Raw genomic sequence first — 57671 nt, 5'->3', positions numbered from 1 at the left:
TCGAGCACACCTCGACTAATCGCGATCCCTTTAAGCTTTTCGGGATCCATTCCAGCGCCATCATCCTCAATTTTAAGCAGGATATGGTCACCTTCTTGGCTCGCAGACAGCGTAATAGTACCCGTACGCTCTTTACCGTTAGCCTCACGCTCGTCTGGCATCTCAATACCATGATCGACCGAGTTTCTCACCAGATGCACTAGAGGGTCGGCAAGCGCTTCGACTAGGTTCTTATCGAGGTCGGTGTCTTCACCCACCATCACAAGATCGATCTCTTTATTTAACGTACGCGCCAGATCTCTCACCACTCGTGGGAAACGGCCAAAGACTTTCTTAATTGGCTGCATGCGCGTCTTCATCACCGCGCCTTGCAGATCGGCGGTCACCAGATCTAAATTGGCTAATGCCTTCGACATCTCTTCATCATCACGTGAGATCCCAAGACTTAAGAGACGATTTCTCACTAATACTAACTCGCCGACCATATTCATGATCTGGTCGAGCCTTGAAGTATCGACACGCACCGTTGTTTCGGCCTGGGGCATACTGTTACCGCCGGCTTTTGGTGCGACTTTAGCGACTGGTTTAACTTCTGACTTAGGCTCTGGTTTAAGTTCTGGCTTTGGAGTCACTTTGGCCGCTTGATTGACTTCAATCTTAGCTTCCGCTTTAACATCAACAGCCTGCTGTGAGGTAGTGATTGCCTGAACGACCGGAGTGGATTGACTCGCCTGTGCGCTTGTCGACACACTTGCACTAGAGTCCTTGCCAGGACCGGCTCCTGAGCCATGTAACTCATCTAGCAGACGCTCAAATTCATCATCGGTAATCTCATCGGAGTCAACATCAGATGAGCTGGACTCTACTGGTGCAGGAGTTGCCGATGGCGCCTTAAACTGACCCGAGCCATGTAGCTCATCTAGTAAAGACTCAAATTCATCATCGGTGATATCATCTGAGGCTGATTGTTCTTGAGAAGAGGTTAGCTGCTCACTGACACCAGGGCCCTTACCCGAGCCATGCAGGGCATCGAGCAAAGCTTCAAATTCAGCATCATTGATATCATCGATACTGCCTGTCGTTTCATCAGTAGCTTGCTCGACTGCACTAGGCTGTTGAGTTGTAGGCTCGACTATCGTTTGTTCAACAACAGGCTCTGCAACAACTGCAGCTTCAACCACAGCAGTAGGCTCAGAGACTTGAGACTCAGCCATTTCTGATGGGAGTAACTCACCAGCACTTAATTTTTTAAGCTGCGTGAGCAAAGCAGGTTCGGCGGGGGACTGAGGCTGACCCGCCTGAGTTTCTGCGAACATTGAGTTGATAGAATCAACCGCTTGCAGGATAACATCCATCAAGCTAGCTGAGACGCCACGCTTGCCTGTACGTAACAGATCGAAGGTGTTCTCAGCTTCGTGACAGACGTCCACCATAGGCGACAAACCAAGAAATCCAGCACCACCTTTAACGGTGTGAAAGCCTCGAAATATGGCGTTAAGCAGATCGGTATCGTCAGGGTTATTTTCCAACGTGACCAGTTGTTCCTGTAGAAGCTCTAAAATTTCACCGGCTTCAATCAAAAAGTCCTGCAGTATCTCTTCATCAACATCAAAGGACATTCTTTGACTCCCTTAAAAACCTAGACTCGAAAGCAGATCATCAACTTCATCTTGACCTGTCACCACATCCTGGCGGTGCTCAGCGTTCATTATAGGACCTTCTGCTTCAACATTTCGTTTTGGCTCGTCATCTGTCGCTGTTGCTGGCTGTTCACCAAATGCGGTCAACATCGACACTAAACTGTTTTCAACTTCCCTAACGAGCTCGATGACTCGACGGATCATCTGTCCGGTTAAATCTTGAAAGTCTTGTGCCAGTAAAATTTGATTCAGAAGCTCTTTAACTCGACTCGCATCCGACTCACTTCTTTCGACAAACTGCTGGATGTCGTGACATAGCGTTTTAAATTCCGACAGCGGTAATTCTCGACGCATGAGTTTATCCCACGCCGGTTTTACAGCTTGAATATTATCGCTAAGTGCGCTCGCCAGAGGTAAACACTCCTCGACGGCATCCATCGTCTTGTTTGCTGCTTGCTCAGTCATATCAATGACATAGGTCAAGCGCTCTTTTGCATCAGGGATCTCGGTATTGGCTAACTCGATTAAGCGCGTGTCGAATTGAAAATCAGAAATCGCGCTATGAAGTTGGCGAGTTAAATGTCCAACTTCATCGAACAGATCCTTTTGAATTGGCGCGGCAATTTCTCTCACCAATTCGTCTGCACTTTCTTGCTCTCCTTGAGTTAGGAGCGCAACTAGCCTCTCAGCTTGCTCGAGAGTGATCAGCGCTGAAGATTGTTGCTGCATAGCTCATCCTTGCTTAGCCGAGTCTCTCAAAAATTTTGTCTAACTTCTCTTTTAGTGTGGCGGCGGTAAAGGGTTTAACCACGTAACCATTCACACCTGCTTGCGCTGCGGCAATAATCTGCTCACGCTTAGCTTCTGCTGTCACCATCAATACGGGTAGGTGTTTGAGGTTATCATCGGCTCGAATAGCCTTCAATAAATCAATACCTTGCATGCCTGGCATGTTCCAATCGGTAACGACGAAATCAAAATCGCCCTTTTGTAACATAGGTAAGGCTGTTGAACCGTCATCGGCTTCTTGGGTATTGTTAAATCCCAAGTCACGTAACAAGTTCTTAATGATACGTCTCATTGTTGAAAAATCGTCAACAACAAGAATCTTCATATTCTTGTCCAAGGTTTCCTCCGCTGGGCGCGCTTTTATTGCTCGTGTAATGTGGTATCAAGTATTATTGATATTATTCTTGTGTCCAGTGCTTGAGTTTTCCTTTAAGCCTTAGCATCGCCTGACTGTGGATCTGGCTAACTCTAGACTCGCTGACCTCAAGAATGGCCCCAATCTCTTTTAAATTTAATGCTTCATCGTAATATAGCGACAATACCAGAGCATCTCTTTCTGGCAATAGCTTGATCGCATCGACTAATGCTGAATGAAACTCGACCTCTGCAAGTGATTCAAACGCACAATCTTGGTGACTGTCTTCAGGAGTTGCCCCTTCAGCTGCCACACCTAAATCTTCTATACCGACAACTTTACCTACCGAAACGTCGTTTAAAATTGTGTGGTATTCCTCGAGAGAGATCTCGAGTCGCTCGGCGATTTCGCCATCACGAGCATCACGACCTAACTCCTGCTCAAGTTCATCAATGACCTGAGCTACGCGGCGCTGATTACGGTGTACCGAACGCGGTACCCAGTCGCCTCGGCGGATCTCATCTAACATGGAGCCACGAATTCGAATACCTGCAAAGGTTTCAAACTTGGCGCCTTTACTACCATCAAAGTTTGATGACGCTTCTAACAGCCCCATCATGCCCGCCTGCAACAAATCATCTAACTGCACTGATGCGGGTAAACGAGCTAAAAGATGGTGAGCAATTCTTTTTACAAGCGGTGCATACTGTTCAACGATAGACGTCTTATTATCAAAACGAGTATACGCGGCCGCTTTATTCACCCGACTTATCCTCTTGATAATCTGGGCGCTGCACTAGACGTTCAACGAAAAACTCTAAATGTCCACCAGGCTGCGATGGCACAGGCCAGCTCATAATCTTATTAGCGAGTCCCTGATAAGCAATCGCCGCTGGAGACTTTGGAAACGCCTCAACAATCAACTTCTGCTTGCGCACTGACTTGCGTAAGTTCTCGTCAAACGGCACCGTTGCCACTAACTCTAGCGCTACATCGAGGAATCTGTCTGTTACCTTACTTAGCTTGGCAAACAGCTCCATACCTTCACGTAAACTGCGCACCATGTTGGCCACAATCTTAAAACGGAACACACCGTGCTCACGGCTTAAGATTTTAATCAACGCGTAAGCATCGGTGATCGAGGTCGGTTCATCACACACCACAATCAACACATCTTGCGAAGCACGAGAAAAGCTTAGCACCATATCTGAAATCCCCGCCGCAGTATCGACGATAAGGATATCAAATTGAGTTCTCATCTCACTGAAAGCTCGAATAAGGCCTGCGTGTTGAGCCTGCGTCAGCTCCACCATCGCCTGAGTACCTGAAGTGGCCGGAATAATACCAATTCCTTTAGGGCCTCTTAAGATCACATCATCTAATTCGGCATCTCCCGACAAAACATGAGATAAATTTCGCTCAGCACGTAAGCCTAACATCACATCGACGTTTGCTAGGCCTAAGTCAGCATCCAAAACTAATACACGCTTGCCCTTTTCTGCCAAAGCAACTGCCGTATTAATTGACACGCTGGTTTTACCAACGCCACCTTTACCACCTGATACGGCGATTACTTTTACTTTTTCATTATTTGGCTGATTCATCATACGTAAACCGCTTGCTTGATCCGGAGTCATGGCTTCACTCAAATGCATAGGTCATCTCATGTGACCCTTCACTATTCTGTAATGGTTCTATAGGTTTGTTATCTAATGCCGCTAATGCGTTCTTAGCAAGAGAAAGAGTATCTGCCACCTGCATATCTTCTGGCACTCTTTGTCCATCTGTTACATAACTTAAAGGCAACCCATTTTGAATCAACACACTTAACGCTGGCGCTAATGAAATTGATTCATCTAATTTTGTCAGTACCGCGCCCGAAAGCGGGATACGTGTAAACTGTTTGACAGCATCTTCTAATACTCGGCGCTGTCCTGTTGCAGACATTACCAGATAACTACGAATAGGTAATCTGCTATTTGCCGCTAAGCTATCGAGTTGCTGGAATAATCGCTGATCGCGCTGCCCCATACCTGCGGTATCAATAAGTACCAGCTTACGGTTTCTAAATTGATAGAGGATTTGTTCTAACTCATTAAAATCATGAGCCTGTTTTACAGGGCATCCCATTATCTTGCCATAAGTTGCCAATTGCTCAAAGGCTCCAATGCGATAATGGTCCGTTGTAATGAGCGCAACTTGATCTGAGCCATGATAAGCGGCAAAGCGTGCGGCCAATTTTGCCACTGTAGTGGTCTTTCCGACGCCTGTTGGTCCAACAAAAGCCACCACACCACCTTGACGTACAATATCGTCACCTTGGTTATCGAGCATATTGGCTAAGCAACGTGGCAGAGAAGCGACCAACTCCGCAGGCGAATAATGCTCACTCAAGCCAGACAACTTCTGTGCTATCGCGGGTGAAAATTCCGCCTCGAGTAGTTTACTCTCTAACATGGCACCCACAGGATCGAGGCGCTTCTTCTGCTCGGTCATTAGGCTGTTAACTTGATGAGTCAGCAGGCTTCGAATTGAAGCCAACTCCTCTTTCATCGCATCCATCTCGGCGCTGTTATTCTGTTTACCCGTGTTAAAGCTGTCTGGAGCACGATTAGGGGTAAACTCTGCTTTTACAGGCTCATGTTTGGCCTGCTGTGCTTGTAGCCCCTTCGCCCATTCAGGCATATCAAGCTCATCGCTTCGCGTGGGTTGCGCCTGCTGGCTAATCCGACTTTGCTGACGCTCTAACAGCGCCTGTAGAGAATCTGGAGCAGGCGTCGGTGCGGCGCGACTTTCGGCTCTGACATTGGGTCTTGCCCCAAGCGTGACCTTTTCTTCAGCTAAATCGGTGAACATCGCAGCCGATGGCTTAGCCGCCGCAATTTTTGGCTTTGGCTCATCGTAGTCTACGGCAGCCACAATCTCTATGCCGCCAGTGACTTTCTTATTCGACATGATCACAGCGTCTGAACCCAATGTTTCTTTAACTTGGGCTAGGGCCGAGCGCATATCTTTTGCTAAAAACCTTTTAATCTTCAATTATTCGACCTCTACTGACCCACTGCCGAAACGATGCGTATCTGCTTTTCATCGGGTACTTCCTGATAGGAAATGACCCGTAAATTAGGGATCGTATGCTTAACAAATCGCGATAAAGTTGAACGTAGCATTCCCGATGTCAATAAAATTGCGGGTTGTCCAACCATCTCCTGTCGCTGCGTTGCATCGACAAGTGACTTCTGCATACGCTCTGCAAGGCTTGGTTCGATATTCGGACCATCTCCTCCCGTCGCCTGCATAGACTGATGCAACATCTGTTCCAACTCTGGCGCCAAAGTAATGACAGGGATTTCAAGCTCTGGACCGCTGATCTCCTGAACAATCATACGTTTTAGCGCAATACGCACCGCTGCGGTTAACACTTCAGTATCACCGCTCTTAGGGCCGTACTCCAATAAGGTTTGAACTATGGTCTTCATGTCTCGTATAGAGACACCTTCATTCAGCAGGTTCTGCATCACTTTAACCACAGTACCTAATGGCATCACATCTGGAATAAAGCCATCAACCAATTTAGGTGAGTATTTACCTAGCATTTCAAGTAACTGCTGCACCTCTTCATAGCCAAGTAGTTTAGCGGCGTTATTGGTCAACAGTTGGCTGATGTGAGTGGCCACTACCGTTGAGGCATCGACTACCGTGTACCCCAAGGTCTGCGCGTGCTCACGCATCTCTGGCGCAATCCACACTGCATCCAAGCCAAAGGCGGGATCTTTTGTCTCGATACCATCGAGTTTGCCGTAAACTTGGCCTGGATTAATCGCAAGCTCGCAATCATGACGGATTTCCGCCTCGCCCGATGCGACTCCCATCAATGAAATTCGATAAGCATTGGGTGATAAGTCTAAGTTATCGCGAATATGTACTGCAGGCACCAAGAAGCCCAACTCTTGCGATAGCTTCTTACGCACCCCTTTAATTCGTCCGAGTAGCTCACCACCTTGGCCTTTATCCACCAGTGGTATTAATCGGTAACCCACTTCTAAGCCTATGGTGTCGACGTGCTGTACATCGTCCCAGCTAAGCTCCTTTGGTTGAGCATCTTTAGGCTCGACTGGACCACTCTTAGCAAGTTCAAGTGCACGTTCTCGGTCTGTGTCTTGCTTTTTCTTAATAAAGTAGGCTGCGCCACCCGCTATCGCTGCAAACGAAAGGAACACGAAATGTGGCATACCAGGAACAAGACCCATCACTAACATCACGCCTGCGGCAATTGCTAACGACTTAGGGCTGTCAAACATCTGGCTCATGACCATTTCGCCCATATCACCGGATTCATTTTGACGAGTCACCATCAAGGCTGCGGCAATGGATAATAACAGGCCAGGGATCTGCGCCACTAGACCGTCACCAATGGTCAACAAGGTGTAGATCTCTGCCGCCGTGGCAAAATCAAGATCATGCTGGGCCATACCTATGATAAAGCCGCCGACGATATTGATAACAAGAATTAATATACCAGCGACCGCATCACCTTTTACAAACTTTGACGCACCGTCCATCGCACCGTAAAAGTCGGCCTCTCGGGTCACTTCTGCGCGGCGAGCCCTTGCTTCTTCTTGGCTAAGTAGACCAGCATTTAAATCGGCATCAATAGCCATCTGCTTACCGGGCATGGCGTCAAGGGTAAAGCGAGCACTCACCTCAGAGATTCGACCAGCACCTTTGGTGACAACGGCAAAGTTAATAATAATGAGGATTAAGAACACCACTAAACCGACAGCGTAGTTACCGCCAATAACCACAGAACCGAAGGCTTCAATCACCTTACCCGCAGCGTCACCACCGTTATGCCCTTCCAGTAACACCACACGTGTTGAAGCCACGTTTAGTGCAAGTCTGAGCAAGGTAGCAACCAGCAACACGGTTGGGAATGCTGCAAAATCGAGGGGACGGTCACTATAGATCGCCACCAATAGAACGACTAATGCCAGTGCAATATTGAATGAAAAAAGGATATCGAGCAGGAATGCAGGCATAGGCAAAATGATCATAGCCAGAGCGGCTAAGACCAATAACGGTGTACCAATACCTTTTAAATGTGCAGGCTTTATCTGTTTTAATTGGCCTAGACTTGCTTTAAGTTCCATTCACCCTGAGTCCGATCTTTGACGTCTAACGACCTATACAGCAAATATCATACCAATTTTGATATATAACAGCGAGATTAACTATAACCTGAAAACTGTTAACAAAGAACATCTTGAGTATTGAGTGCCGTATTTTTAGGCACTGCAAGAATAGAGCGAAAAGATTACGCTAATGTTTTAAATCGTCAGGGATTGGTTGTTTTACCGGGATGGGGTTAGGACGTCTGCCCTTGCCTTTTTGGAATTGGCGCAACTGGAATACATAAGCAAGCACCTGAGCAACGGCAGTAAACAAGCCCTCTGGGATCTCTTGATCGATTTTAGTGGTGTGGTAAATCGCACGGGCAAGTGGCGGCGCCGACACGATAGCGACATCATGCTCACGAGCAATCTCACGGATTTTAAAGGCAACTTCGTCCACCCCTTTCGCCACCACAAAAGGCGCTGTAGAGCGAGCGGCATCATATTTAACCGCGACAGCGTAATGCTCTGGGTTGACCACAATCACGTCGGCATTAGGCACTTCGCCCATCATGCGTCTTTGAGCCATTTCGCGCTGTAGCTGACGAATACGCCCCTTTACCTCAGGCTTACCTTCGGTATCCTTATATTCATCTTTAACCTCCTGTTTGGTCATCTTCAACTGCTTAGCATGATTCCAAATTTGAAAGGGCACATCGATTACCACAATCAAAAATGTTGACGCACACAGTAGGATAAAGATCCAAACAATAAGATCCAAAGCATGATAAATATTGCCCGGTAGATGATCTTGAGACAGCATCAATATACGGTCAAGATAGATACTGAGCAGCAGGTATGCGGTGATTGCTACCACCGAAAATTTTGCGATACCTTTGGTCAATTCAACCAGTGCTTGCACACCGAACATCCGCTTAAATCCAGCAATAGGGCTCATCTTACTCGCCTTTGGCATAAAAGCTTTTACAGAGAAAGACATACCACCGAGAGCTATGTTACCGGCAAAGGCAATCAATGCTAAAAAAGTAATAAACCCCATAAGCGGGACGGCTAACTCTGTGCCAACTAAGCCCCAAACATTGGTCATCTGACTGGTATCGAAGATCTCCTCTCGACTCAGGGTAAATAGCTTGCTCATGATGTTATGCATCGCCTGAGCGATATTAGGGCCAGTCATCAATAGGCCTACTGACGCTGCAATAAGCACTGCTGATGTGCCTAACTCTTTAGAACGTGCAACCTGCCCTTTATCTTTGGCCTGTTGCAACTTCCTGGAGGTGGCTTCCTCTGTTTTTTCTTGGCTACTATCATTCTCTGCCATCTATAGCTGCCCTCCTCTTATACAAGAGCGAAGACAAATAGTGGGGTTCGTAATATGATGGAAAAGCATCAATTAAGCCCCCCATCGACGCGACATTGCAGCTCAAGAACATTACAGAGCAAAATTTGAGTTTCACGCCACACCTCATCGAAATGAGACATAATAGGTGACAGCGTTAACCAGAGAATGAATAGTCCCGCCACCATGGTGACAGGAAAACCAATCGCAAAAATGTTCAGCTGGGGCGACGCTCGCGTCATCACACCAAAAGAGAGATTGATAGTCAGCAGTGCCACAATGGCAGAAATTGACATAGTCAAAGCCGCACCAAACATATAACCAACAAATTCGGTGAATAGCCGATAACTTGTCAAACTCAGCCCTTGCATCGACACGGGGATCGACTCAAAGCTGGCGATAACCATTTTGATGAGCAGTAGATGGCCATCAACGGCCAAGAAGATCACCGTGGTCAATAGCAAAAAGAAATTACCAATAACGGGTGTCTGTTGCCCCGAACTAGGATCAACCATAGAAGCAAAACCTAGACTGGTCTGCATACCGATTATCTGGCCAGTCATCACAAAGGTTTGCATCAATAGCAGAGTTGCAAACCCCATTGCCACACCTATGATGATCTGCTGAGCGGTAACGAATGCGGCGCTTAAAGAAAATAGGTCGATAGTCGGCATGGGGGGCAAAACTGGCGCGACTGCCGCAGTAACTGTAACCGATAATAGTAGTCGCACCCTAGTCGGCGTTGTAGTCGCACCAAATACCGCCATCACCATGAACATGCTAGAGATCCGCGTTAACGGCCACAGATAACCTGCGATGCCGTCCATGATGGTATCGAGTAAGATCTCCATCTATTTAAATCTATGGGTAATAGAATAAATACGCATATCTAACCTATCACCTGAGGGATCATATCCACCATCTGCATAAAGAAATCCATCATGATCTGAATGAGCAGGTGCCCCATCAGCATGAGTGCTAATAAGGTGGTCAGTAGACGTGGAAGAAAACTTAAAGTTTGTTCGTTAATTGAGGTCGCCGCCTGAAATACAGCCACCACTAGACCTATGATAAGACCTGGCACAATGATCATCGACACGATAGTCACGATAACAGCCAGTGCTTCTCGAAAGATATCAACCAGTGATTCAGGACTCATGGCTCACCTATAATCCAAAACTGTTAGCTAAGGTACCCATCACTAGGCTCCAACCATCGACTAGCACAAACAGCATGATCTTAAACGGTAATGACACAATCATGGGCGATAGCATCATCATACCCATGGCCATCAAAATACTTGCTACCACTAAGTCCAGCACCAAAAACGGCACAAACAGCATAAAGCCGATCTGGAATGCGGTTTTTAGCTCGCTGGTAATAAAGGCCGGAATGATGACTGTCATCGGTGCATCTTCAGGCTCATTGATGTTCTGGTAGCCTGAAATTTCGATAAAGGTATTGAGATCGGTTAAACGTGTCTGGGCCAGCATAAAGTCTTTAAGTGGGCCTTGCCCCGATTTAAAAGCATCCTGCAGTGGCATACCTTGTTCAATATAAGGCTGCACCGCCTGATCATAAATCTTGTCAAATACTGGCGACATAATAAAAAAGGTCATGAACATGCTGATGCCGATCAACACCTGATTTGAGGGGGTCTGTTGCAAACCAATCGCTTGGCGCAAAATAGACAGTACCACAATGATACGCGTAAATGAGGTCAGCATGATGACCATAGCAGGGATGAAGCTTAACGCCGTCATCAACAGCAAGATCTGCATGGTGACCGAGTATTGCGTAGAGCCATCGGCCCCGGTTGACACGGTTACCGCAGGTAAAATGCCATTTTCAGCTAGGGCTGCAGGCGCTGTTAACGACAGCGCCACAGCGATTATAAGTAAAATCCATTTCATCATTGTGATGTCTTCATTGTGACGTCTTGGCTTGACGCAAGCGGGTGGCAAAAGACTCTGGCGAGATCTCGACAGGGCTTGTTAGCTTATCGACAAGACTAACCTGCTGTGGTGTCACGCCAAGCAAGTACTGTTGACCATCAACCTCAACCAGCACTAATTTCTCTTTCTGCCCCAATGGGGTAACGGCAAGGGTTTTTAATACCCCCTGGCTACTTGGCACTAAATTAAAGCGCTTAACCAGATAAGCGAGAAAGAAGATTAACAGCAATACGACTATCAAGCCGCCAACCATACTCGAAAGCGTCGCGATACTCGAAGGAGAAGCTGGCGTTTCAGCTTGAACTGTCGCACTGCCCACACTGGCTAAAACCAATTGAAAACTCATCTAACGTCCTTTAACTTAATACTCTTACTACTTAAGCTTTTTGATCCGCTCAGTTTGGCTAATCACATCCGTTAGACGAATACCAAATTTGTCGTTTACCACAACCACCTCACCATGAGCGATTAAGGTACCGTTAACCATCACATCCAACGGTTCACCCGCTACACGATCTAGCTCAACCACTGAACCTTGGTTTAACTGCAGTAAGTTACGGATATTAATGAAACTACGGCCCACTTCCATTGAGATCGTAACCGGAATATCCATAATGGCATCTAGCTTAGATGCTTCATCTTCAGTCAGTGGCGCAGCGTCACTGCTAAATTCATCTAGCTCAACCGCTTTGGCTTCTTCAATCGCTTGCTCTGCCATTGCTGCAGCCCAATCATCACCGCTATCTGTACTCATTTACTCTTCACCTTATATCTCAGAACGTTCGCGAGCTCGGCCCTTATGGGTCACCAACTGCAACTCTGTCTTAACCGTTTCAGGTCTTGGAATTTGTTCGCAAATTTTTAATGCTAGATTATCTTTAGCTTTGCCCATCTTACAGCGATAAGTCGGCAAATCTTCAACCTTCAAAATAATATGCTCTGGCAGCTCAACCGGAATAACGTCACCGGCTTTAAACTCAAGCACTTCTCTTAATGTCAATTTATGCTCAACAATGGTGGCATCGATACCAACATCAACATCCATGATCTCGTCACGTAGTGCCTGAGACCAACGCATATCGGTATCTTGAGTATCACTCTGCACACCAGCATCGAGCAGTTCTCGAATTGGCTCAATCATAGAATATGGCATGGTGATATGGAAATCACCGCCACCGCCATCCACTTCAATATGGAATGAACTCACGACCACCACTTCGGTAGGGCTAACAATATTTGCCATTGCTGGGTTAACTTCAGAGTCTAAGTAATCAAACTCAACCTCCATCACTGGCGCCCAAGCATCTTTATAATCTTCGAAGATAATCTTAAGTAGTAGCTGTACAATACGCCGTTCGGTAGGGGTAAACTCTCGCCCCTCAATCTTAGCGTGGAAACGGCCATCTCCGCCGAAGAAGTTATCCACCAAGATAAACACGAGGCGGGCTTCCATAGTGATTAATGCCGTACCTTTTAGCGGGCTAAAGCGCACCATATTCAGGCTAGTTGGCACAAACAGAGTATGTACGTACTCACCAAACTTAAGCATCTGAACGCCGTTAATTGATACTTCCGCCGCACGACGCATCATATTAAACATGCTGATCCGCAAGTGGCGTGCAAAACGCTCATTGACGATCTCAAGCGTTGGCATACGGCCACGGACGATTCTGTCTTGAGACGAGAAATCATATGAACGTGCATCAAGCTCGTTATCGTCAATCATGTCCTCTTCGACATCATCGACTCCGTGGAGCAGTGCATCAATTTCGTCTTGGCTTAATAAATCACTCACGATATCGCCTTTATTTTAAAAAGAATCGCTTTCATTACAAGCAGTAACCCCTCTCTAATACTCTGAATGGCGTTATTGCATAACAAAACCGGTAAACAGTACTTTCTCAACCACAGTGCGACCCGTTACAGGCTGAAGGGTATTTTGCACATTACGCAGCGCTAACTGACGTAACTCATCTTTACCTGCAGGTGAGCTCAGCTTTTGAATGTCTGCGCCACTAAAGGTGGTGAGCAGTGCATCTTCAATCAGTGGAATATGTTTTCGAATTAGCGTGTCATCATCATTACCGCGAACCATCAACTGAACCTTGATCTCAACCAAACGAGTGCGGCCATTATCTGACAGGTTGAAAAGGAAAGGTCTTGGCATCGCCGCATAATAGGCTTCACCCGTTCTAGCCGCTTGCTCTGTCGCTGCTCCCTCTACTGCGCTAGTTGATTCTGCGGCCTCATCGGAGCCCAACAACATCCACGCCGTGATTGCGATAACAATCAACAGTACAACGCCACCCACACCGAATATAATCAGTTTCTTTTTGCTTTTTGGTTTAACGCTGTCTTCTAACTCTAAAGCCGCTTCTTCTGCCATCTTCTGTCCCTAGCTGGAGTGCTGAATCGGCTCAACACTCTTTATCAATATTCTTGTGCCACTATAGGTTACCTGCTTATGCGTAATAATCTATACCTGAAGCCGAACTTGTTGATAGATTTGACCTTGCTAGCAGATCTTCTGCCGAAATTTCATCCGTTTCAACGTCACTTCGACCATTTCCATTACCAAGACCTTGCTCCCCCTGACTGTTTCCACCATTCCCTTGAGACACTTGACCATCGGTCAACTGCATTCCCTGCTCGGCCAACATCTCTCGCAACCTTGGCATCGCCTGTTCAACCAGATCACGAGTCTGATGCTGGCTCACCTGAAATTGCACCTGAGTGGTATCCCCTTGCACTTGAATACGTACCATCATGTGACCGAGTTCTGGTGGATCGAGGCGGATCTCCGCTTGCTGAACCCCTTTACTTACCATGGTGATAAGTTGCTGGTTCATCATGGGAGAGAATCTTTGGATCATCTGCTGCATTGACGGCGTCTGCTCGCCTGGTTGTTTCAATGCCAATTGCAATTGAGGTAACTCTTGACGGCTCGCCCCCGGCTGCTGCAGTTGTTGATTGTGCAATCCGCTAATAGATTTCAGTTCCTGTGTACCTGACTCGCTCATACCGGCAAGGTTTGCTTCAAGCCCTGCTTGAGTGGCTGTTATGCGTACCGAAAGCTCAGCGCCTTTTAGCTGCTCCTGTGAAGTTGCCATGGTATTAATTGCATTATTTGAGTTCGCCCCATCAAGATTTTGAGCCGCTTTACCTTGGTCAGCTAAGGCTTGATTTGCAGTTTGTCCTGCGACCTCTTTACCAAAAATATCACGCCCAGTATGAGCCCCCTTTATATCGGTCGCGTTAGCGCCCTTGGCGTCTGTCACTATGCTGCCTTGTGCAGCTTTATCACCTACTTCTGCTTTAGTCGCGCTATCCCTCATTTCTACGGGGCTAGACTGTAATGTTGAAACCACGGCGAACTCTGATTTTAAGCCACCGCTTGCATCAAGCATTTGACCTTGCTGTAACAGTGCTTTTAATTCTGAAGATGAAAGCTTGCTCAGTTCTTGCTCTGATAGGCCTGATTGCAGGCTCAAAGCGATAAGTGCCTCATCAGATAAATCACTAACGGCTAGCTCATTGCTGAGTTGCTCTAGCTTCGATGAGTTGGACTCAAGCTGCTCAGCAGATAACGGCAAACTTTCGCCGTTAACGGCAAGCTGTGAATCGCCGCCAAAATTATTCGCTAAGTTAATCTGCGCAAAGATCTGACTCACATCGTCTTGGGCTTGCTCTAGCTCACGAGCCTCTTGCTTCAAAGCCTGGCTCGATGCATTAGGATCTGCAGCCTCTGTCTGAGTGTTTTCCTTTCCGCAGCTCTCAGCTAGCGCCTCTTCATTAGTAGACTGGGCACTTGCCGATTGTGCATTAGCTGCCGGCTCCGCGTTTGCAGAGGTATTTCGTTGTTCATCAAGACGCAGAGCTTCTGCCTTTTCTAGTGCTGCAGAAAAACTATCCCCTTCGGAATTTGTCTTAGCTTCGGTAGACTTACTCTGACTATCGGTAACCTTTCTAATCGAATCGGGGCTACTGAGTAAAACATTGGTCACCTGCTGCATTCCATCTCCATTCACTCATCAATAAACACTCGGCTACTCGGCCTGAATGTCAAAATACCGCTAAACTTGGCCAATTTAGATTAGAGAAAGCAATATTAATGCCAATAATTGGTGTCAGTAAAAGGCTCTAACACGCGTATGACGCTAGCTTGAAGAAAGAGGTGGAAGGAGGTTATGACTATTTAGCGTAATTTCTTACGGTAAAACTGCTGTGAGGCAAACTCATCAACCATTTTTTGTTCGGCACGCAGTTCGGCAAGCTGAGCCTTTTCCGCTTTATTGGCTAAAAGCAGCTCAACTGCTTTTCGTTTCTGTTGCTTCTCTTGCCAATGGACTTGCCGATGCTGGCGCTGATTATCGGCGTCCTGTACCGCATTAACCTGCTGGATGATCGCTGCATCAACTTGGCGAACGAATTGATGAAACTGATGGTAATGGCTGGCGCTAATGCTCTGCCCCTGTTGCTGCTCCATCTGCTTCATATAATCGAGACGATAATTTTGCAGTGCTTCCAGCTGATTCTGACGCTTTTGCAATTCAAGCTGCGCTGAACGAAGCTGTAGAGAAGCTTGCTCTTCCGCTTCTTGGGTAAGCTTAAGCACCATCAATAAAGGTTCGGTTCTAGCCATAGTAAGTTGTCACCCTATTCAGCATCAGTCTCAAGAAGATTAACCGTGGCATTGAGCACCTAATTGCGTCAACATTAAGGTACTACTTTCGAAGGTGACAGAGTCTTTCATCGTCTGTCTTAAAAAGGCGTTCATCGCCGGCTGCAAACGAATCGCATTATCGATACGAGGATCGCTACCTTGGCTATAGGCACCAATGGAGATCAAGTCTTTATTTTGTTGATACAGTGAGTAAACCTGTTTCACTTTACGCATCGCCTCTAAGTGCTCAGCACTTATCACCATGGGCGCGACACGGCTGATTGAAGCTTCGATGTCGATGGCAGGATAGTGTCCGGAATCGGCTAGACTTCGCGATAATACGATATGGCCATCAAGAATAGCCCTCGAGGCATCGGCAATGGGATCTTGCAGATCATCGCCCTCGGTTAACACAGTATAAAAAGCGGTAATAGAACCTTGCTTACCACCACCATTACCCGCACGCTCCACCAACTTAGGTAATTTAGCAAATACCGATGGCGGATAGCCTTTAGTCGCAGGCGGCTCACCTACAGCCAATGCAATTTCACGCTGCGCTTGAGCATAACGGGTCAAACTGTCCATAAGCAGCAGCACGTTATAACCGAGATCGCGAAAATACTCGGCGATGCGGGTTGAGGTTTCACAAGCGCGAAGACGCATCAAAGGTGAAGTATCAGCCGGCGCTGCAACAACAACCGAACGAGCTCGTCCCTCTGGGCCTAAAATCTCTTCGATGAACTCTTTAACTTCTCGGCCACGCTCCCCGACTAGTCCCACAACGATAATATCGGCAGTGGTCCCCCTTGTCATCATGCCCAGCAGCACACTCTTACCGACGCCCGAACCTGCGAACAAGCCCATACGTTGACCCTTACCCACAGTAAGCATCGAGTTAATGGCTCTAACACCAACATCGAGTGGTTCGCTGATAGCGCGCCTTGCGAGGGGGTTTATTGCTGGGGCATGGCTTGAGGCTTTCTGATCTGTCTTTAAATTCCCTAAGCCATCGATAGGTAAGCCACTGCCATCTAGCACTCGCCCAAGCAGTGATAAGCCGACGTTTAAGCCAGACTGTTCACCTAGGGGAGTCACTTTAGCACCCGGCAGCACACCGCGAAGCTCTTCGATAGGCATTAGGTAGAGTAGCTGATCGTCAAATCCGATGACCTCGGCAATCAGATCGCCCGACATGGTTTCGATGGCACAGAGGCTACCCACGGCGGCGCGGCAACCTGTCGCCTCTAGGGTCAAGCCCACCACACGTACCAGTTGGCCACTGGCCTCAACCACAAATGGGTGCACTTTTTGCTGATGCTGAGCCAGCTTATTACGGAGTTGGTGCTGACGGGTCTGCATGCTCACCTTCATTAGTATTTAAAGATGTGGTTGGCTGGTCACTGCCTACAGCATCAGACTCAAGCTGTTCGCTACCCAGTGTTGCTTCAACTGCAGCCGCATGCTCCTGTGCTTTAACCTGCCTTTGTGCAAGCAAGGCTTCCTCTTGCTGCTCTTTTAATTGCAGCAGATCTTGTTGATGCTTATCTAACTCTAAAAAGACATGCTGCATGCGCGTTTCGACCGTCATATCGATATGGCTGCGACCGCTAGTAATAATGCAGTCACCAGCAGTCAAACTCGGATCGGCTTCGATATCCCAGCGGTTACGCTCTAGCTGGGTTTGAGAATACAGCTCAGAGATCAATACCTCATCGCTCGGTGTAACCCTAATATTGACCTTTTGCTCTTTTATCGGCAACGAGTCAACGCCCTGACGTAAGGCTGTTAAGATATGCTCGGGATAGGTTTTCAGTTCATGGCCAATAACTGCTTTTGCCAACACCATAGAGGTATTGAGTAGTTCTTTTTCGATCTCAGTATCTAAGATTGATAACGGGGCTTCAAACTGGCTCAACAGGTTCTCGAAGCGCTGTAGCATCTCTGCTGCGGCTTGAAGTCCCTCTTGATAACCTTGCTGCTGACCTTGGGAAAAACCTTCGTTATGTCCCTGTTCAAGACCCTCTAACCGGCCTTTTTCTAAGCCTTCGTTATAGCCTTTATCCTGCCCTTCAGCAAAGCCTTCTTGTTCGGCGTGAGCGCGAATATCCTCTATCTCGCTCAGGGTCGGCGGTAAGATTGACTCTACCTCAGCTTGCTCCTCGACTTGCAATTGCAAGCTGTGACGACCGAACATATTCAGCGATGAGGGGGCGCGCTGCTGAGCTATCTCTGGCAGTTCCCAATGTTCAAATTCATCACTTATATTGATGCTAGCGCCCTGAGGCTTTTTAGGGTCAGTCATTATAGAAACTCTTCACCGCCTCCACCGCCAAGCATGATCTCACCACTGTCGCTTAGGCGACGAGCAATCGATAAGATCTCTTTCTGAGCGACTTCAACTTCACTAATTCTAATCGGGCCCATGGCTTCCAAGTCATCTCTAAGTAGTTCTGCAGCACGCTTAGACATATTACTGAGTAGCTTATCTTTAAGTTGATCATCGGCACCTTTTAGCGCCTTCATCAATACGTCTTGTTGTACTTCACGCAGTAGTACCTGGATGCCCATATCATCGACATCGCTGAGGTTTTCAAACACAAACATCAAGTCTTGGATCTGCTGCGCCATCTCTTCATCAGATTCACGCATCGTCTCCATCAAGTGACTCTCAACCCCAGTATCGAGGTAGTTCATAATATTTGCAGCAGCTTTGAGGCCACCCATCTTCGCGGCCTGTGCACCACCTTGACCCGCAAACTGTTTCTCCATGATATCGTTAAGCTCTTGCAGTGCAGCAGGCTGCACCTCTTCAAGGTTAGCGATTCGCATCATCAAGTCTAAACGGGTGTTTTCTGGGAACTGTCCAAAAATCTCCGCCGCCTGATCTGGCTCTAAGTAAGAGAGTACGATAGTTTGGATCTGCGGATGCTCATTTTGAATGATGGTCGCCACCTGACGAGCATCCATCCACTTAAGTGAATCCAAGCCTTTCGCCCCGCCCCCCATAATGATCTGCTCAATCAGGTTACCGGCTTTGTCTTCACCTAATGCTGCCGTAAGCGCTTTACGAACAAACTCTTCACTGTTAAAGCCAATGGATGAATACTTTTGGATATCATCGAGAAAGAGTTTATGAACACCAATCACTTTTTCTTGACCAAAGTCCTGCATCGCAGCCATCGCCATACCGACTTTTTGTACCTGCTTAGGCTCTAGGTGCTTTAGGATAGAGGCTGCATCGCTCTCACTCAGACTCAGCAGTAATATTGCCGTTTTCTCGATGCCATTTAAATCGCTAGTCTTAAAGCCTTCAGCTTCGGACTTAGCTTCTACATTGGTATTATTTGTCATCTTCAAGTAACCAGTTTTTCACGACTTGGGTCGATAGTTCAGGCTCATTAGCCACCAGAGCACGGATCGCTTTGATCATGTCATCGTCTTTATGCAAGTTGGGGATGAGAATTGACCCATCGTCGGCATAGCTATATTCAGCCTCAGGGCGTTGTAGCATACCTAGGGTATCGGCAGCATACTGATCTTCAATTTCTGCAAGCTCACCACCAGTTTTTGGCTCATCGGGCATTGCGACACTATCTGGGTACACCAGCTTTTTAAGCATTGGGCGAACAACAAACAAGATTAATACGATAACGACTAACGCACCGAGTGCCAACTTAACCACACGCCAGAACCAAGGTTGCTCCCACACTTCAATGGCTGGCGCTTCCTCGATGAGCTGATCCATAAACGGCACTGAGACCACTTCGATAATGTCACCACGTTGCGTATTAAAACCAACGGCTCCCTCGAGTAAACGGCGAATATTGGCTAACTCTTGTTCAGTACGAGGTACGCGAGTCACGCTGCCATCTTCAGAAACAGGCCCATTCTTAAAATCGACTGCAACCGATACGCTCACACGTCTTAGGGTGCCAACTTGCTGGCGGGTGTGACTAATCGTTGTATTAAGCTCAAAATTACGCGTTGCTTCCTTGTGGCTGCTGCCAGAAACCTGCTTTGTTGATTCTTCAGTATTCACCTCTTCAGGGATATCAGAAGCCATAGGAGGCTGATTAGAAAGCGCGCCAGGGATCCCCCCTCTGGTGCCGCCAGCAGAGTTATTCTCAACCACCATTTCGCTGCGTAGCGCAGGTAAGTCAGGGTTATAACGCTTTGCCGTTTGCTCTACAGCGGTAAAATCCATACTGACGTCAACCTGAGAAGTAAAGTTCTCAGGCCCTAAGATAGGCATAAGAATCGATTCAACCTTAGTGCGATACTCAGACTCTTTTTGCTGTACGATTTCAAGCTCTCGACGAGCTATGGCGGAGCTGCCATCTTGAGTACCTGAGTTGAGCAGACGGCCATTGGCATCGGTCACGGTAACTTTATTGGGTTCAAGGTTATGCACCGCTGAAGCGACGATATCGACAATCGAGTCAACCTCTTCTTGACTCAGGCCACTGCGACGAGTGCTCACAACAACGGTCGCACTCGGCTTGGAGCGGTTGCGAGCAAAAACGTTTTCTTTAGGTAAGGCTAAAATGACTTTAGCGCGGGTTACGCTTTTTAGCTCTTCGATAACGCGAGCGAGGTTTTGTTCTTGGCTATGCTTTAGGCGAGCTTGCTCCATGCGTTGACTCACGCCAAAGCCACTGTCTTTATTTAGAAAGTCATTATTGGCTTCTTGGTTATCAAGCCCTTCGCGGCTTAATAGCATTCTTACATCTTGGAACTTGTCTTCAGGCACTTTGACCACGTCGCCTTGGATTTCATACTTTACTTTATTTTTATCAAGTACATCCAAAACTTGCACCATCTCTGCGGTGCTCATCTGGCCAAGAGGACGATACTCAGGCTCTTGTGCCCAAATCATCACAAAAACGGCCACAGCCAAACAGATAGCGAGGGCTAAGATCATCGTCACTTGACGTAGCAGATCGACCCCGCCTAGTGCGCCCATTAAGCCCGGCTTATGTTCTTCTTGAACACCTGATGTTTGTGGGCTCGATGCTAAACCAGAGCCTGTTCCTACGACCATTTCTGTACTCACTCTTGTACCCTGCTTTTATCGAATAAAGGCCTAAACAGGCATACTCATAATTTCTTTATAAGCTTCAACCAGCTTATTGCGCACTTGCACGGTTGCCTCGAAAGCAACGCTAGATTTTTCTCTGGCGATCACGGTATCAGATAATGTCACTGTGGTATCTCCCATGTCGAGTCGAGTGGCGAGATTAGAAGCATTTGCTTGAAGTTCGCTTACATTTCCAACAGCTTGGGAGAGTAACTGGCCAAAATCACTGCCTGAGGTATTTTGTACCTGACGGCTGATCCCAGTTTGAATGCTTGATGTGCCGATTTGACCGTTAAGTGACTGCATCTCTTGCAGTAAAGAATTCGCACCAATTTGCATACTTATCTCCCATGTCGATTTCTTGACGAAATATAGATATAGCTAGATAAAGCAAATAGCTTGCCAGTTTTGATAAAAGAAGGGATAAAGCAGAGAAGGACGCTACGCTGCTAGGAAAGGCGAAGAAAGGTCCTAGGTAAAAGCAGAGACGGACAAACAGTAAAGACGAACGGCCTGCGGCCTTACGGAACGAGGCTTCGCCACTACAGAACGCTTCGCTTACAGAAAAACCGATTAAAGCATAAACGATTTAGAGCCGAGACGAAAAAGCCGGAAAATCTTGTACCATCTTAGCTTGTACCATCTCAGCTTGTACCGTCTCAGCTTGTACTGTCTCAGCTTGTACCGTCTCAGCTTGTACTGTCTCAGCTTGTACCGTCTCAGCTTGTACCGTGTCAGCTTGTACCGTGTCAGCTTGTACCGTCTCAGCTTGTACCGTCTCAGCTTGTACCGTCTCAGCTTGTACCGTCTCAGCTTGTACTGTCAGCGTAGCGTTCTATGAGTGAGCCTGCGAACATTCCGTCTTCCGTGAGCGAAGCGTTCGTCTCAGCCTTTGATTGTATAGCAGGACGAAGTCCGCACTAGAACCTAGAAGCGAAGCGCCCTAGCAGCCCGTAGGGCGTCCTTCCTATCTTTAAGCCGGTATTTGAATACCTTGATCTCGCATTTTAGCCATCTTGTAACGCAGGGTTCTGGCACTGATCCCCAATTTCTCGGCCACAAGCTTACGGCTACCGCCACATTGAGATAGCGTCTCTAAAATGATCACATGCTCTTGCGCCTTTAGCTCATCGCCTAAACCGTCCAGCTCAACAGGCTTACTATCAACCAAAGGTGTGGCTTCGCTAACTAAACCTAACTCTTGTGAGTCGATAATAATATCTGCGGCGGTCACCTTGGGCGATACAGATAAAATCACAGCTCGTTGTACGACATTATCGAGTTCGCGTACGTTGCCCGGCCAGCGATGGGCCAATAAGCGCCGTGATGCACATTCACTAAATTCCGGCATTTCGCTGCGATTAGCAATCAAGGCATGACGCTGCAACAGGTGCCTTGCAAGAGGAAGAATATCGGCTGGCCGTTGATTAAGTGCAGGCCAAGTCAGCGGGAAAACGTTGATTCGATAATACAAGTCTTCTCTAAACTCGCCCGATGCTGCCATCGATTTCAAGTCTCGGTTCGAGGTAGCTAACACACGCACATTGAGCTTAATGGTTTTGCGGCCGCCTAAACGCTCCACTTCACGTTCCTGCAATACCCGCAGCAGCTTAGCTTGCAGCCCTACTTCCATTTCAGAGATCTCATCAAGCAGCAAAGTACCGCCTTGCGCCTGTTCAAACTTGCCTGGACAGGCTTGATAAGCCCCGGTAAAGGCGCCTTTCTCATAACCAAACAAGGTTGCTTCTAGCATATTTTCAGGAATGGCTGCACAGTTGATGGCGATAAATGGCTGCTCAGCCCGCTGACTATTCTGATGAATAAAACGTGCCAAAACCTCTTTACCGCTTCCGCTTGGTCCCATGATCATCACCGAGGCATCTGACGCGGCGACTCGCTGAGCTAATGCTAACAGCGCAATACTCTTTTCATCGGCAACGATCGGCGTACCTTCTGCAGATTTAGCAGGCATGTAGCGAGAAACTTGATTAAGTAATACCTCTGGCGAAAAAGGTTTCGCTAAATAGTCCACTGCACCGAGTTTCATCGCATTAACGGCGTTGTCTATCGTCGCGTATGCCGTCATCAACAATACTGGGAGCTTAGGATGATGTTGCTGCATATAGTTCAGCAGACCTATGCCACCGATCCCATCCATCTGCACATCACTGATAACCAAATCGAATGTATTCGCTTTGAGAGACAAAATTGCCTCTTCCGCCGACGCCACATCAACACAATCATAATGGGCCAACATCAAGGTATCTAGCAGCGCCTCACGCAGCGAAGCATCATCCTCAACCAGTAATAATCTACCTTCAGACATGCTTATTATCTCCTTGAGCTTCAATGTGTGCCTTGTTAAACGAAAGCAGTGGCAACTTCAGTGAAGCAGTACAACCTTTGCCTAAGTGACAGCTAAACTGCATCTTGCCGCCATGATTATTTACCACCGCCTGCACCACAGCTAGTCCTAAACCTGTACCCTGTGATTTAGTGGTAAAGAAAGGTTCCAGCACTTGTTGCTGCATATTGGCATCGAGTCCTTTACCGTTATCGATAACATCTAGATGTAGTGCTGTTTGAGTATCATAGGCATGTAAGGTAATTTCACTGGCATCAGCCTCTAAACTGTTCATAACCAAGTTATTAATTGCAGAACAGAGCGCCGCATCATTAGCGCGAATTTTTTGCTTAGACTCATTATTAAAATGCAGTAGACAGCCTTTTTGCTCAGCTATCGGCAGGCAGTTACTCAGCACATTATCAACCACTTCTTCGATAACCAAAATAGAATCTAGCTCTTGCTGACGCCCTTTCGCCATCAACAACATATCGTTTACCTGATGTTCTAGCTCATTGAGTCTGTCGACTAACTTACCTTGAAAGCGTTTGCGTGAGTCATCAGATATCTTTGGACTTGCAAGATTTGAAGCGTATAACAGGGCCGCGCTTAATGGCGTTCTCACTTGATGCGCCAAAGTAGCTACCATCTTACCCAGTGCCGATAACCTTTGCAGGTGCGACAAGTTCTTTTGCAGTAAACGGGTTTCGGTTAGATCGGTTAATACAATAAGCTGGCCAGGCTCTGGTGTAAGCGGCGTGATCGCAAGTTTTACTCGGCGACCATTACGCAGAGATACCTCATGACCATCATCATCCTGCGGTGAAAATGCACGGTTAATGATCTGCAGCCAACGCTGTCCTTCTAAAGGCGTACCCAAAAGTTCAATTGCGACAGGGTTAGCTTCGGTAACGATACCATCACCACTGATAATCACCACGCCTGAAGGCATAGCCTGCAGAATATGCTCCATACGATTAGACATATTTGCGGCTTGTTGCACATCAACCAAGTGTGGGCGCTTCGCCGCTCTTGCACTAGTAGCATTCGTTGCGTCGAGTTGGGACTGTGGAATAGCGGACATGGTGACCCCGTCAAAAAAACTGCATTTGCAGGGGTTAAAGCAGGATTTGTGCCAGTTATAAAGAAAGGACGCTTCGCTGCTAGGACGTGACTGCGTCACTGCTAGGGCGTCGCGTTGCTCCTTCTAGATTCTAGGGGAAAGCTAAGATGGAAATAGCTGAGACGAACGGCCTGCGGCCTCACGGCACGTGACTGTTTGATTTAATTGAATGTCACTACAGAACGCTTCGCTTACGGAAAAGCCTTAAAAGGTTAAAGCGACGGCATATATGCCGACCTACATAAAAAGCAGATCCTAGGAACTAGGAAAGCAGGTTAAAGCTAAGAGTAGAAAATCTGAGACGAACGGCCTGCGGCCTCACGGCACGTGACTGTTTGATTTAATTGAATGTCACTACAGAACGCTTCGCTTTCGGAAAAGCCTTAAAAGTTAAAGCGACGGCATATATGCCGACCTACATAAAAAGCAGATCCTAGGTACTAGGAAAGCAGGTTAAAGCTAAGAGTAGAAAATCTGAGACGAACGGCCTGCGGCCTCACGGCACGTGACTGTTTGATTTAATTGAATGTCACTACAGAACGCTTCGCTTACGGAAAAGCCTTAAAGGTTAAAGCGACAGCATAAATGCCGACCTACATAAAAAGCAGATCCTAGGTACTAGGAAAGCAGGTTAAAGCTAAGACTAGAAAAGCTGAGACGAACGGCCTGCGGCCTCACGGCACGTGACTGTTTGATTTAATTGAATGTCACTACAGAACGCTTCGCTTACGGAAAAGCCTTAAAGGTTAAAGCGACAGCATAAATGCCGACCTACATAAAAAGCAGATCCTAGGTACTAGGAAAGCAGGTTAAAGCTAAGACTAGAAAAGCTGAGACGAACGGCCTGCGGCCTCACGGCACGCTGCGCTTACAGAAAAGATTAAAGCTACGGCAATAAAAAACCAGAAGACTCTGCTTCTGGCTTATTCGCGAAAGTTCTTAGCTTGACCTGTATCAGCTTGATGGGCTAAAGCCCTACCTACAGTCAATTTTTTATCTTTGCTTTACCGTAAGCGCAGCGTTCCGTGAGTGAGCTTGCGAACGTTCCGTCTTCCGTGAGCGAAGCGTGCTGTAAGTGAGCTTGCGAACGTTCCGCCTTCCGTAAGCGAAGCGTTCGTCTCAGCCTTTGCTTGTGCTTTTCCTAGAAGCGCAGCGCCCTCGAAGGACGAAGTCCGCCCTAGGATCTCGAAGCGCAGCGTTCATCTTAGCCTTAATCTTTACTCAAGCCATACTTACGCATTTTTTCAACTAAGGTTGTACGGCGAATGCCGAGCATCTCTGCGGCGCGGGCCACGACGCTATCTTGTTGATCCAAAGCTTGTCTAATCATATCGATTTCAAGCTCAGCAAGTAAGTCCTTAAGGTTTACCCCTTCAGGTGGCAGTTCACTCGGGAATCGCGTTTCAGGGATCTCGATAGGCTCTTCATCATTAAAGATAGAGGCTAAAGCATCGCGCTCTTGCTGCTCTTCGCTGATTTCGACACAATATTCAGGCACATCGATATGACGATACTTTATAGGCAAGTCATTGACGTCGACTAAGCCACCTGGATAAAGAATCGTTAAACGCTCAACCAGATTCGATAGCTCACGCACGTTGCCTGACCAAGCATGCTCCTTCAACGACTCAATTGCACGCTGAGTAAAACGAACACGACCTCGTCCTTCGTTATACACTCGGCTAACAAGCTCTTGCAGCAACAGTGGGATATCCTCTTTGCGCTCGCACAAAGCAGGCATCTCAACTGGGAAAACATTCAGGCGATAGTAGAGATCTTCTCGAAAATCCCCTTTCTCAATCATGGTTTCTAAATTTCTATGGGTCGCAGCGACCACTCGAACATCGGCAGAGATAGACTTGCTGCCACCGACACGCTCGAACATACGCTCTTGCAGAACACGTAATAACTTAACTTGCATCTGCAGTGGCATATCGCCAATTTCATCGAGAAACAGTGTGCCCTTCTCAGCAAGCTCAAAGCGCCCTTTACGGGCACTAATCGCACCAGTAAATGAGCCTTTTTCATGACCGAAGAGTTCACTTTCCAATAATTCTGGGGGAATAGCCCCACAGTTAACTGGAATAAATGGGCCATCACGGCGATCTGAAATATAGTGAATATTGCGAGCGACAACCTCTTTACCCGTACCAGATTGGCCGAGTATGAGCACTGTGGCGTCAGAACCCGCGACCTGATTAATCAGGTGGCGAACATTCGCAATGCCCTCGCTACGTCCCACTAAACTTCTGAATAATTTAGTCTGATTCGCACTGGTTGGGATCTCTGGACGTTTTACCTGCCCATAAACCTGACAAAAGTGGAGCAGCTCAGTCAATTGAGGATAGTTTAAAGGTTCTTCGATGCAGCCGAGAATATTCGACGCTTTAATGTCGTCTCTTTCCCCTAGCATCAAAAAAGGTTGCCATGGGAGCACACCAGTCAAAGACTGAATAAGTTCTTTAGGTTGGTTCTCAGAAGGTAAAACAATCGCGCGAAAGCGAGTCTGTTTAGTATGCATCTCAAGTTTATCGAAATCGACTAACTCGACCTGCTCTCCTAAAAACTCAAATACGCACGACAAGCGATTAATTCGCTCAGACTGGTTACCTACAAGTAGAATTCGTTGATCTGTTTGCATCATTCCGAAGGCCGTTAGGCTCAAATATTTCAGCGCATTAATTATTAGTGTTCGTTGCTTTTCTCAAGCTAATTTTTCAAGCCAGTAGATATCTAATGCTGATTATCAAATATCTACCAAATAGAATAGTGTATTATCAGCCCGTTATTAGCAAGCCCCTGATGAATTTTATGAGGAGCTGACTAAGTTTTAGGTTAAAAACTCTACTTTACAATCAGTAGTTAGACGTATTTTTGACAGGTGACAAAAAGGAGACGTAATTGTCCCCTCTTTACTCTCAACTTCTATATAGCATTCGCATGAGAGTCAATATGATGCTTATCAGCTGGAATGGCGTCCCAACCTTCTTTAATCGTTCTAATGATCGCACTGACATCATCTAATGCCTTCACATCATTATTTAAATTTGCTTCGGAGATCCGGCGTAGCATAAAGTCGTAAAGATCATTAAGATTCTTGGCAACATCACCACCCGCTTCCATATTCAAACTGTTGTTCAAGCCAGTAATGATCCCGATAGCTTTACCAATAAATATACCTTTATTAGCAAGGTCATTATTTTCAATCGCATAGCGACTCTGTGCAATACGTTGCAACGCACCATCAAACATCATTTGAATGATGCGATGTGGTGATGCGACTGCTATCTCACTTTCTAGCGAAACCTTTCGATATGATTGAAGAGAACTTCTCATTTTAACCTACCTATTAGCATCTATAGCCTTGTAAACATTCAGCTGTCGTTTACTTTTACGCCCAGCATGAAGCAGGGATTGCCGGTGATCCTTAATCACTTTAGCCTTAGCCTCAAATGATTGCGTTATCAGTAGCTGCTCTTTCAACTGTGCAGCATCGGCGTCGGTTGCATTAGCAAATGTGCTTGCGAGTAAAAGTTGACGCTTCCCAACAAGTTCTTGCAAATATGATACCAACTCATCGGTAGACTCATCTTCAGCTACGACTTGATTAAGAGTGGCTAACACCTTCTCCAGCTCTTGGTTTAACTCAGATAAAGACTGCAAACTAAACTCCTAAACTAACTAAAGCGAAATAACTATTGTCCAACGACACCTGGCAATGAGTTCAGACGCTCAGCAAGGCCTGCACTTTGTTGGTTCAACTGGCCTACAATCAAGTCCATGGCGTTAAACTGTTTAAACAGGCGAGCCTGCAGCATTTCCATCTTTAATGAAAATGACTCACGTTGATCATCCAACCGCTGCTGCTCAGCTGTTAAAGCGTTATTACGGCTATCAATTAGCCCACCGGCTTTCACATAGCCATCTACAACCTTATCTAAGCTGCTAGCAATACCTGTATCAGGAGTGGCAAATAAGCCCTCAACGGCCCCCATGTCCTCGCTCAATGCCTTATCAAGCTTTTCATCGTTAATGGACATCTTGCCGTATCTGTCCGTCTCGATGCCTATATCATAAAGCGCAATGGTTTCACCATCGACATCAACACGGTTGCTGATCATATTACGCAGTTGTGATTCGATAGAACGGATCATCGAGTCACCTTGGAGGGCTGCAGCTTCCTTTTTTTCTACATCATATTTTGATAGGCTATCTATTGATCCAATGAGTGTATTATAGGCATCGACAAAACCCTTAATATTTTCCTTAACGGCCTTATCGTCTTGCTCAATTTTTAAGGTGGAGGTTTTATTAACATCGGCATCGGTAAGCGATAGCGTCACCCCTGTAATGGCATTTTCGACATCATTACTTTGCGAAGTCACTTTCTGACCATCGATATAAATCACGGCATTTTGTGCCGCTTGTAACTCGGTCAGGTTACCCGCACCAAACATATCATTGAGGCCAGAACCAACCGTATCAGTAGCTGTTACGCTGACTTGGTTGTCAGCACCAGATTCATCTGAACTAAAGACCAAACGGCTACCGCCATCACTTTTAATGATAGTGGCTGTAACACCTGAATTATCGGCCGATTCGTTGACTTTTTTAGCGATAGCTTCTAGTGAATCCCCTGCCTCAATATCAACAGAAAAGGCTTTACCATTAACGGAAAGATCTAGGCTGCCCTGACCCACTGGTGCCGTAGCATCAGCCACATTAACGCCAGCTACTTTATGAAAGCTTGCTAGTTGCTCGACTTGTACTTGATAGCTGCCCGATTGTGCATTCTTATCTGCAGTCGCGGTAAAAAAGTCACTTTCACCAGTAGAGACTTTACGAATGTTAAGTGAATTTGGATCGCTCAGTTTTTCTAAAGCATCTTGGAAAGTCGACAACTGACTCTTAAGGGTACCAATAGCGGAGACCTTTGATTCAATAGTCTCTTCTGTTTTATCAAAAATCGCTTCTTTGGGTATTTTTTCGGCATCAACTAACACCCCAACGATGGTGTTGATATCTAAGCCGGATCCGATACCGGTTGCTGTTAATGCCATTTTTGCCCCCTAGACAAAATAATTAATTTTTGACGCGCCTGTTACGCTTCAGTCTTAAGCAAGAATCCCGCCACTTCATTAAGTTTTTGCGCTAATTCTAGTGCTTCTTCGTTTGGGATCTGCCGGATAACATCGCCTGAGTCGACATCCATAACACTGACAACACTTCGGCCTGAATCCTCATCAACCTTAAATGCTAAGCCTTTACGCATTAAGGACATCATATCGGTTAATTCACTGGCGATGTCGTGGAGTCCTTCTGCTTCATCTTTTGGGGCTCCCTGAGTCAACAGCCCTTGTTCCGCGTTATTAGCATCGCTAATCGATACTGAGTCTGATAATGACTCTGTATCGGTTGCTGAATTATTAGCCTCAACTTTCACCGCTGTCTGACTTACAGCACCTGTAAAGCTCACATCCATTGTCATATTTCACCTCCATAACACTTAACTATTAGGCGCCCTGGACTTCTTAGCGCCATAGAATATAAACGACAAAGGGAGATTCATAGTGAATCCCCCCCTTATTGAGCTATCGTTTAAATTTCAACTCCCCCCATGGAGAGTAGAGATTAAAGGAGAGACAAAGCAACTTGTGGTAGCTGGTTTGCTTGGGCAAGCATAGCTGAACCTGTTTGCTGCAGCACCTGGTTTTTAGTCATTGCTGCAGTTTCTTTTGCAAAGTCAACATCTACAATACGGCTCTTAGCATCGGCAACGTTTGCTTGTGTGTTAGCACTGTTGCTGATGTTGTGAGATAGACGGTTTTGGATAGCACCAAGCTCAGCACGCTGACCATCAATGTTCTTGATTGCAGCATCTAGCTTACCAATTGCCGCGTCACGACCAGCTGAAGTTGTCACGTCTAGTGCGCCAACAGAAAGTGTTGTCGCGTCGGTCTTTTTAACAGTAATAGTAACGTCTTCACCATCTTGGTGACCAACTTGGAACTTCTTACCGCCAGAGAAACCACCAGCCATTAGCTTGGTGTTACCAAATGCTGTAGTGTCACCGATAGAAGTGATCTCAGTCGCTAACTCATCCATCTCAGCTTTAATCGCTGTTAAGTCATCTGCACTGTTGGCACCGTTTTCAGACTGGATTGCTAGGTCACGCATACGCTGAAGCATGTTAGTTTGCTCCTGCATCGCACCTTCAGAGATTTGCGCAATTGAAATCGCATCGTTAGCGTTACGCATACCAACTTCAAGACCACGAACCTGTGAGTCTAGACGGTTAGAAATAGCTAGACCCGCAGCATCGTCCTTCGCACCGTTAATGCGAAGACCACTTGATAGACGCTCCATAGAAGTCGCCAAGTTTTGGCTAGAAGCATTCAAGTTCTTTTGCGCTTTCATCGAAGTCACGTTTGTATTTACTGTAATAGCCATAATTTGTTTCCTCTTAAAATACCTGGCTTTAAAACTTGCCTGTCTATTTACGCCAGGCGGGTCTATTGGGTTACAGTAACTTTAACGGCAGCGATTTTTTAATCTTTAGCAGTTTTTTAAAAAAAACAGATATATTTAAACATTTCCTTTTAAAACATAGTGATAGATGGGGTTCTGTAACATTCCCTCCCCAGAAACAGAAAATCCATATTCACTGTATAAACAGTCAATATGGATCTTTCTTACTCATCTGCTACTGCAGATTATCTGTCTATTTCAGCTAGAAAATTAGCCTAGAAGAGATAGTGCAACTTGTGGCAGCTGATTAGCTTGAGCAAGCATAGCGCTACCAGTTTGCTGTAATACCTGATTCTTTGTCATCTCAGCCGTTTCTTTAGCAAAATCCACATCCACAATACGGCTCTTAGCATCGGCAACGTTTGCTTGAGTATTCGCACTGTTACTGATGTTGTGAGACAGACGGTTTTGAACAGCACCCAGCTCGGCACGTTGTGTATCGATATTTTTAATCGCCGCATCAAGTTGACCAATCGCCGCATCACGACCTGCTGATGTCGTTACGTCAAGCGCATTAACCGACAGTGTTGTCGCATTGGTTGTCTTAACGGTGACTGTTACATCTTCGCCATCTTGGTGACCAACTTGGAACTTCTTGCCCGCTGAGAATTCACCAGCAAGTAATTTAGTATTACCAAAAGCAGTACTGTCACCAATCGCTGTAATTTCAGTAACTAGCTGATCCATTTCTTCTTTAATAGCCGTTAAATCGTCAGCACTGTTGGCACCGTTTTCAGATTGGATTGCTAAGTCACGCATACGCTGCAACATGTTTGTTTGCTCTTGCATCGCACCTTCTGAAATCTGTGCAATAGAAATAGCATCGTTAGCGTTACGCATACCAACCTCTAAACCACGAACCTGTGAGTTCAAACGGTTAGAGATCGCTAAACCTGCGGCGTCATCCTTTGCACTGTTAATGCGAAGACCACTAGATAGACGCTCCATTGATGTTGCTAGACCTTGACTAGAGGTATTAAGGTTCTTCTGAGCCTTCATCGATGTAACGTTAGTATTAACGGTAATAGCCATCTTTAATTTCCTTTATCTAAAGTTGCCGCCAAGACTTCAGACTTGGCTAATTTCGGTTAATTTGAGTTCTCTAGGCCCACACTGCCTATTAGATATAATCAAATAGTGACACTGTGCCGACCTTGGTAAATACGCTTGATGCGGCATTTAGAGCCTGTTGCTGTTGCTCCAACTGCGTTATCGCCTCGGCATAATCTAAATCTTCCAACATAGATAAAGCCGAGTTGTTTACAATCTTCTCTTCTTCATGGGTTGCGCTATAACTGTCTAAACTTTTTAAGCTATTACCAGCTACGCCTCGTGCAACATCCAATTGTTTCATTCCGCTGTCGATATTATTCAACATCTGTGCCAACTCTGACTGTCCAGCAGGAGTGTTTACCTTATTTGGATCCTCTATTAACGCAATGGCGCTATTAATGGTATCGAGCAAACTGACTTCAGGCTTATGATCCAGAGTAAATGAGTCACCCGGCGCGGGTTTGCCATCGAGTTTCACTTCAATACCGTTAAATGAAACCGGGTTATTGGGGTCAAATGCTGTGACCGTGGTTACCACAGCGTTTGACGAATCTCTGACCTCTAAATCATTACCCACCATGTTAAATGTGTAGGTATCTGCTACGTGTGTCGCAGGATCTGTCACTTTAGCGCTCTCGACACTGAACTCACCCGTTTGAGAGGCCAAATAATTGACGCTATAGTCCCCTAAACCATTAGCAGCATTCATAAAAGCAAGATCACCAGGGATATTGGCACCAATAGTTGTGCCCGATGCAACCACACTATCTCGTACACCACTATCACCGTGATATACCACATTGCCGCTGGCATCGAACTCAAAAGGCTGACTGTCAGTATTAAAGCCACTGAACAAGTAATTACCCGATTCATCCTTACTGTTAGCAATCGCCATCAACTCTTCTAGGCTACCGCGCATCTCATCGGCAACAGTTTGCCGATCGGAATCGGTCAAGGTGCCGTTTACCGCCCTAAGCACTTGCTCCCTGACACTGCTAGTGATCGTTGCCGCACTACCAAGCTTACTTTCAGAGATAGACAGACGGTTTTTGGCATAATCAATATTTTTCAAAAACTGATCGACGATGGCATTTTGTTGATTCAGGTTGCCAATTCCCGCTGCAGCAACCGGATCATCCCCAGCAGTATTCACGCGCTTACCTGTCGATAACTGCTCTATAATCTGACTCGTTTGCGATTGCTTTTGAGTCACACTATTAATGTTTTGATGAAACATTTGCGCGGTAGAAATTCGCATAATTCTAATTCCTAAATCCTGAATCCTAAGTTCTGTCTCAAATCTTTAAGCGTTCAGTGTTAACGCAGTGAACTAAATAGTGTGTTAAATATCTCATTGGCGGTGGTCATAATCCTCGCCGATGCCTGATAAGACTGTTGAAAACGCATCAAATTTGCAGCTTCTTCATCAAGGTTAACTCCAGAAACACTTTGCACTCGGGTATAAGCTTGCTTGTAGATAGCTTCGGCTGAGCCCTTCGACATTTCAGCCGACTTAGTCTTACTCCCCACATCCACAGTTGTATTTTCAAATACATCGGTGAGCGTTGTTTTGCCGCCATTCATCAGTTTGGCTTCGTTTAACTTAGCCATGTTCACCATATTAGTGTTATCACCTTCGGCGAATGACAAATCGAAAGTAAACTTCTCGGCAGTCGCCGCAGTAGAATCTATCTTGAAGGTAAAACCATGGGCGCTGATATTAGGTGGTGTATACGGCGCGGCCGCACCAAGCGATGTACCATCTGCATCAAACACTTCAAAAGTAGGTGGTGTGGCTGCGGGATCGATTTCAAAAGTAAGCTCTGAACCCGTAACAGGGAAGTTAGCAGCTGTTCTATCGTCGATACTGACAAGGCTAACTTGACTATTACCGGTATTTGCAGAATCTGCAGTAATTTTAGAACCCGCGGCGGCAATGCCTTTAGGGTCAGTCATCTCAACCGATATCGATGCCGCGGCGCCAGATGTTGGACGAATTTCAAAGGTATCGCCTGATGCCAGTGCGCCCGCATCGATATTGATACTAAAGCCATCAGCCCCTTCAAGCTTAGTGCCGTTTAACGTCAGCGGCGTAATGTTGCCGCTCGCGGTATCCTTTAGTTCATAGGTCGATGGTGCAGTAAACTTTAGCTCATAACTGCTGCCGCTTAAGTTCCCCACATCATCAATATTGACGCTCAAATTAGCTGTACCAGTATTGCCTGACAAGGCACCAACGCGACCAATCTGCATTGAGGGATCGTTAATATCAGTAAAGATATTCGCGCCCACTTGACCATTGAGATCGAAACCTTGAGCCTGTGCTTGATTAAACGCATCGCTAACACCTAAGGCAAATTGCCCTAGCTCCATCTGCGATGGAATAAGAGTTTCATCTCGATAATTAACTAGAGCACCTAATTGACCGCCTAACTTACTCGCATCAACGATCATGCTCTTAGTACCCGATTGTGCTGTGATTTGTAGCTCATTTGGGTATGGGTCGCCTTGCTGAGTCCCCATTTGCATCGACATCTCACCGGAAACCAGCATGATAGAGCCGCCTAACATGATGCTTTTGGCACCAGACTCTAGCGGCACAACGTTGACAGAGGCATACTCACTTAGCTCTAAAATCAGCGCATCTTGCTTGTCCAGTAACTGCATATCTTGACCTTGAGACTTCATTAGCTCTCGGTTAATACTGCCCAGTTCATTACTGATCTCGTTAATTCGATCGGTAACAGCAGATATCTGGTCATTGGTCTGTGTCATTTGACCGTCAAGATGACTCTGCATCTGATTAACGCTATTAGCCAGTTGGTTAGCACTGGTCAACATCGAACCACGCAATCCCACATCTCCAGGAATATCGGCCAGAGCATTCATGCTAGCAAAGAAATCATTTAGCCCCTGCGGCACTGCTTTGCCTATTTGCGAAAACAGCTGGTCAAGCTCACTCATCTTAGTAAAAGTAGTTTGCGACTCACTGACAGCGGTAGAGCCAATACGCAGCTCACGTGCGGCATAATCGTTGTAGACACGCTTCACATCAGAAACATAGGTGCCAGCGCCATAAAAATCATTGCCCATGCGCTGAGAATCCAGCGCAGACTGAGACACCACCTGACGGTTATAGCCTGCGGTGTTAGCATTAGCGATATTATTACTGGTTATCGCCAGCTGTGACTGAGAGGCCAGTACGCCCGTACGGGCTATATTCATTAAGTCTAAAGACATAAGTACTGACTCCCTGTTGCAAGAGATTGAACAAATCTAGTCTTCATTGCTTAACCCCTTGTAAGACATCTTTAAAGTCTCGAGTAATGGTTTTCATGACCTGAATAACCTTATCGGCATATTTCGGGTCGGTTGCGTAACCTGCATCCTGCAAAGAGCGGATAAAGGCTTGAGGGTTAGCAGCCTGTTTCATTGCGTCTTGATAACGCTCTCCATTAGCAATGAATGAAACAAAATCATTAAAACTCTGGCCGATATCATCATAGACTCTAAAATTGGCACGCTGTTTAACTGCTATCCCTTGCTCATATTCCAATGTACTAACGGACGCTTTCTCACCTTGCCAGCGATTGTCGGCCTTAATATTAAACAGGTTGTTACTTTGCTGACCCTGATGGCCTTTAACCATCTTTTGGCCCCAGCCCGTTTCTAGCGCTGACTGAGCGATCAAGACTTCAGGTGTTGTGCCTAACGTCTGAGCCGCTTTTTGTGCGTGTGGGTACAAACGCGCCACAAACTCATCTTGGCTAGTAAAGTTAGCTTGAGACTTATCGGCATTAACTGCCGCCGACGGCAATACTTTGCCACTTAGTACTGAATCTAATGTTTGTGTCTTGGTACTATGAGAAAGTGCAGGTGTTACTTGAGCAACATGAGCGGCTTTTGCAGTATTAGGCTGAGCAACAAATGAAGAAGCTTGAGCAGATGTTGCGTCAGCACTTGAAACACGCGAAGTCGGCATCTGCAGCATATCGGGTCTATCCATGGTGAGTGCAGCAGCTTTAGAACCGCCGTTGATATCACCACGTAGCACAGAGGCAGGAGTCATAGGGCTGTTAGCCGGGTCAAGTTGCTGCACCATCAGATCGGCTAAGCCCAACATGCCTTCACCTGAGAGGTTAAGCGACATCTGTTGATCGTGCATCTGCTCATAAAACTTAGTGTATTGACTGTTCATTGGGCTGTCAGATTCAAACACGGCATTGGCATCACGCATACTTTGCATCAGCATCTGCACGAAGATCCCTTCGAATTGCTGAGCAACTTCTTTTAGCGCACTAGTTTCATCATTTTGAGCCTTGGATCTTAATGAGTCCAAGCCTCCAAGATCCAGAAATTGCGATGCGTTCGACAGCTTTTCCATGACACCTTTCCAATCAAACCGACAATATTTAGATAATTATCAGTTCACCATGCAAAGCCCCTGCCATCTTTAACGCTTCAAGAATAGCAAGTACATCTGAAGGTGCCGCCCCAACTAAGTTAACCGCACGAACTAGCTCATCTAGCGTAGTTCCCGGGTTAAACATAAACATGCGGCTATCTTCTTCGGCTACATCAATCGTACTGTCAGTCGTCACGACTGTCCGGCCATTAGCGAATGCGTTAGGCTGTGAAACCTGCGTTGCCTCGGCGATTGTCACCGTTAAGCCACCATGAGTCACCGCCGCTGGCAATAATTTGACGTTTTGACCAACGACTATGGTGCCGGTACGTGAGTTAACGATCACCTTGGCTGACTCTGTAGCAGGTTCAACCTCGATGTTTTCCAATGTCGCCAAAAATGATACTCGCTGGGATACATCTCTTGGGGCACTGACCTGTACCGATGTCGCGTCAAGGGGCCTTGCCATACCTGGGCCTAACAGATCATTAATCGCATCGGCTAAACGCTTGGCGGTAGAAAAATCGGCGCGTCGAAGGTTAAAGGTTAAGTGATCACCTGTTGAAAAAGGCGTTGCTACCGTACGTTCAATAATCGCCCCATTGGGAATACGTCCAACAGTAGGTGTATTTTGCACGACCTTAGAGCCATCCATCCCTTCAGCGCTAAAACCACTGACCACCAAACTGCCTTGAGCGATAGCATAAACATTACCGTCGACACCTTTTAGGAAGGTTTGCAATAGCATGCCACCTCGTAGGCTTTTCGCCTCACCAAGGCTTGAAACGGTCACATCTAAGGTTTGGCCCGGTTTAATAAACGGTGGCATATCAGCACTCACCGCCACAACAGCAATGTTCTTGATCTTAGGTCTGAAGTTATCCGGTAAATTAATACCAAAGTTTTTTAGCATGGTTTTAAAGGTTTGCTCGGTATAACGAGTCTTTTCACCTGTTCCCGGTAAGCCCACCACAAGACCGTAACCAATCAACTGGTTACTACGGACCCCTTGCACGTTAGCAATATCCTTAATGCGCTGCGACTGCACGGGGGCGCTCAAGGCTAAGATCGCACAAAGCAAAACCAATTTTAATTTAATCATACTGAATCCTTACCCTGCTCCGAGTCTCGATCTCGGCCTAAAATGGCCACCAGCTACCCATAAAGAACGAAGCTAACCAGCCCACTTTTTGCACTTCGGCAAACGTGCCTGTACCGCTGTACTGAATGCGTGCGTTTGCTACTCGCTGTGAATCGATAGTATTGTCGGGTCTAATATCTTGAGCACGCACAATCCCGGTGATACGAACGAACTCATCACCATTGTTGATGCTTATCCATTTCTCACCACGAATAACCAAGTTGCCATTATTGAGCACCTGCATCACGTTTGCCGAGATACTGCCCGATAGGCTGTTGCTTTGATCGGCGTCGGACTCACGCTTAGTGTTCATACTGTCTTTGTAGCGCAAGTCGATTGGGTTACCACCAATGGTGACATTGCCGCCGCCGGCATAGATGGGATCGAGAGAGAGGTCGGTCCCCTTCTTGATCTCATTATTGGCACTCTTTTTCGCCTGAGTCTGCTCCATCAACATCACTGTGATGATGTCACCCACCTTTAGGGCTTTAATGTCAGAATAGAGGCTAGATGCCTGACTATCTTGATACATAGAGCCTGTTGCAGCGATTTTAGTCGGCGGCGCTTCTGGGTATACAGGCGCGTAATAGGGATCGTCAGCAATTGGCTTGCCGTTGGTTGAATTACAACCCGATAAGGCCGCCATAAAGATAAGTGCCCACAAACGCTTCATAGTCAAAGCCTCTTAAAATATCTTAAAGATTCTGGTTAACGTAAGACAACATCTGGTCAACCGCAGAGATCACTTTCGAGTTCATCTCATAGATCCGTTGACTCTCAATCAGGTTAACCAACTCTTCGGTCACGTTGACGTTTGAGGTTTCAAGCGCACCTTGACGAATCGCCCCCATACCATCGAGCGATGCGGTGCCCTGAATTGGTGTACCACTTGCGCCAGTCTCTAGGTACAAGTTTTGCCCCATGGGATCTAACCCTGACGGATTAATAAAGTCAGAAATGGCAAGCTGACCCACGACTTGGTTTTCGGCGTTGCCGGGGGTCTTAACTGAGACCTCACCCTCGGCTGAAACAGTAATACTGGTTGCATCATCTGGGATGGTAATTGACGGCTGCACCACATAACCCGAACCCGGCGTTACGATTTGACCAGTGTCATCTAGGCTGAACTGACCATTACGGGTATAAGCAGCGGTACCATCAGGAAGTTGAACTTCAAAAAAGCCAGGACCCTCAACCATCAAATCCAATGAATTATCAGTAGTGAGCATGTTGCCCTGTGTAAACATCTCTTGGGTAGCGACCACTTTGGTACCCGCACCAATACTCAAACCGTTAGGCAATTTAGTATTCGATGCGCTGATACCACCAGCTTGACTGACATTTTGATAAAGCAGATCTTCAAATACCGCACGGCTCTTTTTAAAGCCCACTGTGCTGGCGTTAGCCACGTTATTAGAGATAACAGAGATATCTGTTTGCTGAGCGTCTAAACCAGTCTTACTTATCCATAAAGCGGGATGCATAGTTTATCTCCTAGCTTATGCGCATTAAGGCAGAAGAAGCGCGATCGTTCTCTTCTGCGGTTTTCATCATTTTTACTTGCATCTCAAACTGACGCTGCAGGTCAATCATAGATACCATCTCGTGAACGGCATTAACGTTACTGCCTTCAACAGCGCCACTTAGTAAACCTACGCTAGGATCGGCTGGAGCATTCTCACCAGACATCAGGCGGAACAAGCCATCTTCCCCACGCATTAAATTCTCATTTCCAGGGTTAACCAGTTTGATCCGTGCAACCTCTTCAATGACTTCCGCCGTTGCGCCCGATGGACGTACAGAAACGATGCCATCTTGAGAGATCTCGACTTTTTCAATAGGAAGTGGCAGCACAATTGGGCCGTTATCGCCCATCACTGCCGTACCTCTGTCATTACGCAATACGCCCGAGGTGTCAAAACGCAGGCTGCCTGAGCGGGTATAGGCTTCACCGCCATTTTCGGCTTGAACTGCAATCCAACCATCGCCTTTTACGGCAATATCTAAATCTCGGCCTGTGGTCTTGATTGGCCCGCTGGAAAAATTAGCTGACGGAGTTTCTGTCATCGAGAACACACGCGTAGGCAAGCCCTCGCCAAACGCCTGCATCGAGCGCGCCTGAGAAAGAGAGGCTTTAAAGCCATCGGTATTTGCGTTGGCTAAATTGTTGGCACTAACCGCCAACGAATTCATATTCTGTTTAGCGCCGCTCATCGCGACATAGAGCAATTTGTCCACTTAATACTCCGTCAAACTTCCGTCTAATGAAATAAACAGCAAACATCGTGCCAAGGTAGATAAAAGAAGGGACTAGGTACTAGGAAAAGCAGGTTCTAGGTAGAAGCTAAGACGGAAAGGCAGGAACGAACGTCCTGCGGCCTTACGGAAAATCAGTGAAGGACGCTACGCTGCTAGGACGTGACTACGTCACTGCGAGAGTGTCGCGTTGCTCCTTCTAGGTGCTAGGAAAGCATAAAGACCAAAGCAATAACATACATAAACCTATACATGCTTTGACTTTTCTTGTGCTTTTCCTCTAAGTGAGCCTGCGAGCGCCCTAGAAGCGAAGCGTTCTAGAAGGGCGCAGCCTGCTCTCGCAGCGAAGCGCCCTTCTTAGCTTTTAAAGATTAACGAATTTGCAGAACGGTCTGCTGCAGCGTGTTGTTCACTTCTAGGGTTCTTGAGTTGGCCTGGAAGTTGCGCTGAGCCGAGATCAAGTCGACTAATTCAGTGGTTAAATCTACGTTTGATTGCTCAAGGGCCGATGAGCGAATACTACCAAAAGTACCACTATTAGCCTCACCCGCTAACGCTGGGCCTGAGTCTAAACTTGCCTTCCAAGAGGTATTACCCGCTTGAGATAATCCCTGCTCATTTGCAAAGCTCACCAAGGCAACACGTGCTAGCGGTACGGTAGAGCCGTTACTGTAACTCGCATTGATCAGACCATCGGCGCCGACTTCAACGTTAGTTAAACGGCCAACGGTTGTACCGTCTTGAGTCAGCTCTGTGACCTCAAATGGTGAAGCGTACTGCGTTGGATTATTAAAGTTCAGGGTTAATGTCTGGCTACCATCGGCTCCAGGACCGAGTACGTTAGCACCGCCAACGCCTAAAGGAACGGTTGAAATAACCGCAGGGTTACTGCCAGTGTAGGCGCCGGTGTCATTGAAAGAAATTGCAGCGCCTTTCCAACCTGCCGCGTTTTCTGCATTGGCTTTACCATCAGCAGTGCCGTCACCATTAGAATCAATATCATACTCGCCTGATGCGGGGTCCAAATCGACTTGCTTACCATCTACGGCATAGAAAGCCACCCAGTTGCTCTCACCTGTATGCGCTGCATTTGGTGGACGAACAAAGTAGGACGTTAGAATATGTGGCTCACCAAGTGAATCATAAATGGTCACAGAGGTAGAGTTGTTGAATGTATCTGGATCATCAGGATCGAAAGCAGCCGGGTCAAGAGTTGACTCGCCAGCATTAAGGTTCATCTGAATACCGACGTTATCTGTCTTAACTGGACTACCTGCAGTATCAGGGATCTGTACTGGCTTAGTGGTGGTCAAACTCACCGATGTCGAGTTACCGTCTTTATCGACTGGGAAAGTCTGCAAAAAGTTACCCGCTGAATCGACAATATAGTTATTCGAGTCAAATTTAAACGCACCCGCTCGAGTGTAAGAGTGATCTTGTGAACCCACTTCAGATGAGGTCACAAAGAAGCCACCGCCATTGATCGCCATATCAAGCGAGTTATTAGTAAACTGCATACTGCCTTGATGGAACTGCTGCGCCACCTGACTCGTTGCCACACCACCACCGACAGTGGTTTTACTGTTGGCAAAAATTGAACTTGCATACACATCTGCAAATTCAGCACGGGATTCTTTAAAGCCAGTGGTGTTAACGTTTGCGATATTGTTTGCCGTTGTATTTAGATCTTTTTGCGCAGACGATATACCGCTCAATGCAATGTTAAATGACATGGTTCACCTCAATCCTTTATAAAATTCGATTTAGAGACGCTTGGTACTTATCGAGTACAAGCTCGCCCCTGAAAATATCTGTCTAGTAATTAGGTCTCTGATACCGCTAACACATCACTAATCTTAATGCCGCCAACGCCACGTAGATTCAAGATGGCACCCGTTGCCGCCGTGCCTAATGAAACGCTAGTAACATGGGCATAAGTCGATACGGGTAGCTCTTCGCTTGTTCCATCGACCTTGCCGCTAGCCTTAAAGGTATAATTACCTTCTGCGACAGGCTCGCCATTCTTATCTAAACCATCCCAGCTAACATCGATATTGCCGCCGGCGCTTCCATCCACGTTATAAGTCGTGATCAACTGACCTTTTTCGTCTTCGATGCGGACAGTAATAGACTCGATTGGCGAAGGCGTACTGATAATGCCCTTCATACTCGGATCTTCGGTCGAGATATGAGCCGTGTCTGACGGAATAAGTACCTTTTGCCCAACTAATCCCGATGCCTGTAGAGCTTGACTCGAGCTGGTTAACGCATTCAGGTTAATAATCTCTTCATTAAGCTTACTGATCCCGTCGACTGTTGAGAAAGACGCCATCTGCTGGATCATCTGATCATTTTCAACTGGCTTAAAGGGATCTTGCATCGACAACTGTTGGCTCAATAGCGAGAAGAAGTCCTCTTGGGTCAACTCCTGACTATTGGGTTCAGGAATGGGGTTTTCTTCAGGCAAACGAAGACCGTCAAGAAACGGGTTCCCCGTTGATGTCTGCTCAGTGTTCGTAGCCGATGCAGCCGAGCTCTGAGTCGCTGCCTGTGCAGTTTGCGGCGAAATGGCATTAGCCTGTTGTGGCTGGCCTGGCGCCTGCTGCGTTGCGGTGAGCGGATTAATAAGGCTCAAAATTTACCTCCAGCTTTCACTGAGTTTATTTGCCTATTCTAAGTGTCTGCTGAAGCATAGATTTTGCAGCTTCAGTGACTTGTACGTTCATTTGGTAAGAGCGAGAGGCTGAAATCATGTTGGCCATCTCCTCCATCACATTCACATTTGGCTTATAGATAAAGCCATCGGTATCCGCCATTGGGTGATCAGGTGAAAACTCTTTATTTAAAGGTAAGTCACTCTCTACAATCCCTTTTACGGCCACTGATTGCGCGGCGCCCTGTTGCTGTTGAGCCTTGCTCATCTCAGCTTCAAAAATAGGATGACGAGCACGATAAGTTTCTCCGACACTGCTCGACACAGAGTCAGCATTGGCAATATTACTGGCTGTAGTATTAAGCCTGACTGACTGGGCCGACATACCAGAACCCGCAACATTAAAAATATTAAATAAGCTCATGATTAACTGCCTCTAAGTGCTTTTTTCATACCGGAGAACTTACTGTCTAGAAAACCGAGCGACATCTGATATTCGAGCGCATTTTGCATAAAAGCAGACTGTTCTTGCTGAATATCGACAGTGTTACCATCGCCTGTATCGGGCTGGTTTGGCACTCTATAACCAAGATGCTGCTGAGTTAGCGCTGCCAGATCAAAATGTTTGCTGTCACTTTTGGTCATAGCTAGGCCTGATTGCTGCGACTGAGCTGCACTCATTGCTTTTGAAAAATCGACATCGCGTGCTTTATAGCCCGGAGTATCGGCGTTAGCGATATTTGAAGATAGGACCTCTGCACGTTGGGAACGAACCCCCAAAGTGTATTGATGAACCCCTAATGCTTTATCAAAACTAATCGCCATAAAATTGCCTCCTCAGCTATACGGCTAAATCAAAGCAATAGTTATGCCAAATCACTAGGGTAGCGAGAAGTTTTGCGCTCAGATAAGTTTAGAAAGAAAAATTAGCTATAAAAAAACGCGCCATAATAGGCGCGTTTCTATATTCACTGAAGTTAAAGCCAGTATTAAACTCGCTTTTGATAATAGATCCCTGGATTACAACGGATCATATCAAATTCATCTGAAAGGCCTGCTATAGACTCGGATGCCCCAAGAAACAGTATGCCGTTAGGGTTCAATGCGGCAGCAAATTGCCGCAGTATCTTCCGCTTTGCCTCTGGTGAAAAATAGATCAATACATTACGGCAAAAAATGATATCGAATTTACCCAGTAAGGTATAATTCTCAAGCAGGTTATGCGCTCGAAAATTGACTAAACGCTTAACGTTATCTTTAATCACCATGTTACCCGAGGGTAAAAGATCAAAAAACTGACGCTTGCGTTCATCCGAGAGGCCTCGACCTAGAGCAAGGTTATCATACTCGCCACTTTTACAACGTTCGAGCATTGATGGCGACAAGTCCGTAGCCAAAATGTTGGCATTACCAGGCAGGCCTCCAGGCTTACGTTGTTGATGCTCTATAATCGTCATGGCGAGAGAGTATGGTTCTTGGCCAGATGAACAAGCCGCTGACCATATCTTCACCGGACGCCCTAAACGACCAAAAGATGGCAAAATACTGTTCGACAGCAACTCGAACGGGTAACGATCACGAAACCATAAGGTTTCATTGGTGGTCATGGCATCGATAACCTCTGTACGTAATTGGCGTTCAGTAGGTTTCATCGATTGTTTTACAACTTCAGATAAGGATGGCAAGTTGTACTTGCCCATTAGAGGCGCTAATCGGCTTCGCACCAAATACTGCTTATTTTCTCCCAGCACAATACCACTGTGCTGTTCTAAGAATAATCTAAATTGCTTGTACTCATTCTCAGCAAGAGATTTATTCGTCACTCTAATTTCCTAATATCAATAAAACAAACCATACAGGCCCAACAGCTGCCAAAAAGCGAACGCAGCGTTATACCTTAGCATCAACGCAAACACAAGCAAGAGATGTTTGCGTTCCGACTTAATACAACGACTTAAAGGCTTAAGTGTTTATTTACCGCTGCCGCTAATTCATCCGGATTGAATTTCGCGATAAAATCATTGGCACCGACTTTTTGTACCATTGCCTGGTTAAACACCCCACTTAACGAAGTGTGCAACACCACTTTAATATTCTTAAGTTTAGGGTCATCGCGGATCTCTGCCGTTAAGGTATAACCATCCATCTCTGGCATCTCAATGTCTGAAATAATCAAAGGGATCTCAGTTGACAGATCTTCAAGACCGCTAGACATGGCTCTAAGTTTTTCTAGCGCCTCTTTACCATCTTTAGCGGTATCGATTTGCAGATCTAATGATGTCAGTGCACGAATAATCTGTTTACGAGCAACCGAAGAGTCATCTATTACCATAATATGATAATGCTGATCTCTATCGATGGTTAACGCATCATTGAGTTCTTGACTGGTGTTAGTATTAACCGGAGAGATCTCATCGAGAATTTTTTCTACATCTAAAATCTCAACTAACTCGCCTTCAATCTCAGTCACCGCAGTGAGGTAAGAGAACTTTCCGGCTCCCTGAGGCGGCGGCATAATCGCTTCCCAATTCATGTTGATGATACGTTCAACCGAACTCACCAAGAAGCCTTGTACGCTGCGATTATACTCAGAGATAATGATAAAGCAGTTACTGATGTCTTCAATCGGACGGCCACCCGTTGCAGCACTTAAGTCAATCACTGAAATGGTCATACCGCGCACATGAGCAACCCCACGCACTTTTGAGTTCAACTTTGGCAGGCTAGTTAAAGGAGGACATTGTAAAACCTCCTTCACTTTAAACACGTTAATTCCGAATCGTTGACGTCCATTTAATTTAAATAACAACAACTCTAGCCGATTTTGACCTACCAACTGAGTCCGTTTGTTTACTGATTCAAGAATATTCGACATATAATGTTGCCCTGTGCCTACTTACTAATAGGCTTATATCTGATTTAATTTAAGAAGTTCGTACAAATAAATACTAAATGTTAGTCTCTATCACTCTATTCCATACTATTTTAGGCATACAACTTGCTTAGCTATAACGAATCTGAGTTTAGCAACACAATTTCAGTCAAACTAATGACGCTCACCGATGTAAAAGGATAGAGATGATTGCGGTCCAAAAAACTACAAAATATAAGCGCATTCTAGCGAATCAAGCTACTGCATTCATTATGAAAATCTTTTTGGGCTCACTTTTCATCACACTTCTGATGCCAACTCTAGCACTTGCTGCAGAATCTGCCACTATTCCCTCTATATCGACCATTTCTCGATTAGCTATAGCGGCAGTCGAACAAAAAGTTGAAGCACCGACAAAAGCTCGGATCAATATCACGCCACAGAGCTTAGATACCCGCGTCAACCTGCCCAACTGCTATCTACCTATTAAGGCCGAAATAGCCAGTGACCGGGCGATTCGTCGCAATAACACCGTAAAAATCAGTTGTAACAGCCCCGACTTAAGCTATCCATGGCAAATTTTCCTTTCGGTGCGAGTCGACATCCTCTACCCCATCGTCGTTGCCAAGGCCACCATGGGCCCTGGTGACCTGCTCTCCGGCGATGATATCGAGATAGAGTATATAGAGCAGACGAGTATTCGTGGTCAGCAATTTGAGGAGTTATCGCAAGTTGTAGGCGCAAGACTTAAAAGACGCGTCGCTCCAGGGCAACCCATCTTTGCCAACCAGCTTTGCATCGTCTGCAAAGGCGACAACGTATCGATATTTGCTCGCTCAGAAAACTTTGAGATTAAGACTGTGGGAGAAGCGCTTCAAGATGGCAATGTTGGCGATAAAATTCGGATTAAAAATAGCCATTCCCATAAAAAACTGGATGCGCGTGTTACTGGCGTTGGCCAAGTCGAAGTAAGAATGTAAGAATGTAAGAATATAAGAACGTAAAAAGTCCTAAAGTAGTGAGCTATGCTGCCGATAGCATGTGTAAGAAACTCTCTTTATTAACTGTTGGATCTCAAAATGGCTATTGATATTAAACAAATAAACTCTCACGCCAATACGCGTGTAACAACGGGGAATGGTGCAAAAACAGCATCAGCCCAAACAGCACCAGCAACGGCTACGCCAGTGCCACAGAAAAGTGACTCGGTATCGATTACCGCACAGGCTCAACAAATTCAAAATGTACAGACAAAGATGGCCGACATGCCTGAAATCGATCAGAAAAAAGTTGATGAAATCAAGGCGGCCATTGCCGAAGGTCGTTACAAAATCGATCCTGAAAAGCTTGCAACAAACATCGCTAGCTTTGAAAATGAACTAAAAGACTTAAATTAAGCCTTATCTACCCGCTTTCGTTTACTGAGTAACGGTATTAAGGCTCATCAATTGTGAAACGTAACGAACACGATAGAGTAGAAATAGACAGGGCATTATGACAAATTTACCTCAACTACTTAGCGCTCAACACCAGGTGCTAAGTGAACTAAAAGACTTGGTTAACCAAGAAAAGCAAGCCTTGCATGCACAGCAGGCCGATGCTCTATTGTCGTTAGCGAGCACTAAAGCGAACCTACTGGCGAGCCTTAAACATAATGATGAGATAATTGCACAGCAGCCAGATCTTGCCTTGTTAAACTCGGATCCTGAGCTATCGCAGCAAGTTGCTAACACCAAACAACTATTAGCCGAGTGTCAGCAACTCAACGCAGAAAATGAGTCGTTAATCGAATTAAGTTTAGCCAGCTTGAATCGATTCTCTCAGGCGTTGCAAGTCAGTCGTAACGCCTCTAGCCTTACCTATGACGGTAAAGGCAAAACCTCAAGTATCTCCACTCTTGGTAATAATTTAAAAGCTTAAAAGAAGGACGCTGCGCTGCTAGGACGTGACTGCGTCACTTCGAGGGCGTCGCGTTGCGACTTCTAGGAGCTAGAAAAGCATAAAGACCAAAGCAATAACATACATAAACCTATGCATTCTTTTGACTTTTCTTGTGTTTTTCCTCGAAGTGAGCCTGCGAACGCTCTAGCCCCTAGAAGCGAAGCGCTCTAGCAGGACGAAGTCCGCCCTTCTTAGCCTTAAAAATAGGTGATCTCTTTTACTCTTTGCGAGCGGTGCTGCTGCTGATACAGCGCCCAGACTTGCTCGAAATCTAGTTCTAGCTCAGTTACATAGTGCTCGCCAGCAGGATAACTCTTTACCACCTTCGCCCCGCGGATCACACCTGAAACCGACGCTTGAATTTCATCGCCCGATAACATCCAATCTCGAACCTGACTAGTCGCACTCAGTTGCTGACCATAAACCTGTTCGGCTAGCTCACGATAGGCGGCAATCTTTGATGCCTGCATCGCCATTAACACCTGTTGTGACTGTTCTGTTGCAGGCTGGGTATTGAGGGGAGCGTAGCCGATGGCGGTCAACTTAGGAAAAGAGCTCGGCGCTTCGGTTTCATACTGCACATATCTGTCTTGTGCTGAACAAGCAGACAATACCAATGCTGCACATAAGATAACGGCTTTCATCTATTTATCTCCTACAATCTTGACTGTGCGTTGACCAGTATTGGCCCCCCGATAGAGTAAGCCATTCTCTGATACGACTTTCTCTGATGGGCGAATATACTCTGACATTACACTCGCATTGACAAAGCCCTGAGCCGCCGATACCACACGGTTATTGGTGACATTGACGATACGGCTATTAATCGCAACGCCTTGGGTCGAAAAGCTCATGGTGGAAACCACCACATTCTCAACAGGTATGTCTGAGGGTAATTGCTGCCAGTCTCGGGTCAAAATAAACTCCCCATCAGGCGTCACCTTAAGCGCATCACTGACATTAATATCAACTAGGTTAAATTGATGATCATGCAAGCTTGCAATTAAGCCTTGCTGAAACTGAAGCCCCAACGCATTGGTGGTCTTCAGATCTGATAACAACACAGGGGTTGCAACCAACAGAGGCTGGTCTGAACGCAAACTATCATTTTGACGCACTAATTCATTCGTCATCTGCTGTGACAGATGATTAACCGCCTCTGTATGGGGCAAACCATGGCCGTTCATCATCTGCGACTCAGTCTGATTATTGGCATCGGTACTCTCGCAACCTAAAGCAAACAAAAAAGGCAATAAAGTAATTAGCTTATACATTTCTTAAATTCCGATTGGACGAATATGGTCATACAGCTTCAAGGCCACATTCCGTGTTGTTACCACGAATTTAGTGCTATTAATTCTTATCGGCAAATAAGCGAGAAACTTTATTGCTTTTCATCGCAAGAAAGCTCCAGCCAACACAAGGAGAGGCACGTTAATTGCTTAACACTAAGCTAAGCATTTGAGTTCGTCAGATATTCGACGGACAAAATCCTAGGTTATTAATTTCTAAAAACTGGAAAGGTGAGATGAAACCAGCGCAATATTTTACAACCGCACTCATGTGCTTAGTGTCATCTGTACTGGCTTTACCGGTGCAGGCGAAATGGATTACCGCTAGCGGCCAAGCCAAGATCACAGATAACGATGTCACCCAAGCCAGAGAGAATGCCATTCATCAGGCTGTTAGCTATGCGACCTTGCAATCTGGTGCCCGTTTCAGCAGCCAGCAGACAGTAAAAAATGGCCAGCTAGTGAATAACTCCTTCACCATGGAGCAGCAGGCACAGAGCCAAAATATTGAACTGGTTAGTGAACGTATCGAAAATGGTCAGATCACGGTAAATGTGCGTATCGATATCATTGAACCGCTTAACGACACCTGTCAGGGAAGCCAGCTTAAAGCGGCAATTTTAGTCCCTCAGGCATTGATCAAAGATAGGACTCAACTTAGGTACGGCAATATTGGCTTATTTGAACAAAATCTATCTGAGCGACTCGCCCGCGTACTAGAACAAAACTCCAATAGCAGCTTTGCTCAAACTCATGCAAATGAACGTTTAGATGTCGATCAAGCCCTAATTGATATCCGTGGCTACCGCTTACCCAGTTGGCTTAGCGAGATCACCGACAGTCAGTATATTCTATTGCCAGAAATCATCGACATCTCCACAGAGCCTTTCACCAGTACTTTAGGTCTTTGGGACAACGATCCCATGCGTAGCTTTCAAATCCGCGTGTCTCTATTCCACGGCATAAGCGGAGAGAAGATTTGGAGCCAGCAGTATAGCCAAGCCGCCGAGTGGGAGTTTAAGCGTCAGCAAACGGTCAACTCCAATAGCGAGACCTTTTGGAGCTCTGAGTACGGTCAAGCCATCGATCTTGTGTTAGCCGAAGTCGCTCACGATATCGACAACACCCTAAACTGTCGTCCTTTGCTCGGACAAGTCGTTTCGAAACAAGTTGATAGGATCATTATTAATCTAGGCAGACGCCACGGCATTCGGGTTGGAGACACTCTGCAGCTCGTGTTACAGCAAAATATCCCCGATAGGCTCGACAATATGCGCGCCGTCGCAGGCAAAAGCAAAGCCACTATCACCATTGACCAAGTGACTGAGGAGAGCGCTACTGCAGTATTAGATGGCATCGCCGCATCGCTCAATATCCAGATAAATGATCTGGCGATAAAGCTATAATGGAACGATAAACCAGCTCTTGAGTGGCCTCGCCTGCTGAACGACTCACTACAAAACTGGCGAATGGCTAAGAATAGTTGCCATTCGTCGGTAAAACGCCCTAATTACGCACATTTAATAAACAACTAAATTTAAAGACTTTTCATCCCCCCTTTTCATCGAGATGAAAACCAGTATAATCACTGACGTCTCCCTATAGCTCAACAGGATAGAGCAGTCGCCTCCTAAGCGATCGATCGGGGTTCGAGTCCCTGTGGGGAGACCATATACACTTCTTTGTATATGCAATTCAATAAGTTACGACTTCAACAGTTATTCTGTGCCGCACCAGTGCCGCTACAGAACATTGAGCTTCATTTCAACAGTCACCTTCATTTACGAATTCTAACATTTTACACATAGCCACACTAAAAAAACCAATGGATACTTAACTCACAATTTACAAGTCAGCAACGTGAGCATGAGATTAAGCAGCATTATTAACTTCCCACTTCTTCAGTTTATTCCTGAGCAGATTCTTATCTGCAATGAAACATTATATGCCTTTGCCTACCCAACTATCTTCGAGGAGCATCCTTTAGACAAGCTAGCAGAGTTAGAGCCTGATAAATTCAAATTCATCGATAATCACCTTACAGGACTCAGAGAGTACCTAATACAACTATTAACTCTACATGTCTACTATGAGCATCAGGTAACAAATGGGGAAAAAGCCATAAACGGCTTTCTAAAAAACATCGAAAATTCAAGTCGACTTAACGCCTTTGATGAAGTAAATGACTCAAGATATTACGGTAGCTTAGTACTCGGTTCGCTTCTCGGGGGCATATTCCAAATGAGCTTTACCGTAGGTAATGATTCAGGCACTCCCCAGATTTATAAAGAAATTTTATCTAAATCCGATCAGGACGACTCTGAGAACCGCATACTAGAAATGTTCAATCGAGTATTTCGTAACTATACATTCGACAATGATGATACACATAGAGAAAGTTTGTACGCCTTCTTTAGCGGCATGCAAAGGTGCTATCAAAAAGAGCTACATTCCGAAGCCTTACATTTTAGAACAAGCCTAATCACTGAGGTTATGAAGCATTATGTTTCAAAGACTAAACTTGATAGAGACCAAATGGTAGAAGCTGTCGTTTATGAAGAACAACTAAAGTCACGTAGTAAAAAAGGAAATGATAAGCGTCATGAATTAAATAGAAAGTTGAAAGAAAAAGCTATTGAACTGTATAACGCAAAAAACTACAGAAACCCATCTCAGGCCTCTAAACAACTTCTGCATAAAATTAAAGATATTGCCGAAAAATATGAGCTTAGAGTCGACGATGAGCATAACTTCCGAACTAAAATCTACAACTGGTTTCTAGCAGAAAGAAAACGTAGAGAAGGCTCTCAGGCTATATCTAACTAATCCATTTAAAAATCAAACTCCAAAATTCTCCCTTAGTGGGACCTAGTTACTTAGAGAAGACAATATAGGTAACTAGGTATCACTATGAGCAATAAAAAGTCACATTTTATTAGAGAGTATCAAAGGCAATCCAAATCACCTTGGAGTGATCACTGCACTGTACTGCTATATGCAGAACACCTAAAAATAGACGAAAGGGAAATCGAGCTCTCATTCGGTCGATATATCTATCAACACAGAGATTCTGCAGGAAGGATTTTAGGCATGAGTATCAGTAAATCAATACGTGAAGAACATCCAGAGCTAGATAGTCAGTATCTGGAAGATTTGGACATGTACATGGTGTTACTGCTACTCAAAGAGGAAATACAAAGCTTCTGCGGTTTGTTTGAAGATGAGTTTGAGGCGCTTTTTGGATTACCGCCTGAAATTTACTTCGACATCGCTGAACAACATTGGGCACAAAAATTGGAGGACAGTTTATAGCGATTATTAGCGAGCCAATGGCTCGCTTTCTTAGCACCTTTTTAGCTACATCCATATTTTTGGAACACAGTTAGAGCTCGTACGAGTCTGACACCAGTTGCATTTTGTATCAGTGCCGATAGGGCTCTGACACAAAAAGACGGTTAGTACCAGTGGTGCTAATTGAGCCAGAAGAACAAAAAATATTGATTAACTCTACTGCTACCAACGCCTTATATGGAGCAGATTCTTTTTACACTTATCGAGAATAGATTATGACTTATGATGTTAACACTATTGCAGTAATGCAACCTTTACCTCAAACAGAAGGACAATTTGTCGTTACTCACCACCTAATTGAGCTTCCTTTACTTGAGAACGTATTAACCTTCCCTAGTGGATTAAGCGTTAAGCAAGCCAAAGATAATGCTGAGAAACTCAAAATGGAGCAGTCCATCAGCTATGAAGAAGCATTGCGATACATTTGCTGGGGTAATGGTGTTCATAACGTGCAAAGCTTTAATGAAGCACTACCTAAGCTTGTAAAGTCAACTTTTGGAATCGAGCATACTGAATTTGGTCTTTACTCACGTAACGGTGTTTACAAGGGCTATTGGTGGGTAAACGGCAGTGGTATTAACCATATGGAAGTCTCTGTTCCAAATGCACGAAACATAGGAGAAGCGCTAACTCAACTTTTAATAGAGAAGCTAACCTATGCTAAAAAGAACCAATCAAAACAAGTGGCTTTTTTAGAAGTCGTCAAAGATTGTCTGACTTATTTAGGACGTGGTTATACCCTCGCCCCACATCTAAAGAGACTTGACGAAGTTAAAGACATTTATGAAATCGATCTTGATATTAGAAAGCTCATATTTGGCTGCAAAGGTAATGCTGACAGGCTTCTGAGCTACGCCTTAGCAAGTTGCTATAACACGCGAGATACCACAGCGCTAATGATGTCACAAAGCCTTGCTGATAAGAGTGAATCCCTTGAAATCACAAAGATTGACCTTGCTAATGAGGATGAACGAGAGCAAATTGCTCGCGGTTTCCGCTACCCTCAGTTTGGCGACATGTGCATGCAACTCGATGATGCGCAAAAAGACATTCTAAAGAGGCTACTCGAAAACTATCAAGGCTGGTAAGCATTAGCCTCAGTAATAACTAAGGAAAATATCTAAAAAAATCATATACCTTGTGAGTTGGCCGATAAGCTAACTGAGCCAACTCACGTAATTTAATTTTATTGAGCTTCATAGTAAGTAACCACTAACGTGTGTAACAGATGGTGTAACACTTAGTGTAACAGTTCTAGAGATAGAGCAGTATGGCAAACTAGACGAGTTAATTAGTCTAAGAATTCGTCATTCTTAATATTCATTACTTCGGCATTATTCATTTTATTTCTGCTAATTCTTTTCACAAACAACATAAAAAACAACCTTTCACTATTGATAGCAAACTAAAAAAAGGTCAAAGTGGACAACATGTTAGAGTGCTAACAAGCTTATGGGCTGACCTAACCTAGATGGGAAGTATTTGCAACCTACTTAACGGTTGGCGTAAACGATAGTACTAGGTTCGAACAAGGAATTAATATGGAAATTAACGTTCAAAGAATAGATGGTAACTGGAACTTAGGGTACTCGCTTGATAAGCACGTTCTATCAAGTACTTACCTTGGCGACAATCAATGGGGGCACGCAACGTTTGATACAACAAGATCTGAAGTTGGCGAAGCACTTTATCAGTTAAAATACCGTTCAGATTTCAATCAGATACCTCTTATAGCCAATCAGTTAAGTGACTCTCTTGCAAAGCTGTTTTCAAGCGCTAGCTTAGTTATACCTATGCCCCCATCGAAACAACGAGCGAGACAGCCCGTAATAGAAATTGCTCAAATAGTTGCAAAGAACATGGGTATTCCATGCTATGAAAATCTATTAATAAAAACTAAAGACACGCCTCAAATGAAGGACATAGAGAGTCGTAAGGACAAGGTAGAGACTCTAGTGCAGGCATTGGCTATTAATGATTTGCTAGGTAATGCTCAATATGATGTTTTAATTATTGACGATCTCTATGATTCAGGAGCTTCGTTGGAGGCCGCCACTAATATCCTAAGAGAGTACAAGAAAGTTAGAAATATATTTGTCGCAACTGCAACCAGGAAACACAATGCATAAAGTATTTATATCGGGCTCAATGGGAATTAAAAACATCAACCAAGATGTTTTACGCCGTATCGACAATATTATCAATTCTGAATATAAGGTTTTAGTTGGAGATGCCGATGGTGTCGACACATCTATTCAGAGCTATCTATTTGAGAATGGTGCACAGTCTGTTGAGGTCTACTGTGCAGGGCAACAACCCCGAAATAATGTTGGAAAATGGAAGACAAATAATGTACAGACGAAGTATGCATCAGGAACTAGAGCATACTTCACAGCTAAAGATCTAGTAATGGCTGAAGACTGCGATTATGGCTTAATGATCTGGGATACAAAGAGTACAGGCACTCTCAGTAATACAATTGAACTATTGAAGAGGGGAAAAAATTCTCTCGTTTTCATAAACAAAGAAAAATTATTTGTAAAAGTGAAAACAGTAACAGACTTGGAAACTATAGTGTCATATATGAGTGAGTCTGCTTTGTCCAAGGCTGATAAAAAAGTTGGATTGCTATCTTCAATTGAAATGTTTAAAAATGAACAAGACAGTTTGTTCTAAGAAGCTTTCGGACTTAAATCAGGCGTTGAGCCTACAATCTAGGTGAGTACTTTGCAGAAGCTATATCGTGAGTGTAGGCGCAGTATCGCTTACGTAACAGTATCAACTTCTAATGGAGATGAGTCTATTGGTACCGCATTTCACATTGGCCAAGGCTACTTTGTTACAGCAAAACATGTTATTCAGAATAACAAGATTATTGAAGTAGGAATAACTCAACCACAGCTAAGAACACAAGACGCTCACGCACTTCCATTGTCAGAGATTGAACGTCCTTTAAGTCTAAAAGTGATCTCAGAACCTATCTTTGCAGAGGTTGAAGCTGATGATGTTGCTATCTTTCAAGTCGAACTGCAAGAAAGACTACCATCAATTAAGCTTAATTCTACTCATGACATTTATCAATCTGAGGATTTAGCGCTTTTATCAAAGGTATTATGTATTGGTTACCCACCAATTCCATTAACCGTTCACCCTTTCCAAGTCGCCGTCGACGCTACAGTAAGTGCACTCATTAACATTAGAGGAAGTGAATATCTCAGCTACATAGTATCTGCAACAGCTAGAGGTGGATTTAGTGGAGGCCCAATCATTAATGACGACGGTAAAGCAATTGGACTGGTGACCGAAAGTTTAGTACGTGACAGCAACGCTGTCGAAACAGGTTTTATGGCATGCCTAAGTATCACAGCAGCTGCTGATTTGGCTTTAAAATGTGGGTGGGATCCAGATGAAACTGAATATCAGCGTGATATCGAATCACTTGTGACCGTTAAGCTCGCACTACCAAGTACAACAGAGCTAAACCCTCATGAGCACGATTTTCAAATATATGTTTATGACGATGGTAGAGATGTTTTTATAGAAATTTCATGTTTCAGCAAAAAGGAACGAGAGCAAGCTGTGAATGCCTTTGTTGCTGTATGCCCGTTAAATATACACAAAATTGAAGACTGTACATTACTCGCCACACCTGTAGACAATCCCTCCCCAAAACTATTGAAACAAGCCAGCTATGCCGCGCGGGATGCACTTCTAGATTTAGGATACTCTTTAGTGAAAGAAAGATATACGAGTGGATGGTTCTAGAAGAAGCCTCCCTACCGTTGACAGGTAAGATATTTTTGCTAGCTAACCTTAGCTCTTAATGTTGTCTAGTTTTTCCTCAAGAATAATATCTCTAAGAGAAGTAACTCTGACCAACTTAACGATAATAGTTATTATCGTTAAGTTGGCAAGCCATTGGTAAACCGTATGTTTTACTGCTTAAACTGGCTCAAATTCACGGTAACTAGAAGTTGCAACCACTTCATCATAGGTATTAAATCAGCGCTATCGGGTGAGCCAAAAAACTTTAGGCGATTACAACTCTGATAATGGTCAAGTATAAGCATAGTGATTATCATGAAGTCAGACGACAAGACAAGCTAATGAGTCTAGAGTAGTGACACGTTTTTTGTTATTGGCCTGGAATGCAGAGTTATGAAGAAGTCAGAGTATGAAATAATTAGCAATCAACTTTCACATATAAAATCGACTACTGAGGGTGCTATCAGAGCGCTAGAACTGAACTTAAAGTACATCAATACGATAGAGGCTCAGCTAAAAACCAGTATTAATGAGAAAGCAGTTATAGCGACATTAACTCAAGCCTCTTTGTGCCCTCCAGATCCGAAAAAGCAGCCAAATGACTTAATAAAAATCAAAGAGGTCATCCAAATGACGAGCTTAAGTCGATCTACTATTTATACAAAAATGAATCAACAGGACTTCCCTAAATCAATTTCACTAAGCAGTCGTTCTGTAGTTTGGGTACGGAAAGAGCTCGAAGATTGGATTCAAAATAAAATGGCGGAAAGACTCAATGATTAAATCACTATAGCCTTCCTGACGCTCACAGAGAATATCCAAGCTATAGTATTGCACTACCAATTTCATTCTCGTTTAGAAGCAAATCATACTTTAAACTACCAGAGTATACTAAACACCCAAGCAACGCTCCGCCAGCTAGGTACAGCATTGAATTTGATCCTCGATAGGTCGCGAAAAGGCTTCCCAGTACGCCACCAAGTAAAGCCCACCTTAACTGTGGGCTTACTGGAGTCCCATGAATCAGATAGTTTGCTATATGTTGGCAGTTACGGCTTGTTAGACAGTATTCAGTTGAACCAGCAAAGATAGTTTCAATCCTTGCTGATAAAGTCTCGACGTCAAGATCTTCAACATTTTGAACCTTAATAGCTTTTCCCTTACAAAATTCCTTGATAAGAACCACTTTAACCCCTGTTTCAGGGCTTGAGTGTATGACACGATCTCCTCCCAAATACACACCAACATGCTCGACAATACCTTTACTTCTAAATAGTAAAGATCCCGGTTTTAAGTTATTATTCATTAATACAAATACCCTATACACATACGTTTAAAGTATATACGTTAAACGTATTCGAATTCACAATCAAGGCTTTTATGGATAATCTGACTACTTATTCCGCAGTTCTAGGCTCAATCATTGCTAGTAGGCGTAAAGCTTTAATAAAAGAACAAGCCGAAATAGCAGCCCAGCTTGGGATTTCTCAAGCTTCATATAGCCGACTTGAGAGTGGAAAGTCTTCAATGAGCACTGACCAAATATTCCTTACTTGCAATGCATTGCAGATTAGTCCTAGCGAACTTTTTATGCATGTTGAAAAATCAATAGATTCTTTAAAATCTAATGGTTACCGAGTAATTGCGCAGACAAGGGGAAGTCTAGAGTCGGATACTGGGAAGATAGTTGTAGGCGCGGCTCTTGGTGCTCTTTTGGTCGGAATTCTATCAAAGCGATAATTCATAACTCAAATACATCGTCCTATTGGCGGGTGAGCTATGGGCTACTTCCTGATAATTACTGTTACCGTTAAGTTGACTTTAACTAGCATACAACTACTACTGCCACCACAGCTTAAGCATCAAAAGTTGTCATTACTAGGGGAAATTGACGGGATAAATACCAGTCAAAATTGTCGTAGTAGTACAGTCTACCCCCACCACTAATAATTTGCATCACACATCGATATTCAATGCTTGCGATCTCTTGAGTCGGA

60 protein-coding genes and 1 tRNA gene (1 of these 61 running past the window's edge) are annotated in these 57671 nt (G+C 45.4%); 14 read left to right on the top strand and 47 right to left on the bottom strand.

Going from position 1 to position 57671, the window contains the following annotated elements; translation table 11 throughout:
* The 22 genes from JMA39_RS00305 to fliE form a co-directional block, all read right to left on the bottom strand.
* Positions 1 to 1619: the 5' portion of a chemotaxis protein CheA gene (locus tag JMA39_RS00305; protein ID WP_202719855.1), read on the bottom strand. The gene continues 643 nt to the left of window position 1, outside the view; 1619 of the gene's 2262 nt are visible here — the first part of the coding sequence; its start codon is at positions 1617 to 1619; its stop codon lies beyond the left edge, outside the window.
* Between the two features lie 12 nt (positions 1620 to 1631).
* Positions 1632 to 2369, bottom strand: coding sequence for a protein phosphatase CheZ (locus JMA39_RS00300; protein WP_202719854.1), 738 nt, complete (start codon positions 2367 to 2369; stop codon positions 1632 to 1634).
* Between the two features lie 13 nt (positions 2370 to 2382).
* On the bottom strand, positions 2383 to 2766 hold the full coding sequence (gene cheY, locus JMA39_RS00295) for a chemotaxis response regulator CheY (protein ID WP_012276572.1): 384 nt from the start codon (positions 2764 to 2766) through the stop codon (positions 2383 to 2385).
* Positions 2767 to 2827: 61 nt separating this feature from the next.
* On the bottom strand, positions 2828 to 3547 hold the full coding sequence (locus tag JMA39_RS00290; protein WP_202719853.1) for an RNA polymerase sigma factor FliA: 720 nt from the start codon (positions 3545 to 3547) through the stop codon (positions 2828 to 2830).
* Positions 3540 to 4421 carry a MinD/ParA family protein gene (locus tag JMA39_RS00285; protein ID WP_012154630.1) on the bottom strand — a complete coding sequence of 294 codons (882 nt, stop codon included), beginning with the start codon at positions 4419 to 4421 and terminating at the stop codon, positions 3540 to 3542. Before JMA39_RS00285 ends, JMA39_RS00290 begins: the two co-directional genes overlap by 8 nt.
* A 4-nt stretch (positions 4422 to 4425) precedes the next feature.
* Positions 4426 to 5823, bottom strand: a complete 1398-nt coding sequence (gene flhF, locus JMA39_RS00280) for a flagellar biosynthesis protein FlhF (protein WP_202719852.1) — start codon at positions 5821 to 5823, stop codon at positions 4426 to 4428.
* 11 nt (positions 5824 to 5834) lie between these two features.
* Entirely contained in the window at positions 5835 to 7934 is a 2100-nt protein-coding gene (gene flhA, locus JMA39_RS00275) for a flagellar biosynthesis protein FlhA (RefSeq protein WP_202719851.1), read from the bottom strand.
* 169 nt (positions 7935 to 8103) lie between these two features.
* Positions 8104 to 9237, bottom strand: a complete 1134-nt coding sequence (gene flhB, locus JMA39_RS00270; RefSeq protein ID WP_202719850.1) for a flagellar biosynthesis protein FlhB — start codon at positions 9235 to 9237, stop codon at positions 8104 to 8106.
* Positions 9238 to 9305: 68 nt separating this feature from the next.
* The gene (gene fliR / locus JMA39_RS00265; RefSeq protein ID WP_202719849.1) at positions 9306 to 10106 is read right to left on the bottom strand and encodes a flagellar biosynthetic protein FliR; all 801 of its coding nucleotides are present in this window, start codon (positions 10104 to 10106) and stop codon (positions 9306 to 9308) included.
* A gap of 38 nt (positions 10107 to 10144) precedes the next feature.
* On the bottom strand, positions 10145 to 10414 hold the full coding sequence (fliQ, locus tag JMA39_RS00260; RefSeq protein WP_202719848.1) for a flagellar biosynthesis protein FliQ: 270 nt from the start codon (positions 10412 to 10414) through the stop codon (positions 10145 to 10147).
* A 7-nt stretch (positions 10415 to 10421) separates the two neighbouring features.
* Complete coding sequence (gene fliP, locus JMA39_RS00255) at positions 10422 to 11171, bottom strand: flagellar type III secretion system pore protein FliP (protein ID WP_269154416.1); 750 nt, start codon at positions 11169 to 11171, stop codon at positions 10422 to 10424.
* Positions 11172 to 11181: 10 nt separating this feature from the next.
* Entirely contained in the window at positions 11182 to 11556 is a 375-nt protein-coding gene (fliO, locus tag JMA39_RS00250) for a flagellar biosynthetic protein FliO (protein ID WP_202719847.1), read from the bottom strand.
* 27 nt (positions 11557 to 11583) lie between these two features.
* Positions 11584 to 11964 carry a flagellar motor switch protein FliN gene (gene fliN / locus JMA39_RS00245; RefSeq protein ID WP_202719846.1) on the bottom strand — a complete coding sequence of 127 codons (381 nt, stop codon included), beginning with the start codon at positions 11962 to 11964 and terminating at the stop codon, positions 11584 to 11586.
* A gap of 12 nt (positions 11965 to 11976) precedes the next feature.
* Positions 11977 to 13005 (bottom strand): flagellar motor switch protein FliM, encoded by a 1029-nt coding sequence (gene fliM, locus JMA39_RS00240; RefSeq protein ID WP_202719845.1) that lies wholly within the window; start codon positions 13003 to 13005, stop codon positions 11977 to 11979.
* A gap of 72 nt (positions 13006 to 13077) precedes the next feature.
* Entirely contained in the window at positions 13078 to 13596 is a 519-nt protein-coding gene (fliL, locus tag JMA39_RS00235) for a flagellar basal body-associated protein FliL (protein WP_202719844.1), read from the bottom strand.
* A 76-nt stretch (positions 13597 to 13672) separates the two neighbouring features.
* A complete protein-coding gene (locus JMA39_RS00230) occupies positions 13673 to 15223 on the bottom strand; it encodes a flagellar hook-length control protein FliK (RefSeq protein WP_202719843.1) in 1551 nt (516 codons plus the stop codon).
* A 182-nt stretch (positions 15224 to 15405) separates the two neighbouring features.
* Complete coding sequence (gene fliJ, locus JMA39_RS00225) at positions 15406 to 15852, bottom strand: flagellar export protein FliJ (protein WP_202719842.1); 447 nt, start codon at positions 15850 to 15852, stop codon at positions 15406 to 15408.
* A gap of 39 nt (positions 15853 to 15891) precedes the next feature.
* The gene (fliI, locus tag JMA39_RS00220; protein ID WP_202719841.1) at positions 15892 to 17232 is read right to left on the bottom strand and encodes a flagellar protein export ATPase FliI; all 1341 of its coding nucleotides are present in this window, start codon (positions 17230 to 17232) and stop codon (positions 15892 to 15894) included.
* Positions 17204 to 18175 carry a flagellar assembly protein FliH gene (fliH, locus tag JMA39_RS00215; RefSeq protein WP_202719840.1) on the bottom strand — a complete coding sequence of 324 codons (972 nt, stop codon included), beginning with the start codon at positions 18173 to 18175 and terminating at the stop codon, positions 17204 to 17206. Before fliH ends, fliI begins: the two co-directional genes overlap by 29 nt.
* Positions 18175 to 19224, bottom strand: a complete 1050-nt coding sequence (gene fliG, locus JMA39_RS00210; protein WP_202719839.1) for a flagellar motor switch protein FliG — start codon at positions 19222 to 19224, stop codon at positions 18175 to 18177. The genes fliH and fliG overlap by 1 nt, the downstream gene beginning before the upstream one ends.
* A complete protein-coding gene (gene fliF, locus JMA39_RS00205; protein WP_202720342.1) occupies positions 19214 to 20914 on the bottom strand; it encodes a flagellar basal-body MS-ring/collar protein FliF in 1701 nt (566 codons plus the stop codon). Before fliF ends, fliG begins: the two co-directional genes overlap by 11 nt.
* 42 nt (positions 20915 to 20956) lie before the next feature.
* A complete protein-coding gene (fliE, locus tag JMA39_RS00200; RefSeq protein WP_202719838.1) occupies positions 20957 to 21289 on the bottom strand; it encodes a flagellar hook-basal body complex protein FliE in 333 nt (110 codons plus the stop codon).
* A 287-nt stretch (positions 21290 to 21576) separates the two neighbouring features.
* Between fliE and JMA39_RS21445 the strand changes: the two genes are divergently transcribed.
* The gene (locus JMA39_RS21445; RefSeq protein ID WP_202720341.1) at positions 21577 to 21795 is read left to right on the top strand and encodes a hypothetical protein; all 219 of its coding nucleotides are present in this window, start codon (positions 21577 to 21579) and stop codon (positions 21793 to 21795) included.
* A gap of 128 nt (positions 21796 to 21923) precedes the next feature.
* On the opposite strand, the gene JMA39_RS00190 is transcribed toward JMA39_RS21445, so the two are convergent.
* The 22 genes from JMA39_RS00190 to JMA39_RS00085 all read right to left on the bottom strand — a co-directional run bounded on the left by JMA39_RS00190 (position 21924) and on the right by JMA39_RS00085 (position 45328).
* Complete coding sequence (locus JMA39_RS00190) at positions 21924 to 23276, bottom strand: sigma-54-dependent transcriptional regulator (protein ID WP_202719837.1); 1353 nt, start codon at positions 23274 to 23276, stop codon at positions 21924 to 21926.
* Positions 23269 to 24378 carry a sensor histidine kinase gene (locus tag JMA39_RS00185; protein ID WP_202719836.1) on the bottom strand — a complete coding sequence of 370 codons (1110 nt, stop codon included), beginning with the start codon at positions 24376 to 24378 and terminating at the stop codon, positions 23269 to 23271. Before JMA39_RS00185 ends, JMA39_RS00190 begins: the two co-directional genes overlap by 8 nt.
* 1249 nt (positions 24379 to 25627) lie before the next feature.
* Positions 25628 to 27061 (bottom strand): sigma-54 dependent transcriptional regulator, encoded by a 1434-nt coding sequence (locus tag JMA39_RS00180; protein ID WP_269154415.1) that lies wholly within the window; start codon positions 27059 to 27061, stop codon positions 25628 to 25630.
* 281 nt (positions 27062 to 27342) lie between these two features.
* Positions 27343 to 27753, bottom strand: coding sequence for a flagellar export chaperone FliS (gene fliS, locus JMA39_RS00175; protein ID WP_202719835.1), 411 nt, complete (start codon positions 27751 to 27753; stop codon positions 27343 to 27345).
* Between the two features lie 6 nt (positions 27754 to 27759).
* Positions 27760 to 28080 (bottom strand): hypothetical protein, encoded by a 321-nt coding sequence (locus JMA39_RS00170; protein ID WP_202719834.1) that lies wholly within the window; start codon positions 28078 to 28080, stop codon positions 27760 to 27762.
* Between the two features lie 32 nt (positions 28081 to 28112).
* Positions 28113 to 29477, bottom strand: a complete 1365-nt coding sequence (gene fliD / locus JMA39_RS00165; protein WP_202719833.1) for a flagellar filament capping protein FliD — start codon at positions 29475 to 29477, stop codon at positions 28113 to 28115.
* A 41-nt stretch (positions 29478 to 29518) separates the two neighbouring features.
* The gene (locus tag JMA39_RS00160) at positions 29519 to 29899 is read right to left on the bottom strand and encodes a flagellar protein FlaG (RefSeq protein WP_202720339.1); all 381 of its coding nucleotides are present in this window, start codon (positions 29897 to 29899) and stop codon (positions 29519 to 29521) included.
* 149 nt (positions 29900 to 30048) lie between these two features.
* Positions 30049 to 30867, bottom strand: a complete 819-nt coding sequence (locus JMA39_RS00155) for a flagellin N-terminal helical domain-containing protein (RefSeq protein WP_202719832.1) — start codon at positions 30865 to 30867, stop codon at positions 30049 to 30051.
* Positions 30868 to 31155: 288 nt separating this feature from the next.
* Positions 31156 to 31977, bottom strand: coding sequence for a flagellin N-terminal helical domain-containing protein (locus JMA39_RS00150; RefSeq protein WP_202719831.1), 822 nt, complete (start codon positions 31975 to 31977; stop codon positions 31156 to 31158).
* Positions 31978 to 32065: 88 nt separating this feature from the next.
* On the bottom strand, positions 32066 to 33256 hold the full coding sequence (gene flgL, locus JMA39_RS00145) for a flagellar hook-associated protein FlgL (RefSeq protein WP_202719830.1): 1191 nt from the start codon (positions 33254 to 33256) through the stop codon (positions 32066 to 32068).
* 59 nt (positions 33257 to 33315) lie between these two features.
* Complete coding sequence (flgK, locus tag JMA39_RS00140) at positions 33316 to 35238, bottom strand: flagellar hook-associated protein FlgK (RefSeq protein ID WP_202719829.1); 1923 nt, start codon at positions 35236 to 35238, stop codon at positions 33316 to 33318.
* Positions 35239 to 35281: 43 nt separating this feature from the next.
* Positions 35282 to 36382 carry a flagellar assembly peptidoglycan hydrolase FlgJ gene (flgJ, locus tag JMA39_RS00135; RefSeq protein ID WP_202719828.1) on the bottom strand — a complete coding sequence of 367 codons (1101 nt, stop codon included), beginning with the start codon at positions 36380 to 36382 and terminating at the stop codon, positions 35282 to 35284.
* Positions 36383 to 36410: 28 nt separating this feature from the next.
* The gene (locus tag JMA39_RS00130; protein WP_202720338.1) at positions 36411 to 37502 is read right to left on the bottom strand and encodes a flagellar basal body P-ring protein FlgI; all 1092 of its coding nucleotides are present in this window, start codon (positions 37500 to 37502) and stop codon (positions 36411 to 36413) included.
* 40 nt (positions 37503 to 37542) lie between these two features.
* Positions 37543 to 38217 (bottom strand): flagellar basal body L-ring protein FlgH, encoded by a 675-nt coding sequence (flgH, locus tag JMA39_RS00125; protein WP_202719827.1) that lies wholly within the window; start codon positions 38215 to 38217, stop codon positions 37543 to 37545.
* A gap of 22 nt (positions 38218 to 38239) precedes the next feature.
* The gene (gene flgG / locus JMA39_RS00120) at positions 38240 to 39028 is read right to left on the bottom strand and encodes a flagellar basal-body rod protein FlgG (RefSeq protein ID WP_202719826.1); all 789 of its coding nucleotides are present in this window, start codon (positions 39026 to 39028) and stop codon (positions 38240 to 38242) included.
* 10 nt (positions 39029 to 39038) lie between these two features.
* On the bottom strand, positions 39039 to 39782 hold the full coding sequence (flgF, locus tag JMA39_RS00115) for a flagellar basal-body rod protein FlgF (RefSeq protein ID WP_202719825.1): 744 nt from the start codon (positions 39780 to 39782) through the stop codon (positions 39039 to 39041).
* 389 nt (positions 39783 to 40171) lie between these two features.
* Complete coding sequence (gene flgE / locus JMA39_RS00110; RefSeq protein ID WP_202719824.1) at positions 40172 to 41533, bottom strand: flagellar hook protein FlgE; 1362 nt, start codon at positions 41531 to 41533, stop codon at positions 40172 to 40174.
* An 89-nt stretch (positions 41534 to 41622) separates the two neighbouring features.
* Positions 41623 to 42435: a flagellar hook assembly protein FlgD gene (gene flgD / locus JMA39_RS00105; protein ID WP_202719823.1), complete on the bottom strand. Its 813-nt coding sequence runs from the start codon at positions 42433 to 42435 to the stop codon at positions 41623 to 41625.
* Between the two features lie 25 nt (positions 42436 to 42460).
* Positions 42461 to 42877 carry a flagellar basal body rod protein FlgC gene (gene flgC / locus JMA39_RS00100; RefSeq protein ID WP_202719822.1) on the bottom strand — a complete coding sequence of 139 codons (417 nt, stop codon included), beginning with the start codon at positions 42875 to 42877 and terminating at the stop codon, positions 42461 to 42463.
* 2 nt (positions 42878 to 42879) lie between these two features.
* Complete coding sequence (gene flgB, locus JMA39_RS00095; RefSeq protein ID WP_202719821.1) at positions 42880 to 43278, bottom strand: flagellar basal body rod protein FlgB; 399 nt, start codon at positions 43276 to 43278, stop codon at positions 42880 to 42882.
* Between the two features lie 164 nt (positions 43279 to 43442).
* Positions 43443 to 44282: a CheR family methyltransferase gene (locus tag JMA39_RS00090; RefSeq protein ID WP_202720337.1), complete on the bottom strand. Its 840-nt coding sequence runs from the start codon at positions 44280 to 44282 to the stop codon at positions 43443 to 43445.
* A 125-nt stretch (positions 44283 to 44407) separates the two neighbouring features.
* Positions 44408 to 45328 (bottom strand): chemotaxis protein CheV, encoded by a 921-nt coding sequence (locus JMA39_RS00085; RefSeq protein ID WP_202719820.1) that lies wholly within the window; start codon positions 45326 to 45328, stop codon positions 44408 to 44410.
* Positions 45329 to 45597: 269 nt separating this feature from the next.
* Between JMA39_RS00085 and flgA the strand changes: the two genes are divergently transcribed.
* The 3 genes from flgA (at position 45598) to JMA39_RS00070 (ending at position 47245) form a co-directional block, all read left to right on the top strand.
* Positions 45598 to 46305 (top strand): flagellar basal body P-ring formation chaperone FlgA, encoded by a 708-nt coding sequence (gene flgA / locus JMA39_RS00080; protein WP_237732512.1) that lies wholly within the window; start codon positions 45598 to 45600, stop codon positions 46303 to 46305.
* A 99-nt stretch (positions 46306 to 46404) separates the two neighbouring features.
* Positions 46405 to 46722, top strand: a complete 318-nt coding sequence (flgM, locus tag JMA39_RS00075) for a flagellar biosynthesis anti-sigma factor FlgM (protein ID WP_202719818.1) — start codon at positions 46405 to 46407, stop codon at positions 46720 to 46722.
* Positions 46723 to 46819: 97 nt separating this feature from the next.
* Positions 46820 to 47245, top strand: coding sequence for a flagella synthesis protein FlgN (locus tag JMA39_RS00070; RefSeq protein ID WP_202719817.1), 426 nt, complete (start codon positions 46820 to 46822; stop codon positions 47243 to 47245).
* 218 nt (positions 47246 to 47463) lie between these two features.
* Here the strand turns inward: JMA39_RS00070 and JMA39_RS00065 are convergent, their stop codons facing one another.
* A complete protein-coding gene (locus JMA39_RS00065; RefSeq protein WP_202719816.1) occupies positions 47464 to 47910 on the bottom strand; it encodes an LPP20 family lipoprotein in 447 nt (148 codons plus the stop codon).
* Positions 47911 to 48540 carry a FlgO family outer membrane protein gene (locus JMA39_RS00060; RefSeq protein WP_202719815.1) on the bottom strand — a complete coding sequence of 210 codons (630 nt, stop codon included), beginning with the start codon at positions 48538 to 48540 and terminating at the stop codon, positions 47911 to 47913.
* A 254-nt stretch (positions 48541 to 48794) separates the two neighbouring features.
* On the opposite strand from JMA39_RS00060, the gene JMA39_RS00055 reads away from it, so the two are divergent.
* The 9 genes from JMA39_RS00055 (at position 48795) to JMA39_RS21365 (ending at position 56457) form a co-directional block, all read left to right on the top strand.
* Entirely contained in the window at positions 48795 to 49964 is a 1170-nt protein-coding gene (locus JMA39_RS00055) for a flagellar assembly protein FlgT (RefSeq protein WP_202719814.1), read from the top strand.
* A 189-nt stretch (positions 49965 to 50153) separates the two neighbouring features.
* Positions 50154 to 50229 (top strand) — tRNA-Arg (locus JMA39_RS00050).
* Positions 50230 to 50424: 195 nt separating this feature from the next.
* Positions 50425 to 51384 (top strand): hypothetical protein, encoded by a 960-nt coding sequence (locus tag JMA39_RS00045; protein ID WP_202719813.1) that lies wholly within the window; start codon positions 50425 to 50427, stop codon positions 51382 to 51384.
* Between the two features lie 84 nt (positions 51385 to 51468).
* A complete protein-coding gene (locus JMA39_RS00040; protein ID WP_202719812.1) occupies positions 51469 to 51870 on the top strand; it encodes a hypothetical protein in 402 nt (133 codons plus the stop codon).
* Between the two features lie 254 nt (positions 51871 to 52124).
* Complete coding sequence (locus JMA39_RS00035) at positions 52125 to 52997, top strand: hypothetical protein (RefSeq protein ID WP_202719811.1); 873 nt, start codon at positions 52125 to 52127, stop codon at positions 52995 to 52997.
* 453 nt (positions 52998 to 53450) lie between these two features.
* Positions 53451 to 54038: a ComF family protein gene (locus JMA39_RS00030; protein WP_202719810.1), complete on the top strand. Its 588-nt coding sequence runs from the start codon at positions 53451 to 53453 to the stop codon at positions 54036 to 54038.
* Positions 54031 to 54585 (top strand): hypothetical protein, encoded by a 555-nt coding sequence (locus JMA39_RS00025; protein WP_202719809.1) that lies wholly within the window; start codon positions 54031 to 54033, stop codon positions 54583 to 54585. Before JMA39_RS00030 ends, JMA39_RS00025 begins: the two co-directional genes overlap by 8 nt.
* A 51-nt stretch (positions 54586 to 54636) precedes the next feature.
* The gene (locus JMA39_RS00020; RefSeq protein ID WP_202719808.1) at positions 54637 to 55674 is read left to right on the top strand and encodes a S1 family peptidase; all 1038 of its coding nucleotides are present in this window, start codon (positions 54637 to 54639) and stop codon (positions 55672 to 55674) included.
* 393 nt (positions 55675 to 56067) lie between these two features.
* On the top strand, positions 56068 to 56457 hold the full coding sequence (locus JMA39_RS21365; RefSeq protein WP_041416153.1) for a helix-turn-helix transcriptional regulator: 390 nt from the start codon (positions 56068 to 56070) through the stop codon (positions 56455 to 56457).
* A gap of 40 nt (positions 56458 to 56497) precedes the next feature.
* On the opposite strand, the gene JMA39_RS00010 is transcribed toward JMA39_RS21365, so the two are convergent.
* Positions 56498 to 56980: a lecithin retinol acyltransferase family protein gene (locus JMA39_RS00010; RefSeq protein ID WP_202719807.1), complete on the bottom strand. Its 483-nt coding sequence runs from the start codon at positions 56978 to 56980 to the stop codon at positions 56498 to 56500.
* 74 nt (positions 56981 to 57054) lie between these two features.
* Here JMA39_RS00010 and JMA39_RS00005 point away from each other — a divergent pair, with 74 nt between their 5' ends.
* Positions 57055 to 57414 carry a helix-turn-helix domain-containing protein gene (locus JMA39_RS00005; RefSeq protein WP_041416154.1) on the top strand — a complete coding sequence of 120 codons (360 nt, stop codon included), beginning with the start codon at positions 57055 to 57057 and terminating at the stop codon, positions 57412 to 57414.
* The last annotated feature ends 257 nt before the right edge of the window (positions 57415 to 57671 follow it).

The organism is Shewanella schlegeliana (assembly GCF_016765635.1).
Classification (GTDB): domain Bacteria; phylum Pseudomonadota; class Gammaproteobacteria; order Enterobacterales; family Shewanellaceae; genus Shewanella; species Shewanella schlegeliana.
This window is presented reverse-complemented; position numbering and strand designations above follow the sequence as displayed.

Excerpts from the sequence above, each read along its gene's own strand:
- flgH (WP_202719827.1), bottom strand. The coding sequence starts at position 38,217 with ATGAAGCGTTTGTGGGCACTTATCTTTATGGCGGCCTTATCGGGTTGT.
- fliQ (WP_202719848.1), bottom strand. The coding sequence starts at position 10,414 with ATGAGTCCTGAATCACTGGTTGATATCTTTCGAGAAGCACTGGCTGTT.
- JMA39_RS00185 (WP_202719836.1), bottom strand. The coding sequence starts at position 24,378 with ATGTCCGCTATTCCACAGTCCCAACTCGACGCAACGAATGCTACTAGT.
- JMA39_RS00300 (WP_202719854.1), bottom strand. The coding sequence starts at position 2,369 with ATGCAGCAACAATCTTCAGCGCTGATCACTCTCGAGCAAGCTGAGAGG.
- JMA39_RS00055 (WP_202719814.1), top strand. The coding sequence starts at position 48,795 with ATGAAACCAGCGCAATATTTTACAACCGCACTCATGTGCTTAGTGTCA.
- flgK (WP_202719829.1), bottom strand. The coding sequence starts at position 35,238 with ATGTCTTTAGACTTAATGAATATAGCCCGTACGGGCGTACTGGCCTCT.
- fliD (WP_202719833.1), bottom strand. The coding sequence starts at position 29,477 with ATGGCATTAACAGCAACCGGTATCGGATCCGGCTTAGATATCAACACC.
- JMA39_RS00060 (WP_202719815.1), bottom strand. The coding sequence starts at position 48,540 with ATGTATAAGCTAATTACTTTATTGCCTTTTTTGTTTGCTTTAGGTTGC.
- fliN (WP_202719846.1), bottom strand. The coding sequence starts at position 11,964 with ATGAGTACAGATAGCGGTGATGATTGGGCTGCAGCAATGGCAGAGCAA.
- JMA39_RS00085 (WP_202719820.1), bottom strand. The coding sequence starts at position 45,328 with ATGTCGAATATTCTTGAATCAGTAAACAAACGGACTCAGTTGGTAGGT.
- fliO (WP_202719847.1), bottom strand. The coding sequence starts at position 11,556 with ATGAGTTTTCAATTGGTTTTAGCCAGTGTGGGCAGTGCGACAGTTCAA.
- flgA (WP_237732512.1), top strand. The coding sequence starts at position 45,598 with ATGAAAATCTTTTTGGGCTCACTTTTCATCACACTTCTGATGCCAACT.
- JMA39_RS00005 (WP_041416154.1), top strand. The coding sequence starts at position 57,055 with ATGGATAATCTGACTACTTATTCCGCAGTTCTAGGCTCAATCATTGCT.
- flgB (WP_202719821.1), bottom strand. The coding sequence starts at position 43,278 with ATGGCGATTAGTTTTGATAAAGCATTAGGGGTTCATCAATACACTTTG.
- JMA39_RS00040 (WP_202719812.1), top strand. The coding sequence starts at position 51,469 with ATGAGCAATAAAAAGTCACATTTTATTAGAGAGTATCAAAGGCAATCC.
- JMA39_RS00230 (WP_202719843.1), bottom strand. The coding sequence starts at position 15,223 with ATGCAGCAGGTGACCAATGTTTTACTCAGTAGCCCCGATTCGATTAGA.
- fliL (WP_202719844.1), bottom strand. The coding sequence starts at position 13,596 with ATGGCAGAAGAAGCGGCTTTAGAGTTAGAAGACAGCGTTAAACCAAAA.
- fliP (WP_269154416.1), bottom strand. The coding sequence starts at position 11,171 with ATGATGAAATGGATTTTACTTATAATCGCTGTGGCGCTGTCGTTAACA.
- flgM (WP_202719818.1), top strand. The coding sequence starts at position 46,405 with ATGGCTATTGATATTAAACAAATAAACTCTCACGCCAATACGCGTGTA.
- JMA39_RS00025 (WP_202719809.1), top strand. The coding sequence starts at position 54,031 with ATGCATAAAGTATTTATATCGGGCTCAATGGGAATTAAAAACATCAAC.
- JMA39_RS00035 (WP_202719811.1), top strand. The coding sequence starts at position 52,125 with ATGACTTATGATGTTAACACTATTGCAGTAATGCAACCTTTACCTCAA.
- JMA39_RS00155 (WP_202719832.1), bottom strand. The coding sequence starts at position 30,867 with ATGGCTATTACAGTAAATACAAACGTGACTTCGATGAAAGCGCAAAAG.
- fliE (WP_202719838.1), bottom strand. The coding sequence starts at position 21,289 with ATGCAAATTGGTGCGAATTCTTTACTGCAAGAGATGCAGTCACTTAAC.
- flgE (WP_202719824.1), bottom strand. The coding sequence starts at position 41,533 with ATGTCATTTAACATTGCATTGAGCGGTATATCGTCTGCGCAAAAAGAT.
- JMA39_RS00065 (WP_202719816.1), bottom strand. The coding sequence starts at position 47,910 with ATGAAAGCCGTTATCTTATGTGCAGCATTGGTATTGTCTGCTTGTTCA.
- JMA39_RS00285 (WP_012154630.1), bottom strand. The coding sequence starts at position 4,421 with ATGACTCCGGATCAAGCAAGCGGTTTACGTATGATGAATCAGCCAAAT.
- flgC (WP_202719822.1), bottom strand. The coding sequence starts at position 42,877 with ATGAGCTTATTTAATATTTTTAATGTTGCGGGTTCTGGTATGTCGGCC.
- JMA39_RS00070 (WP_202719817.1), top strand. The coding sequence starts at position 46,820 with ATGACAAATTTACCTCAACTACTTAGCGCTCAACACCAGGTGCTAAGT.
- JMA39_RS00030 (WP_202719810.1), top strand. The coding sequence starts at position 53,451 with ATGGAAATTAACGTTCAAAGAATAGATGGTAACTGGAACTTAGGGTAC.
- fliH (WP_202719840.1), bottom strand. The coding sequence starts at position 18,175 with ATGACTGACCCTAAAAAGCCTCAGGGCGCTAGCATCAATATAAGTGAT.
- flgL (WP_202719830.1), bottom strand. The coding sequence starts at position 33,256 with ATGCGAATTTCTACCGCGCAAATGTTTCATCAAAACATTAATAGTGTG.
- JMA39_RS00010 (WP_202719807.1), bottom strand. The coding sequence starts at position 56,980 with ATGAATAATAACTTAAAACCGGGATCTTTACTATTTAGAAGTAAAGGT.
- JMA39_RS00045 (WP_202719813.1), top strand. The coding sequence starts at position 50,425 with ATGAGATTAAGCAGCATTATTAACTTCCCACTTCTTCAGTTTATTCCT.
- JMA39_RS00160 (WP_202720339.1), bottom strand. The coding sequence starts at position 29,899 with ATGGATGTGAGCTTTACAGGTGCTGTAAGTCAGACAGCGGTGAAAGTT.
- fliJ (WP_202719842.1), bottom strand. The coding sequence starts at position 15,852 with ATGGCTAGAACCGAACCTTTATTGATGGTGCTTAAGCTTACCCAAGAA.
- fliS (WP_202719835.1), bottom strand. The coding sequence starts at position 27,753 with ATGAGAAGTTCTCTTCAATCATATCGAAAGGTTTCGCTAGAAAGTGAG.
- fliR (WP_202719849.1), bottom strand. The coding sequence starts at position 10,106 with ATGGAGATCTTACTCGATACCATCATGGACGGCATCGCAGGTTATCTG.
- JMA39_RS00150 (WP_202719831.1), bottom strand. The coding sequence starts at position 31,977 with ATGGCTATTACCGTTAATACTAACGTTACATCGATGAAGGCTCAGAAG.
- flhB (WP_202719850.1), bottom strand. The coding sequence starts at position 9,237 with ATGGCAGAGAATGATAGTAGCCAAGAAAAAACAGAGGAAGCCACCTCC.
- fliI (WP_202719841.1), bottom strand. The coding sequence starts at position 17,232 with ATGCAGACCCGTCAGCACCAACTCCGTAATAAGCTGGCTCAGCATCAG.
- fliG (WP_202719839.1), bottom strand. The coding sequence starts at position 19,224 with ATGACAAATAATACCAATGTAGAAGCTAAGTCCGAAGCTGAAGGCTTT.
- JMA39_RS21365 (WP_041416153.1), top strand. The coding sequence starts at position 56,068 with ATGAAGAAGTCAGAGTATGAAATAATTAGCAATCAACTTTCACATATA.
- flhA (WP_202719851.1), bottom strand. The coding sequence starts at position 7,934 with ATGGAACTTAAAGCAAGTCTAGGCCAATTAAAACAGATAAAGCCTGCA.
- flgG (WP_202719826.1), bottom strand. The coding sequence starts at position 39,028 with ATGCATCCCGCTTTATGGATAAGTAAGACTGGTTTAGACGCTCAGCAA.
- JMA39_RS00180 (WP_269154415.1), bottom strand. The coding sequence starts at position 27,061 with ATGATGCAAACAGATCAACGAATTCTACTTGTAGGTAACCAGTCTGAG.
- flgJ (WP_202719828.1), bottom strand. The coding sequence starts at position 36,382 with ATGGAAAAGCTGTCGAACGCATCGCAATTTCTGGATCTTGGAGGCTTG.
- fliF (WP_202720342.1), bottom strand. The coding sequence starts at position 20,914 with ATGGTCGTAGGAACAGGCTCTGGTTTAGCATCGAGCCCACAAACATCA.
- JMA39_RS00190 (WP_202719837.1), bottom strand. The coding sequence starts at position 23,276 with ATGTCTGAAGGTAGATTATTACTGGTTGAGGATGATGCTTCGCTGCGT.